54 protein-coding genes, 1 rRNA gene and 1 riboswitch (1 of these 56 only partly in view) are annotated in these 52,601 nt (G+C 72.4%); of the genes, 20 read left to right on the forward strand and 35 right to left on the reverse strand.

Features of this window, described 5'->3' with window-relative positions; all coding sequences use genetic code 11:
- Nucleotides 1-132 carry the 5' portion of an FAD-dependent monooxygenase gene (locus ACH499_RS17880; protein WP_399016771.1) on the reverse strand. 1,050 nt of this gene lie to the left of the window's left edge, so only the first 132 of its 1,182 coding nucleotides appear in the window; it begins with the start codon at nucleotides 130-132; its stop codon lies beyond the left edge, outside the window.
- A 90-nt stretch (nucleotides 133-222) separates the two neighbouring features.
- Here ACH499_RS17880 and ACH499_RS17885 point away from each other — a divergent pair, with 90 nt between their 5' ends.
- The 3 genes from ACH499_RS17885 to ACH499_RS17895 all read left to right on the forward strand — a co-directional run bounded on the left by ACH499_RS17885 (nucleotide 223) and on the right by ACH499_RS17895 (nucleotide 1,988).
- Entirely contained in the window at nucleotides 223-834 is a 612-nt protein-coding gene (locus ACH499_RS17885) for a TetR/AcrR family transcriptional regulator (protein WP_399016773.1), read from the forward strand.
- A 49-nt stretch (nucleotides 835-883) separates the two neighbouring features.
- Complete coding sequence (locus ACH499_RS17890; RefSeq protein ID WP_399016775.1) at nucleotides 884-1,396, forward strand: DinB family protein; 513 nt, start codon at nucleotides 884-886, stop codon at nucleotides 1,394-1,396.
- A 145-nt stretch (nucleotides 1,397-1,541) separates the two neighbouring features.
- Nucleotides 1,542-1,988 (forward strand): hypothetical protein, encoded by a 447-nt coding sequence (locus tag ACH499_RS17895; RefSeq protein WP_356204169.1) that lies wholly within the window; start codon nucleotides 1,542-1,544, stop codon nucleotides 1,986-1,988.
- Nucleotides 1,989-2,067: 79 nt separating this feature from the next.
- On the opposite strand, the gene ACH499_RS17900 is transcribed toward ACH499_RS17895, so the two are convergent.
- From ACH499_RS17900 to fabG, 5 genes are all read right to left on the reverse strand, one after another.
- Nucleotides 2,068-2,589 (reverse strand): hypothetical protein, encoded by a 522-nt coding sequence (locus ACH499_RS17900; RefSeq protein ID WP_399016777.1) that lies wholly within the window; start codon nucleotides 2,587-2,589, stop codon nucleotides 2,068-2,070.
- A gap of 128 nt (nucleotides 2,590-2,717) precedes the next feature.
- Nucleotides 2,718-3,401: a uracil-DNA glycosylase gene (gene ung / locus ACH499_RS17905; protein WP_399016779.1), complete on the reverse strand. Its 684-nt coding sequence runs from the start codon at nucleotides 3,399-3,401 to the stop codon at nucleotides 2,718-2,720.
- Between the two features lie 102 nt (nucleotides 3,402-3,503).
- Entirely contained in the window at nucleotides 3,504-5,090 is a 1,587-nt protein-coding gene (locus tag ACH499_RS17910; RefSeq protein WP_356204165.1) for an ABC transporter substrate-binding protein, read from the reverse strand.
- A 247-nt stretch (nucleotides 5,091-5,337) separates the two neighbouring features.
- Nucleotides 5,338-6,099: an SDR family oxidoreductase gene (locus ACH499_RS17915; protein WP_356204163.1), complete on the reverse strand. Its 762-nt coding sequence runs from the start codon at nucleotides 6,097-6,099 to the stop codon at nucleotides 5,338-5,340.
- 11 nt (nucleotides 6,100-6,110) lie between these two features.
- Nucleotides 6,111-6,872: a 3-oxoacyl-ACP reductase FabG gene (gene fabG, locus ACH499_RS17920; RefSeq protein WP_356204161.1), complete on the reverse strand. Its 762-nt coding sequence runs from the start codon at nucleotides 6,870-6,872 to the stop codon at nucleotides 6,111-6,113.
- A 272-nt stretch (nucleotides 6,873-7,144) separates the two neighbouring features.
- Here fabG and ACH499_RS17925 point away from each other — a divergent pair, with 272 nt between their 5' ends.
- Nucleotides 7,145-7,540 carry an excalibur calcium-binding protein gene (locus ACH499_RS17925; protein ID WP_399016782.1) on the forward strand — a complete coding sequence of 132 codons (396 nt, stop codon included), beginning with the start codon at nucleotides 7,145-7,147 and terminating at the stop codon, nucleotides 7,538-7,540.
- A gap of 296 nt (nucleotides 7,541-7,836) precedes the next feature.
- Here ACH499_RS17925 and ACH499_RS17930 read toward each other — a convergent pair whose 3' ends face one another.
- The 4 genes from ACH499_RS17930 to ACH499_RS17945 all read right to left on the reverse strand — a co-directional run bounded on the left by ACH499_RS17930 (nucleotide 7,837) and on the right by ACH499_RS17945 (nucleotide 9,633).
- Nucleotides 7,837-8,220, reverse strand: coding sequence for a DUF3037 domain-containing protein (locus ACH499_RS17930; protein ID WP_356204158.1), 384 nt, complete (start codon nucleotides 8,218-8,220; stop codon nucleotides 7,837-7,839).
- Entirely contained in the window at nucleotides 8,217-8,972 is a 756-nt protein-coding gene (locus ACH499_RS17935; protein WP_399016784.1) for a HipA family kinase, read from the reverse strand. Before ACH499_RS17935 ends, ACH499_RS17930 begins: the two co-directional genes overlap by 4 nt.
- A 110-nt stretch (nucleotides 8,973-9,082) precedes the next feature.
- Nucleotides 9,083-9,214 (reverse strand): hypothetical protein, encoded by a 132-nt coding sequence (locus ACH499_RS17940; protein WP_399016786.1) that lies wholly within the window; start codon nucleotides 9,212-9,214, stop codon nucleotides 9,083-9,085.
- Nucleotides 9,211-9,633 (reverse strand): hypothetical protein, encoded by a 423-nt coding sequence (locus ACH499_RS17945; protein ID WP_399016788.1) that lies wholly within the window; start codon nucleotides 9,631-9,633, stop codon nucleotides 9,211-9,213. The genes ACH499_RS17940 and ACH499_RS17945 overlap by 4 nt, the downstream gene beginning before the upstream one ends.
- A 491-nt stretch (nucleotides 9,634-10,124) precedes the next feature.
- On the opposite strand from ACH499_RS17945, the gene ACH499_RS17950 reads away from it, so the two are divergent.
- Nucleotides 10,125-10,457, forward strand: a complete 333-nt coding sequence (locus ACH499_RS17950) for a PadR family transcriptional regulator (RefSeq protein WP_356204154.1) — start codon at nucleotides 10,125-10,127, stop codon at nucleotides 10,455-10,457.
- Nucleotides 10,458-10,692: 235 nt separating this feature from the next.
- Here ACH499_RS17950 and ACH499_RS17955 read toward each other — a convergent pair whose 3' ends face one another.
- Nucleotides 10,693-11,334, reverse strand: coding sequence for a permease prefix domain 1-containing protein (locus ACH499_RS17955; protein WP_399016790.1), 642 nt, complete (start codon nucleotides 11,332-11,334; stop codon nucleotides 10,693-10,695).
- Nucleotides 11,335-11,549: 215 nt separating this feature from the next.
- Here ACH499_RS17955 and ACH499_RS17960 point away from each other — a divergent pair, with 215 nt between their 5' ends.
- From ACH499_RS17960 to ACH499_RS17970, 3 genes are all read left to right on the forward strand, one after another.
- Nucleotides 11,550-11,921, forward strand: coding sequence for a methyltransferase (locus tag ACH499_RS17960; RefSeq protein WP_399016792.1), 372 nt, complete (start codon nucleotides 11,550-11,552; stop codon nucleotides 11,919-11,921).
- Nucleotides 11,922-11,985: 64 nt separating this feature from the next.
- The gene (locus ACH499_RS17965) at nucleotides 11,986-13,599 is read left to right on the forward strand and encodes an amidase family protein (RefSeq protein WP_399016794.1); all 1,614 of its coding nucleotides are present in this window, start codon (nucleotides 11,986-11,988) and stop codon (nucleotides 13,597-13,599) included.
- A 108-nt stretch (nucleotides 13,600-13,707) separates the two neighbouring features.
- Nucleotides 13,708-14,169: a Rieske (2Fe-2S) protein gene (locus ACH499_RS17970; protein ID WP_399016796.1), complete on the forward strand. Its 462-nt coding sequence runs from the start codon at nucleotides 13,708-13,710 to the stop codon at nucleotides 14,167-14,169.
- Between the two features lie 20 nt (nucleotides 14,170-14,189).
- Here ACH499_RS17970 and ACH499_RS17975 read toward each other — a convergent pair whose 3' ends face one another.
- Nucleotides 14,190-15,092, reverse strand: a complete 903-nt coding sequence (locus tag ACH499_RS17975) for a LysR family transcriptional regulator (protein ID WP_356204147.1) — start codon at nucleotides 15,090-15,092, stop codon at nucleotides 14,190-14,192.
- A 74-nt stretch (nucleotides 15,093-15,166) separates the two neighbouring features.
- On the opposite strand from ACH499_RS17975, the gene ACH499_RS17980 reads away from it, so the two are divergent.
- Nucleotides 15,167-16,138: a DMT family transporter gene (locus ACH499_RS17980; RefSeq protein ID WP_399016798.1), complete on the forward strand. Its 972-nt coding sequence runs from the start codon at nucleotides 15,167-15,169 to the stop codon at nucleotides 16,136-16,138.
- Nucleotides 16,139-16,229: 91 nt separating this feature from the next.
- Here ACH499_RS17980 and ACH499_RS17985 read toward each other — a convergent pair whose 3' ends face one another.
- Nucleotides 16,230-17,561, reverse strand: a complete 1,332-nt coding sequence (locus ACH499_RS17985; RefSeq protein ID WP_399016800.1) for an aminotransferase class I/II-fold pyridoxal phosphate-dependent enzyme — start codon at nucleotides 17,559-17,561, stop codon at nucleotides 16,230-16,232.
- 35 nt (nucleotides 17,562-17,596) lie between these two features.
- Between ACH499_RS17985 and ACH499_RS17990 the strand changes: the two genes are divergently transcribed.
- Complete coding sequence (locus ACH499_RS17990; protein WP_399016840.1) at nucleotides 17,597-18,283, forward strand: pyridoxamine 5'-phosphate oxidase family protein; 687 nt, start codon at nucleotides 17,597-17,599, stop codon at nucleotides 18,281-18,283.
- A gap of 58 nt (nucleotides 18,284-18,341) precedes the next feature.
- On the opposite strand, the gene ACH499_RS17995 is transcribed toward ACH499_RS17990, so the two are convergent.
- From ACH499_RS17995 to ACH499_RS18010, 4 genes are all read right to left on the reverse strand, one after another.
- Nucleotides 18,342-19,283, reverse strand: coding sequence for a DMT family transporter (locus ACH499_RS17995; protein WP_399016802.1), 942 nt, complete (start codon nucleotides 19,281-19,283; stop codon nucleotides 18,342-18,344).
- A gap of 183 nt (nucleotides 19,284-19,466) precedes the next feature.
- On the reverse strand, nucleotides 19,467-20,471 hold the full coding sequence (locus ACH499_RS18000; RefSeq protein ID WP_399016804.1) for an EamA family transporter: 1,005 nt from the start codon (nucleotides 20,469-20,471) through the stop codon (nucleotides 19,467-19,469).
- A gap of 104 nt (nucleotides 20,472-20,575) precedes the next feature.
- Nucleotides 20,576-21,115 carry a Clp protease N-terminal domain-containing protein gene (locus tag ACH499_RS18005; RefSeq protein WP_356204138.1) on the reverse strand — a complete coding sequence of 180 codons (540 nt, stop codon included), beginning with the start codon at nucleotides 21,113-21,115 and terminating at the stop codon, nucleotides 20,576-20,578.
- A 241-nt stretch (nucleotides 21,116-21,356) separates the two neighbouring features.
- Nucleotides 21,357-21,995 (reverse strand): PadR family transcriptional regulator, encoded by a 639-nt coding sequence (locus ACH499_RS18010; protein WP_399016806.1) that lies wholly within the window; start codon nucleotides 21,993-21,995, stop codon nucleotides 21,357-21,359.
- Between the two features lie 189 nt (nucleotides 21,996-22,184).
- On the opposite strand from ACH499_RS18010, the gene ACH499_RS18015 reads away from it, so the two are divergent.
- Together ACH499_RS18015 and ACH499_RS18020 are read left to right on the forward strand one after the other, a co-directional pair.
- On the forward strand, nucleotides 22,185-22,751 hold the full coding sequence (locus ACH499_RS18015) for a DUF3995 domain-containing protein (protein ID WP_356204136.1): 567 nt from the start codon (nucleotides 22,185-22,187) through the stop codon (nucleotides 22,749-22,751).
- A 153-nt stretch (nucleotides 22,752-22,904) separates the two neighbouring features.
- Nucleotides 22,905-23,714, forward strand: coding sequence for a PhzF family phenazine biosynthesis protein (locus ACH499_RS18020; protein WP_399016808.1), 810 nt, complete (start codon nucleotides 22,905-22,907; stop codon nucleotides 23,712-23,714).
- Nucleotides 23,715-23,772: 58 nt separating this feature from the next.
- On the opposite strand, the gene ACH499_RS18025 is transcribed toward ACH499_RS18020, so the two are convergent.
- A complete protein-coding gene (locus ACH499_RS18025; RefSeq protein ID WP_392832551.1) occupies nucleotides 23,773-24,600 on the reverse strand; it encodes a CPBP family intramembrane glutamic endopeptidase in 828 nt (275 codons plus the stop codon).
- A 193-nt stretch (nucleotides 24,601-24,793) separates the two neighbouring features.
- Nucleotides 24,794-26,311, reverse strand: coding sequence for a glutamate--cysteine ligase (locus ACH499_RS18030; protein ID WP_356204132.1), 1,518 nt, complete (start codon nucleotides 26,309-26,311; stop codon nucleotides 24,794-24,796).
- A gap of 578 nt (nucleotides 26,312-26,889) precedes the next feature.
- Between ACH499_RS18030 and ACH499_RS18035 the strand changes: the two genes are divergently transcribed.
- On the forward strand, nucleotides 26,890-27,474 hold the full coding sequence (locus tag ACH499_RS18035) for a hypothetical protein (protein ID WP_356204131.1): 585 nt from the start codon (nucleotides 26,890-26,892) through the stop codon (nucleotides 27,472-27,474).
- A gap of 315 nt (nucleotides 27,475-27,789) precedes the next feature.
- Complete coding sequence (locus tag ACH499_RS18040; RefSeq protein ID WP_356204129.1) at nucleotides 27,790-27,990, forward strand: DUF5999 family protein; 201 nt, start codon at nucleotides 27,790-27,792, stop codon at nucleotides 27,988-27,990.
- Nucleotides 27,991-28,096: 106 nt separating this feature from the next.
- On the opposite strand, the gene ACH499_RS18045 is transcribed toward ACH499_RS18040, so the two are convergent.
- From ACH499_RS18045 to kdpF, 4 genes are read right to left on the reverse strand one after another with little or no spacing between them, the layout of a single operon-like run.
- The gene (locus ACH499_RS18045; RefSeq protein WP_356204128.1) at nucleotides 28,097-28,759 is read right to left on the reverse strand and encodes a potassium-transporting ATPase subunit C; all 663 of its coding nucleotides are present in this window, start codon (nucleotides 28,757-28,759) and stop codon (nucleotides 28,097-28,099) included.
- 5 nt (nucleotides 28,760-28,764) lie between these two features.
- Complete coding sequence (gene kdpB / locus ACH499_RS18050) at nucleotides 28,765-30,888, reverse strand: potassium-transporting ATPase subunit KdpB (RefSeq protein ID WP_399016811.1); 2,124 nt, start codon at nucleotides 30,886-30,888, stop codon at nucleotides 28,765-28,767.
- Nucleotides 30,888-32,549, reverse strand: coding sequence for a potassium-transporting ATPase subunit KdpA (gene kdpA, locus ACH499_RS18055; protein ID WP_399016843.1), 1,662 nt, complete (start codon nucleotides 32,547-32,549; stop codon nucleotides 30,888-30,890). The genes kdpB and kdpA overlap by 1 nt, the downstream gene beginning before the upstream one ends.
- Before the next feature lie 32 nt (nucleotides 32,550-32,581).
- Nucleotides 32,582-32,671 (reverse strand): K(+)-transporting ATPase subunit F, encoded by a 90-nt coding sequence (gene kdpF / locus ACH499_RS18060; protein WP_356204126.1) that lies wholly within the window; start codon nucleotides 32,669-32,671, stop codon nucleotides 32,582-32,584.
- Between the two features lie 355 nt (nucleotides 32,672-33,026).
- Here kdpF and ACH499_RS18065 point away from each other — a divergent pair, with 355 nt between their 5' ends.
- The 5 genes from ACH499_RS18065 to ACH499_RS18085 all read left to right on the forward strand — a co-directional run bounded on the left by ACH499_RS18065 (nucleotide 33,027) and on the right by ACH499_RS18085 (nucleotide 38,067).
- A complete protein-coding gene (locus tag ACH499_RS18065; protein WP_356204124.1) occupies nucleotides 33,027-34,982 on the forward strand; it encodes an amino acid transporter in 1,956 nt (651 codons plus the stop codon).
- Nucleotides 34,983-35,059: 77 nt separating this feature from the next.
- Nucleotides 35,060-35,455: a helix-turn-helix transcriptional regulator gene (locus tag ACH499_RS18070; RefSeq protein ID WP_356204123.1), complete on the forward strand. Its 396-nt coding sequence runs from the start codon at nucleotides 35,060-35,062 to the stop codon at nucleotides 35,453-35,455.
- 243 nt (nucleotides 35,456-35,698) lie between these two features.
- Nucleotides 35,699-36,550 carry a molybdate ABC transporter permease subunit gene (gene modB, locus ACH499_RS18075; protein WP_399016814.1) on the forward strand — a complete coding sequence of 284 codons (852 nt, stop codon included), beginning with the start codon at nucleotides 35,699-35,701 and terminating at the stop codon, nucleotides 36,548-36,550.
- Nucleotides 36,547-37,620: an ABC transporter ATP-binding protein gene (locus tag ACH499_RS18080; RefSeq protein ID WP_356204120.1), complete on the forward strand. Its 1,074-nt coding sequence runs from the start codon at nucleotides 36,547-36,549 to the stop codon at nucleotides 37,618-37,620. Before modB ends, ACH499_RS18080 begins: the two co-directional genes overlap by 4 nt.
- Nucleotides 37,621-37,647: 27 nt before the next feature.
- Entirely contained in the window at nucleotides 37,648-38,067 is a 420-nt protein-coding gene (locus tag ACH499_RS18085; protein WP_399016816.1) for a molybdopterin-binding protein, read from the forward strand.
- Between the two features lie 52 nt (nucleotides 38,068-38,119).
- On the opposite strand, the gene gcvP is transcribed toward ACH499_RS18085, so the two are convergent.
- Entirely contained in the window at nucleotides 38,120-41,005 is a 2,886-nt protein-coding gene (gene gcvP / locus ACH499_RS18090; RefSeq protein ID WP_399016818.1) for an aminomethyl-transferring glycine dehydrogenase, read from the reverse strand.
- A gap of 175 nt (nucleotides 41,006-41,180) precedes the next feature.
- Nucleotides 41,181-41,276, reverse strand: a riboswitch (glycine riboswitch).
- A 157-nt stretch (nucleotides 41,277-41,433) separates the two neighbouring features.
- Between gcvP and ACH499_RS18095 the strand changes: the two genes are divergently transcribed.
- Complete coding sequence (locus tag ACH499_RS18095) at nucleotides 41,434-41,814, forward strand: PRC-barrel domain-containing protein (protein WP_356204116.1); 381 nt, start codon at nucleotides 41,434-41,436, stop codon at nucleotides 41,812-41,814.
- 457 nt (nucleotides 41,815-42,271) lie between these two features.
- On the opposite strand, the gene ACH499_RS18100 is transcribed toward ACH499_RS18095, so the two are convergent.
- The 11 genes from ACH499_RS18100 to rrf all read right to left on the reverse strand — a co-directional run.
- A complete protein-coding gene (locus ACH499_RS18100; protein ID WP_399016821.1) occupies nucleotides 42,272-43,783 on the reverse strand; it encodes a DNA polymerase IV in 1,512 nt (503 codons plus the stop codon).
- A gap of 54 nt (nucleotides 43,784-43,837) precedes the next feature.
- Nucleotides 43,838-44,521, reverse strand: coding sequence for a MerR family transcriptional regulator (locus ACH499_RS18105; protein WP_399016823.1), 684 nt, complete (start codon nucleotides 44,519-44,521; stop codon nucleotides 43,838-43,840).
- A gap of 191 nt (nucleotides 44,522-44,712) precedes the next feature.
- On the reverse strand, nucleotides 44,713-45,186 hold the full coding sequence (locus tag ACH499_RS18110) for a bifunctional nuclease family protein (protein ID WP_030833746.1): 474 nt from the start codon (nucleotides 45,184-45,186) through the stop codon (nucleotides 44,713-44,715).
- 85 nt (nucleotides 45,187-45,271) lie between these two features.
- Entirely contained in the window at nucleotides 45,272-46,009 is a 738-nt protein-coding gene (locus ACH499_RS18115; RefSeq protein WP_399016825.1) for a MerR family transcriptional regulator, read from the reverse strand.
- A 41-nt stretch (nucleotides 46,010-46,050) separates the two neighbouring features.
- Nucleotides 46,051-46,950 carry an FHA domain-containing protein gene (locus ACH499_RS18120; RefSeq protein ID WP_356204109.1) on the reverse strand — a complete coding sequence of 300 codons (900 nt, stop codon included), beginning with the start codon at nucleotides 46,948-46,950 and terminating at the stop codon, nucleotides 46,051-46,053.
- Between the two features lie 61 nt (nucleotides 46,951-47,011).
- Complete coding sequence (locus ACH499_RS18125) at nucleotides 47,012-47,842, reverse strand: DUF881 domain-containing protein (RefSeq protein WP_399016828.1); 831 nt, start codon at nucleotides 47,840-47,842, stop codon at nucleotides 47,012-47,014.
- Nucleotides 47,843-47,847: 5 nt separating this feature from the next.
- The gene (locus ACH499_RS18130; RefSeq protein WP_003977440.1) at nucleotides 47,848-48,180 is read right to left on the reverse strand and encodes a small basic family protein; all 333 of its coding nucleotides are present in this window, start codon (nucleotides 48,178-48,180) and stop codon (nucleotides 47,848-47,850) included.
- Nucleotides 48,177-49,013: a DUF881 domain-containing protein gene (locus ACH499_RS18135; RefSeq protein WP_399016830.1), complete on the reverse strand. Its 837-nt coding sequence runs from the start codon at nucleotides 49,011-49,013 to the stop codon at nucleotides 48,177-48,179. The genes ACH499_RS18130 and ACH499_RS18135 overlap by 4 nt, the downstream gene beginning before the upstream one ends.
- A 167-nt stretch (nucleotides 49,014-49,180) precedes the next feature.
- Nucleotides 49,181-51,676, reverse strand: a complete 2,496-nt coding sequence (locus ACH499_RS18140) for a mannose-1-phosphate guanyltransferase (protein WP_356204103.1) — start codon at nucleotides 51,674-51,676, stop codon at nucleotides 49,181-49,183.
- Nucleotides 51,677-51,788: 112 nt separating this feature from the next.
- The gene (locus ACH499_RS18145) at nucleotides 51,789-52,397 is read right to left on the reverse strand and encodes a CDP-alcohol phosphatidyltransferase family protein (RefSeq protein ID WP_356204102.1); all 609 of its coding nucleotides are present in this window, start codon (nucleotides 52,395-52,397) and stop codon (nucleotides 51,789-51,791) included.
- A gap of 109 nt (nucleotides 52,398-52,506) precedes the next feature.
- A 5S ribosomal RNA gene (gene rrf / locus ACH499_RS18150) occupies nucleotides 52,507-52,601 on the reverse strand; the annotation flags it as partial.

A 52,601-nucleotide genomic window follows, 5' to 3' on the forward strand; every position in this document is an offset into this window, starting at 1 on the left:
CGCGCCGACCGGCCGGAGCGAGGGCGCGCGTTCCAGGACGGTGACCCGCGCGCCGCTGAGGTGCAGGGCCGCCGCCGCGGTGAGTCCGCCGATCCCTCCGCCGATCACTACGGCGTGCCTGGTCCGTGCCATGAGTCCTCCCCGGGCCCGTTGTCACTACAGGCGTAGTGGACAATACCTCGACTGTACTACAGGGGTAGTGACCGAGATAGGTTGAGGCCCATGTCCGCCCCCACGCCCGCCCGCCCCGCTTCCGCCACCGGCGCCGCCCGCGCCGACCTCGTCGCCGACGCCGCGCTCGCCCTGCTCGCCGAACGCGGGACGCGCGGGCTCACGCACCGCGCGGTCGACGAGGCCGCCGGACTCCCCCAGGGCTCCACGTCCAACGTCGCGCGCACCCGGCAGGCCCTGCTGGAGCTGGCGGTGCGCCGACTGGCCGAGCGGGAGGCGCGGGTGCTGGCCCTGCACGAGATGCCGGACCCGTGCGAGGGCCTCGACTCCCTGGTGGACGCGCTGGCGCTGGCGACGCACCGCGCGCTGACCCGCCACCGCGCCCTGACCCTCGCGCGCTACGAACTGGCGCTGGAGGCCACGCGCCGCCCCGAACTGCGGGCCCACTTCGACGCCGCGGGCGCCCGCTTCCGGGAGCAGCTCGGTGCCCTGGTCACGGCGATGGGCTCGGCCGACCCGGCCCGCCATGTGCTGTCCCTCGTCGCCTGGGCGGACGGGCTGATGTTCTCGTGCGTGGCCGGGTCGTTCGGCGCCGAGGTGCCGTCCCTCGCGGAGGTACGGACGGGACTGCGGGAACTGGTCGGCGGAATGCTGGGCCGTTGAGCCGGGAAATTGCTGGTGGCCGGCGACGGGGGTGGGACAGGATGCGGGGATGACGACCGAACGCCGCGAACCCGCCGTCGACGCCGACGAACGCACGATGGTGGAGGGCTGGCTCGACTACCACCGCCGGACCCTCGCGTGGAAGTGCGAGGGACTGACCGACGCCCAGCTCAGGACCGCCGCCGTGACCCCCTCCGCCCTGTCCCTGATGGGGCTGGTGCGGCACATGGCCGAGGTCGAACGGCACTGGTACCGCAGGGTGCTGGCGGGCGAGGAGTGCGGGCCGATCTACTACAGCGACGCGGACCCGGACGGCGAGTTCCGCCTCACCGAGGCGGACACCTGGCAGGAGGCCCACGCCACCTGGCAGGCGGAGGTCGGGGCCGCCCGGCGCATCGCTGCCGGCTTCGGTCTCGACGAGCCGTCCCGGGGGAAGCACCGGCGCACCGGCGAGCGGTACACGCTGCGCTGGATCCACACGCACATGGTGGAGGAGTACGCGCGGCACAACGGCCACGCCGACCTGATCCGCGAGTGCGTCGACGGCACCACCGGCGACTGACGTCACCCGCGGTGGACGCGAGGCCCCCGTACCGGGCGGGAGATCACCCGTGCGGCGCAACCTCCGGCCGTCCGACTCCGCGGGGCGGGTCCGAACCGCCAGAGTGACGCGGGTGCATCGAACGACGACCACCGCAGTGCTTCTGGTGACCGTGGCTGTCTCGGCCCTGGCCGGCTGTACGACGGTCCAGCCCCCGCCCGCCCCCGGTCCGGCGGCGGGCGCCGCCCACTCGTCGGCGCCCCGCCCGGACGGCGGCGCCGAGCGGCTGGTGCGGTCCCCCGCACGCGACGCCCTGGACCTGATCGGCCCCTCCCGGGTCCCCGACCGCGCCCGCCGCGCGCCGAGCCCCTCGGCCCCGTCGAAGCCCTCCGCGCGGCCCGCGCCTCCGGCCGCCCGTCCCGAGCCGGCGCCCCGGCCGAAGGCTCCGGGCGGTAGGACCGGGCCCGGCCCCCGCGTCACGGTCCCCGCCGTGCCTCCGGCCGCCCGGGGAATCGGCCCGACCACGGACGTGTGCTCGCTGGGCGAGCGGTACGGCGGCTGGCGACCGGGCAGCCGTGAGGCGGTCATCTGCGAACGGGCCTACGGGCGTTGAGCCCAGGGCGCCCGCATCGGCCCGGCCGGCACCCGGGCGCGCCGCCCGCCGCGCCCGCCGGGGCCCGGCCGCCGTCCGCCTACGGCCGCTGACGCGGCGGCCTCCAGGGTCCGTCGGGGGCGGGGTCCTCGCCGAGGCGGGACTCCAGGCGGCGGATCGCCGTGCGCACGCCCTCGCCGTAGCGGTCGTCGGGCAGGGCCTCGGCCGCGGTGCGGGCCCGTCGCAGATGCAGACGGGCGGCCTCGCGGCGGCCGAGGCGGTCGTAGTCGGCGGCCAGGTTCAGATGCAGGGAGGGGTACAGGGCACGCGCGGCGGACGTGCCCTCGTACCGATCGGCGGACCTGAAGCGTGCGAGTTCCTCGGCGGCCGACAGGGCCCGCAGGTCCCAGGCCAGTTCGTCCACCGGGTCGTCCTGGGTGTCGGCCAGGTAGTGGGCGAGGGTGCAGCGGTGCAGCGGATCCCCGTGCTCGCCGATCTCCTCCCACAGGCCGAGGAAGCGGTGCCGGGCCTCTTCGCGGTCGCCCGCGTGGTGCAGCATGACGACCTGCCCGATCCGCGTCAGCACGGCATCCGGCGCCGCCTGCTCCTGTCCCTCGGCCACCGCGTCCTCCGTGCCCTCGTCGGCTGTCCCGGACGACGCTAACCGCAGGCACCGGCATTCCCGGTCAGGCGGCTCCGCGACGCGTGCGGGCCGGCCGGCCGGCGCCCGGGCCGGCCGGCCCGGGCGGGTCAGCCCAGGTTCGGGATGGTCCAGTCGATCGCCTCGTGGCCCTGCCGGGCGACCGCCTCGTTGATCTGCGTGAACGGACGGGAACCGAAGAACTTCTTCGCCGACAGCGGCGAGGGGTGCGCGCCCTTGACCACCACGTGCCGCGTCTCGTCGATCAGCGGCAGCTTCTTCTGCGCGTAGTTGCCCCAGAGCACGAACACCGCCGGGTCGGGACGGCCGGCCACCGCGCGGATCACCGCGTCGGTGAACAGCTCCCAGCCCCGGGACTTGTGCGAGTTGGCCTCCCCGGCCCGGACCGTGAGCACCGCGTTGAGCAGCAGGACGCCCTGCTTCGCCCACGGCATCAGATAGCCGTTGTCCGGGATCGGGAGGTCCAGCTCGGCCTGCATCTCCTTGTAGATGTTGCGCAGGGACGGCGGGACCTTCACGCCCGGCCGGACCGAGAAGCACAGCCCGTGCCCCTGCCCCTCGCCGTGGTACGGGTCCTGCCCGAGGACCAGCACCTTCACCTTGTCGTACGGGGTGGCCTCCAGGGCCGCGAAGACCTCCTCGCGCGGGGGGTAGACGGGGCCGTTCGCCCGCTCCTCCTCGACGAACTCCATCAGCTCCTTGAAGTAGGGCTTCTGCAGTTCGCCGCCCAGCACCTCGCGCCAGGACTCGGGCAGCATGGCGATGTCGGTCACGTCAACTTCCTTACGCTGTGCGGTCGCTTCCAGTCCTCAAAACCTACCGGCGACCACTGACAACCGGCTCCCGGGCCCCTGCCCGAGGCGGGCGACGGGCGCCTACCAGCTCGTCTTCCGGGAGAGCTGCCACAGCATCATGATCGCCGACGGGTCCAGCGCCCGCTCCACGCCCGAGATGTCGGCGCTCACCGCCACGTACTGCTTGCCCTGCCACAGCGGCACCAGCCTGGCGTCGTCCACGAGGATCTGCTGCGCCCGCTCGAAGTCCTTCTCCACGTTGGCGCGGTCGCTCTCGCGCCGGGACCGGGGCAGCAGCTCGTCGGTGATCTCGGGGGTGGAGTAGGGCGTGCCGAGCGCGTTCTGCTCGCCGACGAAGGGGGCTATGAAGTTCTCGGCGTCCGGGAAGTCGGGGGACCAGCCGCGGCCGAACACCGGGTACTCGCCCTTCTGGTAGCCGGCGACGTACGTCTTCCACGGGCGGCTCTTGAGGGTCACCCGGAACAGGCCGGAGTCGTCGAGCTGGCGCTTGATCGCCTTGAACTCGCCCTCGGTCTCGGAGCCGTAGCGGTCGGTGGTGTACCAGAGGGTGAGCGGGACGCGTTCGGTGATCCCGGCGTCCCTGAGGATGCCGCGGGCCTTGGAGACGCTGGGGTCGCCGTAGTCGTCGAAGAAGCCCGTCGTGTGGCCGGTCAGCCCCTTGGGGACCATGGAGTACAGCGGGTCGACGGTGTCCTGGTAGACCTCGTGCGCGATGACCGCCCGGTCGATCAACTGGGCGACGGCCTGGCGCACGGCCTTGCGGCCCGACCACTTGTCTCTCGGGTTGAAGACCAGATAGCGGATCTCCGCGCTGGTGCCCTCGACGAGCCGGATCTCCTCCTGCTTTCCGGCCTTGCCCTGCAGCGTGATGATGTCGTCCGCCGTCAGGCCGCGGTAGGTGACCTGGATCTCCTTGCTCCGCAGGGCCTTCACCAGGTCGGCGGACTCCTTGAAGTAGCGGATGGTCACCGCCTGGTTGTGGCGTTCCGCGAAGCCCTTGTAGCTGTCGTTGCGGACGAGTTCGGCCCGCTCGCCGTCCGTGTACGACTTGAGCGTGTACGGGCCCGAACCGGCGATGCCGCCGCTCTGGCGCAGCGCGTCCGCCGGGTACTCGGCCGGGTCCACGATCGACATCGCCGGTGTGGCGAGCACGAACGGGAAGGTGGCGTCGGGCTTGTTGAGGTGGAAGACCACCTCGTGCTCGCTGGGCGCCTCGACGTTGTCGAGGCTGCCGAGCAGACCGGCGGGACCGCCGTTGACGTTGATCTTCTTGATGCGGTCGATCGAGTACTTGACCGCCCGCGCGTCCAGCGTGTGCCCGTTGGAGAAGGTGAGCCCGTCCCGCAGTTCGCAGCGGTACACCTGGCTCGCCGCGTCGGTGAACTCGCAGCTCTTGGCGGCGTCCGGCTGGGGTTCCGTCGCGCCGCTGGGGTAGCTGAGGAGCGTCTGGTAGATGTTGCGGAACAGCTCCCAGGAGTTGTCCCAGGACGCGGCCGGATCCAGGGTGACCGGCGCGCTCGTCGTTCCCACGACGATCGGTTCCTCGTCCTTCGAGCTGTCGGACGACAGGATGCCGCATCCGGTCACCAGCGAAGCCATGGACGCGATGGCCGCGACATTCCGCAGGCATCGGTTCCGGTTGAACACGCGCACGCTCCTCGATCCGCCGTACCAAGGTCGGCAGACCATACCGCAGCACCGGGCCCCCTGAACTCCCTTGTGAACAGGGCTTTTGATCATTTCCGGGATGACTACGTTGTCATGGCCCGGATGATCTCGACAGGCGGACACGGGCGCCGTTCCGTCCCTGGCGCCCGTGCCCCGGTTGACCTGTGCGGACGTGCCCGCGAGGTGGGCGCGGGCGGGGTGCGCGGGTGAGGTGCGCGGGTGGAGGTCAGCCCACGCCGGCGTTGAGGAAGATGCCGCCGTCGACCACGAGGGTCTGGCCGGTGACCCAGGCGGACTGCTCCGAGGTCAGGAACGCGGCGGCGCCCCCGATGTCGGAGGGCACGCCGAGCCGTCCCAGCGGGTAGGCCGCGGCCGCCTCCTCCTCGCGCCCCTCGTACAGGGCTGCGGCGAACTTCGTCTTCACGACCGCCGGGGCGATGGCGTTGACCCGCACCCTGGGCGCGAACTCGTGCGCGAGCTGCGCGGTCAGGTTGATCAGCGCGGCCTTGCTGACCCCGTACGCCGCGATGAAGGGCGAGGGCGAAAGACCGGCGACGGAGGCGATGTTGACGATCGCGCCGCCGTTGTCCTTCTGCCAGGCGTGCCAGGTGCGCTGGGCGAAACCGAGCGCCGAGATCACGTTGGTCTCGAAGACCTTGCGCGCGACGTTCAGGTCGAGGTCGGCGACCGGACCGAACACCGGGTTGGTGCCGGCGTTGTTCACCAGGTAGTCGATGCGCCCGAAGGCCTCCATCGTGCGCTCGACGGCGACGGCCCGGTGGTCCTCGTCGTGCGCCTTGCCGGCGACGCCGATGACGCGGTCGGCGCCGAGCTTCCCGACGGCCTCCTTCAGGGCGTCCTCGTTGCGGCCGGTGATGCACACGCGGTCGCCGCGCGCGACGAGCGCCTCGGCGACCCCGTAGCCGATGCCGCGGCTGGCGCCCGTGACGAGCGCGACCTTGCCGGAGAGGGCGGGGAGTTCAGTCATGTCCGTGTTCCCTAGTCGAGCGGTCCGCCGGCCACGTACAGCACCTGGCCGGAGACGAAGCCGGCCGCGTCGCCGGTGAAGAAGGCGATGGCGTTGGCGATGTCCTCGGGCTCGCCGACGCGTGCGACCGGGATCTGGGTGGCGGCGGCGGCCTTGAAGTCCTCGAAGCCCATGCCCACGCGGTCGGCGGTGGCCTTGGTCATCTCAGTGGCGATGAAGCCGGGGGCGACGGCGTTGGCGGTGACGCCGAACTTGCCGAGCTCCTTGGCGAGGGTCTTGGTGAAGCCCTGGAGACCGGCCTTGGCGGCGGAGTAGTTGACCTGGCCCCGGTTGCCGAGCGCCGAGGAGGAGGACAGATTGACGATACGGCCGAAGCCGGCGTCCACCATGTGCTTCTGGCAGGCCCTCGACATCAGGAAGGCACCGCGCAGGTGGACGTTCATGACGGTGTCCCAGTCGGAGACGCTCATCTTGAACAGCAGGTTGTCGCGCAGCACACCGGCGTTGTTGACGAGGACCGTGGGCGCGCCCAGTTCCTCGGCGATCCGCGCCACGGCCGCCTCGACCTGGGCCTCGTCGGAGACGTCGCAGCCGACCGCGATCGCCTTGCCGCCGGCCGCGGTGATCTTCTCGACGGTGTCCTTGCAGGCGGCCTCGTCGAGGTCGATGACGGCGACGGCGCGGCCCTCGGCGGCCAGTCGTACGGCGGTGGCGGCACCGATACCGCGCGCGGCACCGGTGACGACGGCGACCCGCTGCTCTTGGGTGGACATTGCTGCTTCTCCTCGTCCTGGGGATGCGGCTGGCGCGGAGTGCCGCGGCGCGCCACGGATGAGCGACCGCTTAGTACCTTCCGCAGACGTGACGCTAGAAGCCCTGGCACCCGGTGTCAACGGGACACCGGGCGGGTGTGATCCATTACCCGGTCCCCCGGCACCCCACCGGTTCCGCGGTCCCCCGGACGGCCGAGCGCCACGGGCCCGACCGCCACCGGGCCTCTAGCGTCGGAGCGCGAGCCCTTCGTGGCCGGAAAGGAGGCGTGCCCATGCGTCGTGGTATCTCAGCCGCCGGCATGGCCGTGGCGATCGCGGCCGTCGCGCCGGTGGCCGGCCCCGCGCACGCCCAGGACCCGGGCCGGCTCGGCGTGGCCCGTCAGGAAGCGGTGCGGGCGGCGTTCGGGGCCCCCGGGGAAGGCCGCTCCGGCGAGGTTCTGCCCCGCCCGGCCTCCCTCCCCACCATCTCGGCGACCTCCCGTCCCCTCCCGCCCACCTCGGCACCCACGCCGCCGTCCACCCCCGCCGTCACCCCGACCCGGGGCGTACAGGGCGGCCTGGGCGGCACCTGGGGTCCCGGCGACTGGGACATCGGCATCGGCCTGGCGTGCGTGACGGCGGCGGCGCTGGCCACCGGCTACGCGGTACGGCGGCGGACACGGGCCTGAGGGAGGCCCGCCGGCGGGGCACACGTCGGCGCCGGCACGGCCCCCGCACCGCCCGGCGGAGGCACCCCGCGGGCGTGCCCCCTGTACCGCACGGCGAGGCCGGCCCGAACCCGACCGGCGAAGACGCACCGCACCCAAGAGATCGGCGCCGGCCCTGCCCGGAAACGCCGCCGGCCGTACGGGACCCGAACCGCCATGCACCGAGCCCGTGCCGGCCGTACGAAGCCCGAAAGCCCGTGCGGTCCGGTACGCCGGGCGGCACGTGGACCGGCGCCCTCCCAGTGCCGGGCGTAGCCCTACCGCACCAGCAGGTCGAGGAGCCGTTCCGTCTCGGCCGCCGGGTCGGTCGTCAGGCCGGTGTGGACGGGGCCCGGCTGGACGATGGTGGAGCGGGGGGCGATCAGCCAGCGGAAGCGGCGGCCGGGGTCGTCGGGTGCCGCCTGGCCCGCCGCGGTCCCGCCGGTGCAGACGCCCTCGACGGCGCGCAGCGCGGCCCGCACGCCGGGCAGGTCGACCTGCGGGTCGAGGGCGAGCAGGCGGGTCTCGTCGAGGTGGGTGCGGGCGCCCACGTAGGACCGGGCGCGGCAGTACACCAGCACGCCCGCGTTGACGCACTCCCCGCGCTCGATGCGGGGCACGACGCGCAGCAGGGCGTACTCGTAGACGTGACGGTCGCTCACCGGGCTCCCTCGATGCGGTCGTGGATCGTGGCGGCGCGTGCGAGGAGCGGTCGCGCGTAGGCCCGCCGCAGCTCGTCGGTGGTGGCGAAGCCGGGCTCGTCCGCGAGCCAGACGTCCGGGATCTCGGCGGTGACCTCGGCGAGGAGTTCCTCGGTGACCAGGGGCGCGAGGGCGTCGGCGGCGGCGCGGACGTCCGGCGCGAAGGGCGCGAGGGCGTGGTCGCGGGCGTCGTAGGGACGGGCGGCCGAGGCCTTGGCGCCGGGCCAGTTGTGGTGCCAGATCATCGTGGCGCCGTGGTCGACGAGCCACACGTCGCCCCGCCAGCGCAGCAGGTTGGGGTTGCGCCAGGACCGGTCGACGTTGTTCACGAGCGCGTCGAACCAGACGATCCGGCCGGCCTCCTCGGCGCTCACCTCGAAGGCCAGGGGGTCGAAGCCGAGCGCGCCGGACAGGAAGTCCATGCCGAGGTTGGTGCCGCCGCTCGACTTGAGGAGTTCCTGCACCTGTTGGTCGGGTTCGCCGAGGCCCAGGACCGGGTCGAGGTCGACCGTCACCAGCCGCGGCACACGGAAGCCGAGCCGGCGGGCCAGTTCGCCGCAGACCACTTCGGCGACGAGCGTCTTGCGGCCCTGTCCCGCGCCGGTGAACTTCAGGACGTAGGTCCCGAGGTCGTCCGCCTCGACCAGACCGGGGAGCGAACCCCCCTCCCGCAGGGGTGTGATGTAGCGGGTGGCGGTGACCTCTCTCAGCACTTCCCGGGTCCCCTCGCTCGTCGTCCTCGCCCGCACTCGTCCGGTGGGGTGAGCATAGTAACCGAGCGTGACAGCGGGAGTGAGAGCTCCCACCGCCGCCCGAGCGCCGGTCAGGTGGCGCGGACGGCGCGGGAGTCGGCGTGCCGGGTGGGGACGGCGCGGGAGTCGGCGTGCCGGGTGGGGACGGCGCGGGAGTCGGCGTGCCGGGTGGGGACGGCGCGGGAGTGCCGGCCCGGCCTCACCCCCTGGTGGAGCGGGACCGTCGGCGCAGCAGTGCCAGCGCGACCAGGCCGCAGACCGCGCCCTGTGCGGCGTTGAAGAGCACCATGGCGAACATGCCCGGCACCGGGGGCAGCTCGGCGCTGTCCAGGAAGGGCTGGAGCGAGAGGTTCAGCAGAAGTGCCAGGACGCCGTAGGCCGCGCCGACGAACGCCAGGGTCTCGACCGGACGGTCGAAGCGGCGCACCACGGCGGTGGCGATCCACACCACGATGATCAGCCCCGTGAGGAGCAGGGGACCCACCGGCTTCTTCAGCGGCCCGTCGTCGTACGCGCCCACGATGCTCAGCACCGGGCGCGCGAGCGAGAAGGCGCCCAGCGCGACGATCGCCCCCCATGGCAGTTCGCGCAGGTCACTACGGGAAGTCTCCTTGATGGCCATGCGCACGTTCCCCTTTCTGGCGCGTGATCGAGGCGCCGTGTGGACGCCCGTGGTGCCGGCCGCCCTCCCTGCAACACTAGACATTCTACATGTAGGCAATCGAGATTCGGCTGTTCGCCGATCGCGCACGCCCCTCGCGACGCCGACGCCGAGCAGGTTGAGCGCCGCGGCCTTCACCGGCGGGATCGAAGGGAACACCGGTGCCCGGCAGGCCGAAGTCGTCGTGGCAGTCGTCGCCGACCGCCTGAGGCCCGGACTCACCGCCGGCAGGACGACGACCCAGCCCACCAGCGACGGCGGTACGACATCTCGGCGAGGCGTGAGAAGTGGCTCGGCCTCGCCGCCCCCGACGAGTCACCTGCCCCGGCAAGGCCCCGATGGGGCGCGGCCACCGCGATTCGACCTCCTGGGTTCGTGACGTTCGGCCCTCACGATAAACAGAATGTCTACATGTAGATGATCGACATCAGCACGTGATGTAGATTGCCTACATGATGTCTGAAGCGCTTCGCGGCCATCTGGACGCGCTGATCCTCGCGGTGCTCGAGACAGAGCCCCTCCACGGATACGCGGTCATGGAGGCTCTCCAGGTGAGCAGCGGCGGGGCACTCGCGCTGCCCACCGGGTCGCTCTATCCCGCGCTGCGACGGCTCGAGCGGGCGGGACTCGTGGAGAGCGAGTGGAGCACGGTGAGCGGCCGTCGGCGCCGCACGTACCAGCTCACCTCCGCGGGCAGGAGCGCGCTGGCCAACGAGCGCACGAAGTGGCGTGATTTCGCCGCCATGGTCGACGGCGTGCTGCGCCCTGGTTCAGCCCCGGCCTGACGGCCGGAGGGCAACGCCGGCAGCGCCGACGCACTCGCGTGCCGCGACAGTGCGGGCGGCGCCGAGCGGTGTCCGGGCGGCACTCACTGGCACAGACCCTCCGGCCCCCGCCTGCAGGTAGGCATCAGGTCACTGCCCCGGCGTTCGGCTGCCGGACAGCACGGCCCATCGCCCGGCCGGGGCGGTCCCGGCGGAGCCGCGAACGGCCTGCTCCGACCGCCGGTTCCGCCCGGGGTCAGGCCGCGGTCAGGCAGCGGCGGCCCTCGACGGCGATGCCGGCCAGGGGGACGCCGAGCAGCAGGGCCGTCATCGGCAGACCCGTGACGCCCAAGAGCGACTCCGTGGCCGGGTTGTAGAGCGTCAGCAGCAGACCCAGCACGGCGAAGACGGCGCACACGAGGAAGGCGAAGAATCCGGACACGCGGACCAGCCGGCGGCGCGCGCCCAGGTAGCGCACACCGGCACCGGTGGCCGCGGCGACCAGCAGCGCCACGCCGATGGCACCCGCGCCGACCCATCGCACCACGTCGTTGACCAAGGCGTAGCCGGCGCTGGTGTGTTCGTCCGCGCCGTGGCCGGCAAGGCTCATCAGCACCCACCAGGCCACCGGCTGGACGGTCAGAACCACGCAGATCAGCAGTGCCGTGCGCCGGCCCTGGGCGAGCGCCAGCTCGGTCTGGTACTCGGGGGCGATGGTGTCGACGGAGCCGAAATCGGCCACGGCCCGCCGTTCCGCGCTCGCGCGGTCCAGGCCGCTCTCCTCATACGCCTCGGCCGCGTCGAACAGGCCGTCACGGGCCTCCGCGAGCATGTCCGCCTTGACCCTCCGTGGCCCTCGCAGGGCTTGGTCCAGCTCGGCGACGTATCGGTCTATCACCCGAGTCTCCCTGGAGCTCCTCCGCCGCATGCGGTCCCTGCCGAGTATAGGAGTTGCGGAACGACGGACGATCGGGGAAGACCCCGAGGCATCCCTGAACCGGCCACCTTCCTCGGCGCTCGCGCCATGGCGCCCGGCCTGCAGCAGGTGCCGTACGCCGTGCCCGGTCACCAGGGTGGCGGACCAGCAGTCGGCCCAGCGGACCGGTGCCACCGGTGACGAGGACCGTGCCGTGCGGGTCGAAGCCGGGCGGCAGGGTCGGCACGGCCCTGCCGGTGTTGCGCGCCTCGGGAAAGTCCTACCACGACCACCTGCGCGCGGATTGCTGCGCCGCCGGACGCGTCGCCCGGGCCGACGCCGGGGCACTGCGCGAGGAGCCGGAGCGCCGGGTACTCGTCCTGGAACGAGTCGTCGGCGCGAGCTCCCCGGACCTCGCCGCCGTGGTGGACCTGGACATGCTGCTGATCACCGGCGGCCGTGAACGCACCGCCGGTGAGTGGGGCAGCCTGTTCACGGCGGCCGGTTTCGACGTGCTCTCCGCTCCGGCCAGGGGCGCCTGGACGGCCTTCGTATGCCGACCGGACTGAGCGTCAACTCCCCTGCATATGTGGCATCTTGCACCGGACGGCCCCATGCAGTGTGCTGTCCCGCATGAAGAGACGAAGCATCGCGGCGCTGACCGCCGCCGTGATCGTGCCCACCCTGCTGGCGAACGCCCCCGGCCCCCGGGCCGCGGCCTCGGAAGCCTCCGGGGCGGGCGCCGCCGGCTCCTCGGCGCCCGCCGGAACGTCCCTCCTCCGCGGCGTGGACCTCGACACGGTCACGATCCCCGAGCTCCAGGCGCGCATGAAGCGCGGGGCGCTGACCTCCACGGCGCTGACCCGCGCGTACCTGCGACGGATCGACGCCGTCGATCCCCGGCTCGACGCGGTGCTGCGCACCAGCCCGACGGCCCTGCGCCAGGCGGCCGCCAGCGACGCCAGGCACCGCGGGGGCAGGGTCCTCGGCCCGCTCGACGGCATCCCCGTCCTGCTGAAGGACAACATCGACACCCGCGACATGCCGACCACGGCCGGGTCCCTGGCCCTGGCCGGAAGCCCGCCGCACGAGGACGCCGAGCTGGTGCGCAGGCTGCGCGCGGCGGGTGCGGTGATCCTCGGCAAGGCCAACATGTCCGAGTGGGCCAACTTCCGCGCGGCGAAGCCGACGTCGGGCTGGTCGGCGGTGGGCGGGCAGACCAACAACCCGTACGTGCTGGACCGCAACCCGTGCGGCTCGTCCTCGGGTTCGGCCGCCGCGCTCGCCGCGTCGCTGGCGCAGGTGGCGATCGGCACCGAGACGGACGGTTCCATCGTGTGCCCGGCCGGGATGACCGGCGTGGTCGGCCACAAGCCCAGCCTCGGGCTGGTCGGCCGGTCGGGCGTCGTGCCCATCTCGGCCGAGCAGGACACGGCGGGGCCCATGGCACGCAACGTGGTCGACACGGCGATCACCCTCGCGGTGCTCAGCGGTCACGAGAGCGTGGGCACCGGCACCGCCCTCGGTCTCGCGGAGGCGGCCGCTCGCCCCGGCGCCCTGCGCGGCAAGCGGATCGGCCTGTGGCGCCTCCCGTCGCTCGGCGCCGAGGTGGATGCCCTGATGACCCGGACCGCGGCCCGGCTGCGTGCCGCCGGGGCGCAGGTCGTCGAGGTGACGCCGCCGTACCAGGACCGCCTCGCCGAGCTGGAGTTCCCGGCGCTGCTCACCGAGTTCCACCGGGACATCGACGCCTATCTGGCCACCCGGGAAGGGCCCCGCGACCTCGCCGGGCTGATCGACTTCAACCGGACGCACCCGGCCGAGCGGACCTGCTTCGCCGGTCAGGAACTGTTCGAACAGGCCCTGGCCGCGCCGCCGCCCACCGACCCGGGCTACCTGGCCATGCGCGCCGAGCTGAAGGACCTGTCCCGGCGGTCCATCGACGAGACGATGGCCGCTCACGGCCTCGACGCCATCGCCTCTCCGGCCAACCCGCCCGCGTGGACGACGGACTGCGCGCGCGGCGACAACGACGTGATCCCGTCCTCGACCCCGGCCGCCGTCGCCGGGTACCCCTCGCTGTCCGTGCCCGCCGGGTTCGTCGGCGAACTGCCGGTCGGTCTGCTGCTGATGGCCGGCGACCGCGAGGACGCCGCGCTGCTGTCCCTGGGGGCGGCGGTGGAGCACCGGCTGGACGCCTGGCGGGCACCCCGGTACCTGCCGACGCTCCCGGCCGCGGGTCGCTGAGTCCGCCGGGTGGGGCGAGGGCGCGGCGGCACGGTCTGAACGGCACGTGCCCCGCGCCCGTACCTGTGGGCAGACCACGCGTCCACTCCGGGAAGGAACGTCATCGGCATGACCAGCGCATCGATTCACCCAGCATCGGGACCGGCACGTCGTACGGTCGTGGCGGCGGGGGCGGCGGGGCTCGCCCTGGCGCTGACCGCGTGCGGAGGTTCGGGGAGCGACACGTCCGGCGCGGTGGAGGACGGCGGAACGGGCGACGGAGCGCCGGGGGGTGGTACCGGCGGGGGCGCACTCGCGGCGACCGCCGACATCCCGGAGGGCGGCGGGAAGGTCTTCGCCGACCGGAAGGTGGTGGTCACCCAGCCCGCCCCCGGCGAGTTCAAGGCGTTCTCGGCGGTCTGCACGCATCAGGGGTGCGCCGTGAAGAGCGTCGCGGACGGGCTCATCCACTGCCCCTGCCACAACAGCGCCTTCTCGATCGCCGACGGCAGCGTGCGCGGCGGGCCCGCGCGCGAGCCGCTGCCCGCCGTGCCGATCACGGTGAGCGGGGACTCGGTCCGCCTCGCCTGACGGACCGCTGCGGGCGGCCGTCAGCCCTGCCGATCCGCCGTCGCCCGCAGGGCGCCGACCGCCGCGCGGATCGACGGGCGGCGGTCGGCGTCCGCGCGCCAGACGACGTACACGTGCCGGCGCACCCGCTGCCGCAGCGGGACGGTGACGACGCCGGGAGGCATCGGGTGGCGTCCGAGCAGCGGGGCGATGCACACCCCGAGCCCCGAGGCGACCAGGCCGAGCTGGGTGTGGGTCTCGGCGGCGCGGTGCCCGATGATCGGCTCGATGCCCTTCGAGCGCAGTGTGAACATCAGCCATTCGTGGCAGAACTCGCCCTCGGCCCACGTGATCCACTCGTCCTCGGCGAACTCGGCGAGGTCCACCTCCTCACGGTCCGCGAGCCGGTGGCCGACCGGCATGGCCACGTCCGCGGGATCGTCCAGGAGCGGCGCCTTGACCAGGCCGTCGGGCAGCGGCATCGGCTTGTTGTACCAGTCGAGCACGACGGCCAGGTCGAGGTCGCCGCGCACCACGCCGGCGATGCCGCGCTCGGGTTCCATCTCGCTGGAGCGGATGCGCAGCCCGGGATGCTCGGCGCGCAGGGCGGACAGCGCGGCGGGGAACAGCCCGCGGGCGGCGGTCGGGAACGCGGCCAGCCTCAGCTCGCCCACCACCTGCCCTCGCTGCGCCTCCAGGTCGGACTGGGCGAGCTCGACCTGGGAGAGGATGCGCGCCGCGTGCTCGGCGAGCAGCCGGCCGGCGTCCGTGAGCCGCACCCCGCGGCCGTTCTTGGCGAGGAGCTTCTGGCCGACCTCGCGTTCGAGCTTGGCCATCTGCTGGGAGACGGCCGAGGTGGTGATGTGCAGACCCGCGGCGGCGCCGCTGACCGAGCCGTGCCGGGCGAGGGCGTCGAGGGTGCGCAGGCGCTCCAGGTTCAACATGTAAGCGATGCTACGGAATACCGCGTGAGAAATCTCGATTGTGCTACGAGATGTGGTGCAGCATCGTTGCCCCCATGAGCAGCGTCACCACGTCCCCCGCCCCCGTCCGGACCCGCCGCGTCCTCGACTGGCGGCTGCGCTTCGGGGGCCTCGCCCTGGTCTGGGGCTTCAGTTTCCTCTTCATGAAGGTGGGGACGGAGAGCTTCGCGCCGTTCCAGGTCACGCTGGGCCGGCTGGTCTTCGGTACGGCGGTGCTCGCGGTGGTGATGGCGGTGAAGCGGGAGCGGCTGCCGCGCGGGGCGCGGACGTGGGCGCATCTGGCGGTCGCGGGGTTCCTGCTGAACGCGCTGCCGTTCTCCCTCTTCGCCTACTCCGAGCTGACGATCCCGTCGTCGCTGGCGGGCATCTGCAACGCGACCTCGCCGCTGTGGGGCATGGCCCTGTCGCTGGTCGCCCTCTCCGAGGACCGGCCGACCCGGCTGCGGGTGGCCGGGCTCGGCATCGGCTTCCTCGGCGTCCTCACGGTGCTGGGCGTCTGGCAGGGCTTCAACGGCCTGGACGTCACGGGCACGGCGCTGGCGCTGCTGGCCTCGTTCAGCTACCCGGTCGGCTGGATCTACGTCCGCCGGACCCTGGCCGGCTCCAGCCACTCGCACCTGTCCCTCACGGGCGCGCAGTTGCTGCTCGCCACGCTGCAACTGGCGGTCGTCACACCGCTGTTCACGTCCGTGCCGGCGAGCTGGCCCGCGCTCGCGCTGCTGGCCGTCGCGGCCCTCGGCGCCCTCGGCACCGGCCTCGCCTTCCTCATCCAGTACGACCTGGTCGCCGAGGTGGGCCCGACGACGGCGCAGATGGTCACGTACTTCACCCCGGTCATCGCCACGGCGGCGGGCGTCGCGCTGCTCGGCGAGTCGCTGTCCTGGTCGACGCCGGTCGGCGCGGTCGTCGTCCTCGCGGGCGCCGCGCTGACCCAGGCACGGCCGAGGGCACCCCGTGGTACCGAACCGGTGCGCACGGCCCGGGAGGACCAGAAGGCACCGGCCTGATCACCGGCGCGCCGCGCGCGACGGACAGCCGCCGGACCGGGCAGGCCCCGCGGATGCAGACGCCCCGCCGGGCCGGCCCGTACCCGCGGATTCAGACGCCCCGCCGGGCCCGCGCCGGCCCCAGGGCGTCCGCGACCGCGTCGGCCAGGGGCCGCACCTCCTCCTCGAGGAGGGTGGAGACGGTGATCCGGATGCCGGGCGGGGCGCCGATCCGGAAGCGGGCGCCCGGCGCCACGGCCCACCCTGCGTGCAGCAGGCGGGCGACGGCGCCGGTCTCGTCCGGCACGGGGATCCACACGTTCATGCCGCTGCGCCCGTGCGCCGTGACGCCGTGACGCGCGAGCGCGCCGAGCAGCGCGTCCCGGCGCCGCCCGTACGCCGCCGCCACCGCCCGGGCGTCCACGGTGCCGTCGGCCGTGAGCCGGGCCACGGCCCGCTGGGTGATCAGGCTGACCCAGCCAGGCCCCAGCCGCTGCCGTCCGCGCACCCGGTCGAGCGTGACGGCGTCGCCGGTCAGCACGGCGAGCCTCAGGTCGGGCCCGTAGGCCTTGGCCGCCGAGCGGACGAAGGCCCAGGTGCGGGTCGCTCCGGCGAGCGGGTGCAGGGGCAGGTCGACGATGCGGTGGCCGTGGTCGTCCTCGATCAGCAGCGTCCCGGGGTGCTCGCGCAGGACGGACCGCAGGGCACGCGCGCGCGTGGCGCTCAGCGCGGCGCCGGTCGGGTTCTGCGCGCGGTCGGTGACGACAAGGGCGCGGGCACCGGCGGCCAGGGCGCGGCGCACGTCGTCGGGCAGCGGGCCCTCGTCGTCGACGCCGACGGCGACCGTGCGCAGGCCGAGCGCGGGCACGAGGTCGAGCAGGCTGCCCCAGCCCGGATCCTCGACGGCCACGGCGTCGCCGGGCCTGAGGTGCGCCGCGAGCACCCGCTCCATGGCGTCCAGCGAGCCGGAGGTGACGGCCACCGGACCGGCCGGCACCCCGTCGGCGTCCAGCTCGGCGCGTGCGAGGCGCACCAGCTCCGGGTCCTCGGGCTCGTGGCCGTACAGCACCGGATCCCGGTCGCCCTGCCCCGCGGCCGCGGCGAAGACCGGGCCGAGCGCCGGCAGCAGCGCCGGGTCCGGGTTGCCGTCGGACACGTCGCGCACGCCCTCGGGCACCTCCACGCGGATGAACTCGCGTCCCGTGGTCGCCGGTCTGGGGCGCACCCGGCTGCCGCGCCGCCCGGCGGTCTCGATCACCCCGCGCTCCCGCAGCGTGCGGTAGGCCGCCGCGACGGTGTTGGGGTTCACTCCGAGCCGCTCGGCCAGCTCCCGCATCGGCGGCAGCGCCTGGCCCGGTTCCAGCTCGCCCGCGCCGACCGCCCGCTCGATGTCGGCGGAAATCTCGGCGGCACCGCGTCCCGTGATCCGATACTCTCCTAGCACAAACACTATTATGCACTAGTGCAATGGAGAGCACCATGCAGGGGACCTCGCAGACGCCGCCGCAGCCCGGCACCGCCTACCCGCCCACCGACCGCACGGTCCCCACCCGCTCCCCCGAGCGGGCCTCGTACGACAGGGAACTGGTGCACGCGATACTCGACGAGGGCTACGTCTGCCATCTCGGTTTCGTCCGTGACGGCGCTCCCGTCGTGCTGCCCACGCTGTACGCCCGCGTCGGCGAACGCCTCTACGTGCACGGCTCCACGGGCTCGCGTCCGCTGCGTATGACGGGCACGGCGGACCCGGGTCTGCCCGTGTGCCTGACGGTGACGCACGTGGACGCGCTGGTGCTGGCCCGCTCGGCCTTCCACCACTCCATCAACTACCGGTCGGTGGTGGTGCACGGCACCGCGTACGACGTGACCGACCCGGAGGAGAAGCGCACGGCGCTGGACGCCCTGGTCGACCATGTCGTCCCCGGCCGCTCCGGCGACTCCCGGCCGGGCAACAAGAAGGAGCTCGCCGCCACGGCCGTGATCCGCCTCGACCTGGACGAGGTCTCCGCCAAGCTCCGCACCGGCGGCGTCAACGACGAGCCCGAGGACCTTTCCCTCCCCCACTGGGCCGGCCTCGTCCCGCTGCGCAAGGGCTACGGCACGCCCGTCCCCGACCCGGAGCTGCCCTCCGGCACGGAACTGCCCGGGTATCTGTCGGCCCTGTGACGCGGGCCCGCTCCTGAGGGACGGAGGAAGGGGCCTCCCCGTGGAGAGGCCCCCGCGGTCATGCGAGCGCCGGCCTCGTCCGGGCCCGGCGCGCCTCCGCCACCGCGAGCCCGGCGACCGAGCCGAGCATCAGCAGGGTGCCGCCCAGCGTCGCCGCCGTGAGGTGCTCGCCGAGCAGGACGACGGCGAGCGCCGCCGCGCTGACCGGCTCCAGCAGCATGATCACGGAGACGGTGGCCGACCGGACCACGGCCGCCCCGGCGAAGTAGAGCCCGTAGGCGAGGGCGGTCGGGACGGCGGCGACGTAGGCGAGGAGCCACAGCAGCCGGACGGGGTCGGCGGTGTGCGGCACCAGTCCCTCGACGAGGGCCAGGGGCAGCAGGCACAGGCTCGTGACGGCGAACGCCCCGACGGAGGTGTCGGCCGCGTCCGCCGACCCGTCGCGCCCCCACCATCGGGTGAGCAGCGTCATCGCGGAGTACCCGGCCGCGGACACCAGGGCGAGGAGTACGCCCCACGGCTCGACGGTCGTACGTCCGTCGCCGAGCACCAGCACCCCGAGCCCGGCGAGCGCGCCGGCGACGGCGGCCGCTCCGCCCCGGCCCAGCCGTTCCCCGAGCACCAGCCGCGCGCCGAGCGCGATCAGCACCGGGCCGGCACCCAGGGTGACGACGGTGGCCACGGCGAGCCCGGTCGCCTGCACGGCGGCGAAGTAGGCGGTCTGGAACACCGCGAGGCCGAGCCCCGTGAGCGTGGCCCGCACCGCCTTGCGGCGCAGCGGCTCGCGTGCGGCGGGCCGCACCCGCGGGCGCAGCGGGCGGGCGGCGAGCAGCAGCAGGAGGCCGATCGCGCAGCGCCAGAAGGACAGGGACACGGGCCCCATGTCGCTGGTCCGGTAGACCAGCGAGGCGGCGGCACCGGCGGTGCCCCAGGCGGCACCGGCGACGATCAGATACAGCAGGCCACGCCCTACGGGCAGGCCGGAGACGGCATTCGACACGAATTCTCTCCGCAGACGCGCACGAGGCGCGGAAGTCGGGAGCACCCCATGGGCGGGGGCGCGGGGACTGCGTCCGCGGGCGGCACCGGCCGGCCCGGCGACCACGCGCCGAGCGGTTCGCGGGGCCCGCCTCAGGCGGCCGGAGGCGGAAGGACGAGCGCGGTCGAATGCATGGGCGCCACCCTAGGTCGCCGTCCCCCGGCTGGACAACTCCCGTTCCGGCCCTCCGCCGGCCACCGGGTCGGCGGAGTTCTTGGCGGGCGCGGAGGACTGGGCGATGAGGGCGCCGACGAGGACCACCACGCCGCCGACGATCTGCGGCGCGGAGAGGTGTTCGCCGAGCAGGACCCAGGCCAGGACGGTCGCGATCACCGCTTCGAGGCAGGCCACGACGCCCGCGACCTGCGGCGAGAGGCGGCGCACGGCGAGCACGCCGGTCACGTAGGCGAGGACGGTGGCGATGAGCACGATCCAGGACAGCAGCAGGGCTGCGGCGACGGGGGTGCCGTTCATGGGCGCGGTGCCGGCCAGGAGGGACCAGTCCATGGACCAGGGGCGGGCGATCACCGTGAGGACGGCGGCCCCGACGAGGAGCCCGTAGGCGATGACGCCCAGCGGGTCCGGCGCGTCGTCCCCGGCGTCGCTGCCCTGGTCGGACAGGACGAAGTAGCCGACCTGGCAGCATGCGGCGCCCAGCGCGAGCAGCAGCCCGAGGGCGTCGAAGCCGAGGCCGGACCAGACCTCCACGACGCAGGCGAGTCCGCCGACCGCGAGGACGACGCCGAGCGCGGCGGCCCGGGTCACCGGCCGGCGCTGCACGAACCGCACCCAGCCGAGGACGAGGGCGGGCGCCAGGTACTCGACGAGCAGGGCGACGCCGACGGGGATCCGGGAGATGGCGGCGAAGTAGCAGGCCTGGACGCCGGCCACGGCGAAGAGCCCGAAGCCGGCCAGCAGCCCGGGGCGGCGGCGCAGCAGTGCGCGGTGGCGCACGGCGAGCGGCAGCATCACCAGGGCGGCGCCGGCCACCCTCAGCCAGACCACGTGGAGCGGGTCGAGGCCCGCTTCGATCAGCGGCTTGGCCGCGACACCGGAACCTCCGAAGGCGACCGCCGAGGCGAGCGCGAGTCCCAGTCCGGCACCCTTGCCCCGGCTGCCGTGGGCGCTGTCAGTCGTCTGCACCGGCACATGATGACAGGCGATGACATGACCGTCATCCCCGATGACACCTGTCTCAACGGCTGGACAGGGGCGCGCCTCGGGGCCGGGGCGCCGCGGGCGGGGTCGCCGCGTCAGGGCATCGGCCCGGAGTGGTTCCGCACCCGGGCGAGGACCGTACGGGGATCGACGGCGGCCCGGCCGAGCACCTCGACGGCGCGGGCCTGCGGGTCCGCGACGAGCGCGGCGAGCAGGTCGACGCCCCCGGCCTCCGCGGCTCCCCGCCGGGCGGCACGGGCCCGGGCGTCCGCCATCGCCGCCGCGGCCAGCGGCGAGAAGCCGGCGACCCCGGACATCACGGGCACGGCCCCGGAGTCCTCGACGGTGCTCTGCCAGCGCAGTCCGTATCCGATGCTGCGCTGCACGAGATAGCCGAACAGACGGGCCAGTTGCGGCCCCTCGCCCAGGACGGCCCGCGCCTCGGGGTCCAGTTCCAGGAGGGAGTGCAGCAGATGGGCCGTGTCGACCTGCCGGTCCCCGTCCCGCACCGCCCTGCGCCGGGCACCGGAGACCACCGACGCCAGTTCCGCGCCGGACCGGGGGGCGTCGCCGGCCGCGTCCGGACGCCGGTCGCCTTGCTCACCGGCGGACTGCCGGGGGATACGGGGTTGCACAACTCCCAGCTCATCAGCCTCCGTGGTCCGAGTCATCCCCGAAGGGGAGCATTTCGGCGTCCCACACAGAGTGGACCCGTCGCCCCGGAATCTCCTCCTTACGGATGAGATCACGCCGTTTCGGCCGAGCGGGCGCGCGCCGCCTTGCCGTACGCCCCGGGAACCGCCCGCCGGCCCGTCCGGGACGCGCACGAGGGCGCCCCGCGGAGAACTCCGCGGGGCGCCGGACGCGGCATACCGGTCAGTCCTCGTCGGCGAGGATCAGGTACAGCTTCTTGCGGGCTTCACCGATGACGGCGAGGGCCTTCTCCCGCTGTTCCTTGCTGCCGGTCTTCCAGACCTGACCGAAGGCCTCCATCAGCCCGAAGCCGGCCTGCCGGATGTCGTTCAGAGCCTCCCAGTCGACACCTCGGGAGGCCTCCTCCCAGGGTGCCTCCGGCCCCTCCCCGGCCGCGGCACGGCCCTCCTCGGTGAGCGAGAAGAGCTTCTTGCCGCCCTCGCTCTCACTGACGATCAGGCCCTCGTCCTCCAGCAGTTGGAGGGTGGGGTAGACCGAACCGGGGCTGGGCTTCCACGCTCCGCCGCTGCGCTCGGCGATCTCCTGGATCATCTCGTAGCCGTGCATCGGCCGGTCCTTGAGCAGGGCCAGGATCGACGCGCGCACATCCCCGCGCCGCGCCCTGCCCCTGGGACCGCCCCGCCCCCGGCCGCCCCAGGGCCCGGGGCCGAATCCCGGCCCGAAGGGCCCACCGGGCCCGAACGGCCCGAAGGCCGCGCGCCGCCCCTCGAACTCACCGCCGCCGAAGGCCCTGAAGGGACCGCACTCGCCGCCCCCGCGCCCGTGTCCACCATGTCCACGCTCGAATCCGTGGCTGCGCATGGCCCTCACTCCATTCGATCGTCGATCTGTCACGATGCCTCAACGATATATCGGAAGAAACTCAGCGACAAGGGCCTCGTTCCGAAGGACGGGGGGTGTCCCGCCCGGACCACGGCTCCGTCGGACGGCGGAGCGGATCCTTCGGCAGGAGGACGATCCGCGGTGGCGGTTCTTGCGAGGGTGGCGGGCATGACGCACGTGACGGGCCGCGCCGGATGGCCGGGGTACGGGGCGGCGATGTGGGGGTTCGTGTTCGCCCTGCCGAGTCTCTACTGGGCGGCGGGCGGCACGGCGGGCGCCGCCACCACCGTCTCGCCGGAGTTGGTGAGGCTGGCGCAGGACCGGGTCACCTGGTTCGTCGTGACCCTGTGGGTGACGGGTCTGCTCAAGGTCGCCGGCGGGCTGCTCGGTCTCGCGCTGGTCCACGGCCAAGGGCGGAGGGCGAACCTCTTCCTGCAACCGGCCGGCTGGGGCGCGGGCGTACTGCTCGTCTGGCACGGAGGGTTGTTCCTCGTGCAGGGGCTGCTCGTGCGCGGCGGCGTCGTCACGATCGCGCCGGAACTGCTGCCGGTCAGCCGCTGGTACACGTATCTGTGGGGACCGTGGTTCGTCCTCGGCGGCCTCCTGTTCATCGCCGCCGCACGCACGCGCCTGCGCTCCCTGACCGACCGGCGGGGCGCCGCGATCGCCGGTGCCCTCGGCGGACTCGGCGCGCTGACCCTGTCGGTGGCCATGCTCGCGGCGGGCGTCGGATAGCGAGTCCGGCTTCGCCGGTGCCCGCGCCGAGCCGGGTGGCGGTGGACGGCCCTTCCAGAAGTGCCCCCTTCCACCACGTCCCGGGCGGAAGTCGGTCCAGGACTCGCGAATTGGCCTTGGTCCACGGCTCCGCCGAACGCCTAGCGTCGGGGCATGCGCATCCGAATCGTCGACGCCTTCACCGACCGGCCCTTCGCCGGCAACCCCGCCGGCGTCCTGCTCCTCGACTCCTTCCCGGACGACGACCGGCTCCAGAAGATCGCCCTGGAGGTCAACCACGCCGAGACCGCGTTCGCCCACCCGCTGCCCGAGGGCGGCGACGCCGACTGGGCCCTGCGCTGGTTCACACCCGCCACCGAGGTCGCCATGTGCGGCCACGCGACGCTCGCCACCGCCCACGTCCTGCACACCACCGGCGCCCACGAGGGACCCGTGCGCTTCGCCACCCGCAGCGGCGTCCTCATCGCCACGCCCGGCGAGGACGGGTCGATCACCCTCGACTTCCCGACCGCCCCGCTCACGCCGGTCGAGGCTCCCGAGGGCGTCGCGGAGGCGCTGGGGGCGCGGCCGCGCGCGGTGTTCGACACCGGTCCGAACATCGGTGACCTGCTGGTCGAGGTCGCCGACGAGAAGACCGTGCGCGGCCTGGACCCGGACCACCGGGCACTGGCCGCGTACTCGGAGCGGGGCGTCATCGCCACGGCCCCGGCGGAGGATCCCGGACGCGGCTACGACTACGTCTCCCGCTGCTTCTTCCCCAACGTCGGCATCGACGAGGACCCGGTCACCGGCAGCGCCCACACCGCGCTCGCGCCCCACTGGTCCGCTCGCCTGGGCCGGCCCGACCTCACCGGGCTCCAGGCCTCTCCCCGCTCCGGCCGCGTCCGCACCGTGCTGCGCGGCGACCGCACGCTGCTCGGCGGGCGAGCGGTGACGGTGATCGACGGCGAACTGCTGGCGTAGCCGCGAGGGGGGCGGGCCCGTCGCGGCCCCGCCCCCCCCTCGCGGCATCCGCCGGTCCTCACGCCGTGGGCAGCCAGTCCACCTTCCCCGCCAGCAGCGCGTAGCCGACGAAGGCGCCGATGTCGAGCAGCGTGTGGGCCACCACCAGCGGGCCCACCCTGCCCCAGCGGCGGTACAGGTAGACGAAGACCACGCCCATCACCATGTTGCCGACGAAGCCGCCGATGCCCTGGTAGAGGTGGTAGGACCCGCGCAGCACCGAGCTGCCCGCCATCGCGGCGCGCGGGCTCCACCCCAGTTGGTCGAGCCGGCGCAGCAGGTAGCCGACGACGATCACTTCCTCCAGGACGGAGTTCTGCACCGCCGAGAGGATGAGGACGGGGAACTTCCACCACACCTCGGGCAGCGCCTCGGGCACCACGGTGAGGTTGAAGCCGAGACCGCGGGCGGCCAGGTAGAAGGCGATGCCGGTGCTGCCGATGACGGCGGCGACGGCGGCTCCGCGGCCCAGGTCCGGCCAGGGCCGGGTGCGGTCGAAGCCGAGCGTGCGCAGGCTCCCGCCCTCGCGCAGCAGGAAGTGCGCGACGAGGGCGACCGGGACCAGGGCCGTGGTGATGCCGAAGAGCTGCCACGCCAGGTCCAGCCACGGCCGGCCGGGCGCGGCGGACGCGTTGAGAGTGGCCGCCTGGTCCTTGAGGCCGCCGGGCCGGGTGAGCGAGCCGACGAAGCTGATGAGGGCGGACACCCCGCTCGCGCCGAGCGAGAGGGCCAGGACGAGCAGCGTCTCGTCACGCAGGACCCGCCGCGACAGCCGCTCGCGGGGAGCCGGCTCCCCGGCAGCCGACTTCTGAGGGAACGCATCGTCCACCGGGCCCGCCTCCGCCATGCACACCTGCCTCCGCCTGGGACGTCTCAGCTTGCCCGATCAGTATGAGGCGGCGCGCGGCGGGGGGCGCCCCGGCCGGTCCCGGCGCGTGCGCTCCGGGCCCGCCGAGGCGGATCCGGCAGCCGTGGGGGCACCCGGCACGCCGCACACCGGGCACGGCACCGGCACCGTCCCCGCAGGTCCCGGCGGTCTCTCAGCCCAGCGGCGCGGGTTCCGGCAGGCCCACCGGCCACAGGTGCACGGGGTCGCCCTGACGCATCAGCTCGACGTAGCGGCGGGTCGTCGCGGCCAGCGCCTCGTCCCGGGACAGGCCCGCCTCCAGCGCCCGGTGGAACGTGGCCGCCTGCCAGGAAGCACCGTTGACCCGACGTCGGCACCGCTCCTCGATCACCCCGAGGTAGAGGTCCCGGTCGGCCCGCTCCACGCCCCAGGCGTCCAGCCCGGCCTCGGCGAGCGGCAGCAGTTCCTCGCGTACGAGGACGGCGGCGTCGACCTCGGTGGTGCCGCCCAGCCTGCCGCGCCGGGGCCACTCGAAGCGGGCGTCGATGCCGTGGCGGCACGCCGCGTCGAAGTTGGCGGCGGCGGCCTCGAACGGCAGCCGGGTCCACACCGGCCGGGGCTCCTCCGCGAGCGCGCGGACGACGCCGTAGTAGAAGGCCGCGTTGGCGATGACGTCGGTGACGGTGGGGCCGGCGGGCAGGACGCGGTTCTCCACGCGCAGGTGCGGGACGCCGTCGGCGATGTCGTACACCGGGCGGTTCCAGCGGTAGACGGTGCCGTTGTGCAGGACGAGTTCCGCGAGCTTCGGCACCCCGCCCGCGTCCAGGACCTCGAGCGGGTCCTCGTCGTCGCAGATCGGCAGCAGTGCCGGGAAGTAGCGCCGGTTCTCCTCGAACAGGTCGTGGGCGGAGGTCACCCACCGCTCCCCGAACCAGGTGCGCGGGCGCACCCCCTGGGCCTGGAGCTCGGGCGGGCGGGTGTCGGTGGACTGCTGGAACAGCGGGGGCCGCGACTCGCGCCACAGCTCACGGCCGAACAGGAAGGGCGCGTTGGCACCGAGGGCGATCTGCGCGGCGGTGACCGCCTGCGCCGCGTTCCACACGTCGGCGAAACGGTCGGGGGTGACCTGGAGGTGCAGTTGCACCGAGGTGCAGGCGGCCTCCGGGGCGATGGACTTGGACGTGCAGGTGAGGCGCTCGACGCCCTCGATGTCGAGCGTGAAGTCCTCGCCGCGGGCGGCCACGATCTGATCGTTGAGCAGTGCGTAACGGTCGACGGCGGACAGGTTGGAGGAGACCAGGTCGTCGCGGTCCAGGGTCGGCAGAATGCCGATCATCGCGATTCCCGCGTCGACCTCTCCGGCTTTGCGGTCCGCATATGCCAGGGACGTCCGGATCTCCTCGGCGAGCCGGTCGAATACCCGGCCGCCCAATCGGTGTGGGGCGATGTTGACTTCCAGGTTGAACATGGCGAGTTCTGTTTGGAAGTCGCGGCTGGCGATGCGCTCGAGGACTTGCGCATTCAACATTTTCGGCATCCCGTCGGCCCCGACGAGATTCAATTCGATCTCCAGCCCCATCAGGTTCTTCGGACGGTCGAACCGCTTCTCCGCCAGAAGTCGCTCCAGGCCCGTCAGGCACCGCTGGAGCTTGTCGCGGTAGCGCTGGCGATCGGACAGGTCGAACTGACCTGCCACGACCTTCTCCCCCATGGAAGAGTCCCTTCTCGGAGCGGTGGGTGGAAGATCCGGCCGCCGGTGTGCCGGTCAGGTTGGATGATGCCCAGCGGAAGCGATCGATAACGTCCCCGGACGGCCCCGGTACCCGCTAGGCTTGGCCGATGTGACCGGTGGCACATTCACCGGGCATGGCGCATCCCACAGTTTCGGGCGTCGGCAACTCGTGAAAAACACCGACGACAATGGGCCGACCGTTCGGTGAGCATTTCCCGAGGTCACCGCCGCGCACCGGGTGGAAAATCCGGAGAATTACCGCAAATCAACGACCGAATGCGTTCTTGTTCTGCTTGCCGCGGGCGGCTAGCGGAAACACAGTCTGAACACGTGTCGTATAAACTCGGTTGACAGGCAGAAGACCGGCGCCCACGGTCGAGGCATCCTGCCGCCGGCCCACGCACGGCAGGCCTCGCACCCTCTTCTCGGTTTCCGGACCCCGGCCTCCGCCTCTCCACCCCCGTGAGCTGACAGCGTCGTCCGCCCCGCACGCACCGCCGTGCCCCGCCACGCACCGCCCTCGCGCCACCGTGCCTTCGAATGAGAGGCGACCCACCATGCCGCTGCTTGTACCCCCGGCGCCCGCGCCCGCCCTGCGTTCCGTCCTGACCGCGCTCTCGTCGCCCACCGCGGTCCGTGAGGCCCGGACCCCGTCCCTGCTCGGCGCCCAGGGGCCGGTCACCCCCGAACTGCCGCTGCCCGTACACGTCCTGGACGGGGTCTCCGCCGAGGGCGTGACGGCGACCCGGCTGGCCGGGTGGCGGTTCCTGATCCGGTGCGGCGACCGGACGGTGGCGGCGGCGGAGACCCTGCCGGCCTCGGAGGGCTGGGCCTTCTCACGCTTCTTCGAGGGCCCCTACCTCGTCTCGACCGAACGGGCGCTGCGGCAGGCCGAGGCGCTGCCCCAGTCCTTCCAGCCGCGCCTGCTGTCCGTCCCCGGCCTCTACATGCTCACGCTGTGGCTGCACGGCGACTGCGCCGCGGACGCCGCCGAGGGGCACCCGGCCGCCACCGATCTGCTGGTGCCGCTCGCGCCGGCGCCGCCCGGCATCGCCGCCCACCGCCCGCACCGGGTCGCGGAGTTGCTCCCGCTGCTGACCCACCGGGTGGCCCCCACGCGGCTGCTGCGCTCCCCGGCCTGACCGGTCCACGCGGTCCCGTCCGCGATCCCGTCCCGTCCCACCCGGTCCCCTCGGCTCCGTCCGAGGGGACTAGTCCTATCCGGCCATGCGAACCATCCGAAGTGACAGTGCGGTTGGGCTGAACCGTCCGCGCGGGTGACGCGTCATCTCCCCATGGGCAGCGGTGCCGCGAAATGCCTGCGGATCCGCGCCCGTAGGGCAACACTGGGTTCGGACCACTCATCACAACGGGGGGCGGCCATGGACGACGTTTCACGCCGCGGGACAGACCAGTCAGCGCACACATCCATCACGACGGACCGAGAGACCCCACTCATGTGCCAGCACCAGCCACCGTGCCCCTCAGCCGACTCCGCCGACCGGGAATCCGCCCGCCTCGTGGCGCACCACCCGGAGCAGGGCTGGAGCCTGCTGTGCAACGGTGTCGTCCTCTTCGAGGACACCGGTGAACTTCTGCCGGACGGCCGCGTCATCGCCCCGCACCGCCCGTTCGGCGGGCTGATGACCGCGGCCTGAGCACCAAGCCTGAGCACCGGCCGGACGGCGCCGCGCGGCCCCGTCCGGCGCCCCGGGGCCGGCCCGCGACTGCTCCTGCGGACCGGCCCCCACGCGTGCGGGCCACTCAGCCCGCGAGTGCCTTGAGCGCGATGTTGAGCTCGAGGACGTTGACGCGCGGCTCACCGATGAAGCCGAGGGTGCGGCCCTCCGTGTGCGCGTCGACCAGCCGCCGCACCTCCTCCACCGGCAGCCCGTTGCGCTGGGCGACCCGGGGCGCCTGGAGCGCGGCGTACTGCGGGGAGATGTCCGGGTCCAGACCGGAGCCCGAGGAGGTCACCGCGTCGGCGGGGACGTCGGAGAGCCGGACGGGATGGCCCGGCACCGAGTTGTCCTTGACGACGGCGGCCTGCGCGGCCCTGACCTGGGCCAGCAGCTCCGGGTTGTCGGCGGCCAGGTTGGTCGCACCCGAGACGATCAGCCGGTACCGGGTGTTGACGGTGTTCTCCCCCAGCCCGTTGGCCGGGCGCCCCTGGAACCACTTGAGGTCGGGCGCGGGAGTCTCCTGCCCCTGCTTCAGCGGGAGTCGGTACGACTGCCCGATCAGCGAGGAGCCGACGACCCGGCCCTGTGCCGACACCTGGGAGCCGTTCGCCCTGCCGGGGAACAGGGCCTGGGCGACGCCCGTGACGGCCAGCGGGTAGACGACGCCCGTCACCAGGGTCAGCACGAGCAGTGCGCGCAGCCCCGCCGCGAGCAGCCGGGCGGTGTTCGCTGCCGAGTTCTTCATGGCGGTCACCCGATTCCGGGGATGAGGGACAGGAGCATGTCGATGACCTTGATGCCGACGAACGGGGCGACCAGCCCGCCGAGCCCGTAGACAGCGAGGTTGCGCCGGAGCATCCGGTCCGCGCTCATCGGCCTGTACCGCACGCCCCGCAGGGCGAGGGGCACCAGGACGACGATGATCAGCGCGTTGAAGACGACCGCCGACAGGATCGCCGAGTCCGGCGAGGACAGGCGCATGACGTTGAGCCGGTCGAGGCCCGGATAGACCGCCGCGAACAGCGCCGGGATGATCGCGAAGTACTTGGCGACGTCGTTGGCGATGGAGAACGTGGTGAGCGCCCCCCTGGTGATGAGGAGCTGCTTGCCTATCTCCACTATCTCGATCAGCTTGGTCGGGTCCGAGTCGAGGTCGACCATGTTGCCGGCCTCCTTGGCGGCCGACGTGCCGGTGTTCATCGCCACGCCGACGTCCGCCTGGGCGAGCGCGGGCGCGTCGTTGGTGCCGTCGCCGGTCATCGCCACCAGCTTTCCGCCGGCCTGCTCCCGCTTGATCAGCGCCATCTTGTCCTCGGGCGTGGCCTCGGCGAGGAAGTCGTCCACGCCCGCCTCGTCGGCGATCGCCCGGGCCGTGAGCGGGTTGTCGCCCGTGATCATGACCGTCTTGATGCCCATGCGCCGCAGCTCGGCGAACCGCTCGCGCATCCCGTGCTTGACGACGTCCTTGAGGTGGACGACGCCCAGGACGCGGGCGCCGTCGCGGTCCTCCACGGCGACGAGCAGCGGGGTGCCGCCCGCCTCGGAGATGCGGTCGGCGGTCGCGTTCGCGTCCGGGGTCACCGTGCCGCCGCGTGACGCGACCCAGGCGATGACCGCACCGGCCGCGCCCTTGCGCACCTTGCGGCCGTCGACGTCCACGCCGGACATGCGGGTCTGGGCGGTGAACCCGATCCACCGCGCGCCCACGAGTTCGCCCCGGTGGCGCTCGCGCAGCCCGTACTCCTCCTTGGCGAGGACGACGACGGAGCGGCCCTCGGGCGTCTCGTCGGCCAGCGAGGAGAGCTGGGCGGCGTCCGCCACCTCGGCGGCGGTCACCCCGCGCACCGGCACGAACTCGGCGGCCTGGCGGTTGCCGAGCGTGATGGTGCCGGTCTTGTCCAGCAGCAGCGTGGAGACGTCGCCGGCGGCCTCCACCGCACGGCCCGACATGGCCAGGACGTTGCGCTGGACGAGGCGGTCCATGCCGGCGATGCCGATGGCGGAGAGCAGGGCGCCGATGGTGGTCGGGATCAGGCAGACCAGCAGCGCCACCAGGACGGTCGTCGTCAGTTCGCTGCCGGCGTAGGCGGCGAGCGGCGGCAGGGTCGCGCAGGCCAGCAGGAAGACGACGGTCAGCGAGGCCAACAGGATGTTCAGCGCGATCTCGTTGGGCGTCTTCTGCCGGGCCGCGCCCTCCACCAGGCCGATCATCCGGTCGATGAAGGTCTCGCCGGGCCTGGTGGTGATCCGGACGACGATGCGGTCGGAGAGGACCTTGGTGCCGCCGGTGACCGCGGACCGGTCACCGCCCGACTCGCGGATGACCGGCGCCGACTCGCCGGTGATCGCCGACTCGTCGACGGAGGCGACGCCCTCGACGACATCGCCGTCGCCGGGGATGACGTCCCCGGCCTCGCACACCACCAGGTCGCCGATCCTCAGCTCGGTGCCGGGCACCACGCTCCCGTCGGCCCTGCGGGCCACGGTGTCGCTCTTGGCCCTGCGCAGGGTGTCGGCCTGCGCCTTGCCGCGGCCCTCGGCGACCGCCTCGGCCAGGTTGGCGAAGACCACGGTCAGCCACAGCCAGGCGCTGATGGTCCAGCCGAACCAGTCCCCCGGGTCGGTGAAGGCGAAGACGGTGGTCAGGACCGAGCCGGTCCACACCACGAACATGACCGGGGACTTGACCATCACCCGGGGATCCAGCTTGCGCAGCGCCTCGGGCAGTGACCGGACGAGCTGCGCGGGGGTGAACAGACCCGCGTCGGTCCGGCCCCCGGACGACGGACGACCGGCGGGCGCGTCGCCGTGCGGCGCCCGGGTCTCGGTGACTGTGGACATCGCGTCCTCGTGCTTGTGGGTACGGAGGGTCATCACGCCAGCCCCTCGGCCAGCGGGCCCAGGGCCAGCGCCGGGAAGTAGGTGAGACCGACGACGATCAGGACCGCGCCCACCAGGAGGCCGGTGAACATCGGCTTCTCGGTGCGCAGGGTGCCCGCGGTGACCGGCACCGGCCGCTGTGAGGCCAGCGATCCGGCCAGGGCCAGGACGAACACCATCGGCAGGAAGCGGCCGAGCAGCATCGCGAGCCCGGTCGTGGTGTTGAACCAGTCGGTGTTCGCGTTCAGGCCGGCGAAGGCCGAGCCGTTGTTGTTCGCGGCGGAGGTGAAGGCGTACAGCACTTCCGTGAAGCCGTGCGCGCCCGGGTTGAGCATCGAGTGCGGCGGGGTCGGCAGGGCCATGGACAGGGCGGTGAACACCAGCACCAGCGCCGGGGTGATGAGGATGTAGACGGCCGCGGCCTTGATCTCGCGGGGGCCGATCTTCTTGCCCAGGTACTCCGGTGTGCGCCCGACCATGAGGCCCGCGACGAAGACCGCGACGACCGCCATGATCAGCATGCCGTAGAGGCCGGAGCCGACCCCGCCGGGCGCGATCTCGCCGAGCATCATCCCGAGCAGGGCGATGCCGCCGCCCAGGCCGGTGTACGAGGAGTGGAAGGAGTCGACGGCACCGGTGGAGGTGAGGGTGGTGGTCACCGCGAAGAGCGACGAGCCGCCGATCCCGAAGCGCAGCTCCTTGCCCTCCATGGCGCCGCCCGCGATCCGCAGGGCGCCCTCGTGGTGGGCGAACTCGGTCCACATCATCAGGGCGACGAAGCCGGCCCAGATCGCGGCCATGGCCGTGAGGATCGCGTATCCCTGCCGGAGCGAGCCGACCAGTACGCCGAAGGTCCGGGTCAGGGAGACCGGGATCAGCAGGATCAGGAAGATCTCGAAGAGGTTGGTGAAGGGCGTCGGGTTCTCGAAGGGGTGCGCGCTGTTGGCGTTGAAGTAGCCGCCGCCGTTGGTCCCCAGCTCCTTGATCACCTCCTGCGAGGCCACCGCGCCGCCGTTCCACTGCTGCGGGCCGCCCGAGAACTGGCCGACCTCGTGGATGCCGGAGAAGTTCTGGATGACGCCGCTTGCGACCAGGACCAGCGCGCCGACGACGGCCAGCGGCACCAGCACGCGCACGACGCCGCGCACCAGGTCGGACCAGAAGTTGCCCAGCTCACCGGAACCGGCGCGGGCGAAGCCCCGGACCAGGGCGACGGCGACGGCCATGCCGACGGCGGCGGAGACGAAGTTCTGCACGGCCAGACCGGCGGTCTGCACGACGTGGCCCATGGTCTGCTCACCGGCGTACGACTGCCAGTTGGTGTTGGCCACGAAGGACGCGGCCGTGTTGAAGGCCTGCGCGGGCTTCACCGCGTCGAAGCCGAGCGAACCCGGCAGGACGCCCTGGAGACGCTGGAGCAGGTAGAGGAAGAGGACCCCGGCCAGGGAGAAGGCCAGCACCCCGCGCAGATACGCGGGCCAGCGCATCTCCCTGTCCGGGTCGGCGCCGATGGCCCGGTAGATCCACCTCTCGGCCCGCAGATGTCTGCCGGACGAGTAGACGCGGGCCATGTAGGAGCCCAGCGGGACGTGCAGGACCGCCAGTGCGCCGACGAGCGCCAGTACCTGGAGCACGCCGGCGGTCAGCGGACCGATGCCTCCCGGCGCGACAGCAGCGGAAGTCACCGTCAGAACCTCTCCGGGTGGATCAGGGCAAGGACGAGATAACCCAGCAGGGCGACGGCCACGACGAGGCCGACGATGTGCTCGGCGGTCACAGCTTCGTCACCCCCTTGGCGACGAGAGCCACCAGCGCGAAGACCGCGATCGTGGTGACGACGAAGGCCAGGTCGGCCATCGTGAGCTCCTCAGTGAGGTTCGGTTGCGACTGGGACCCTTCGAGGAGAACCCCTCCGCGACCGGATGCGACCGCCGTTGACGGCTCCCATACGGCGGCCCGTACGCCTTTGACGGATCCCTTACATGCGGCCCGGCGGCCCCTTCTTGACGGAAGTTTGATGCCCCCGGCGCCCTTCAGCACGGGCCCGCACGTCACTCTCCGCATACGCTGATCGGGCCGTCCCCCCGACGGCCCCGCCCCCCGCCGAACGACGTCCGCAGGAGTGACCCCCGATGGCCGGCAACGCTCGTCCCCAGGCCGGCCGGCTGCGCGCCTGGATGCTGGAGGGGCTCTCCGACATGGGCAGGAGCGGCGGACACCAGGGTCCGCACGCGGCACCGGAGCCCGCGCACGAGGGCCGGCGCTGGTGGCGGGTCATGTGTCTCACCGGTGTCGACTACTTCTCGACCCTCGGCTACCAGCCGGGCATCGCCGCCCTCGCCGCCGGCCTGTTGTCACCCGTTGCGACGATCGTGCTGGTGATCGTCACCCTCGCCGGGGCCCTGCCGGTGTACCGGAGGGTGGCCCGGGAGAGTCCCCGCGGCGAGGGCTCGATCGCGATGCTGGAGCGGCTGCTGTCCTTCTGGAAGGGCAAGCTGTTCGTCCTCACCCTGCTCGGCTTCGCCGCCACCGACTTCCTGATCACCATCACCCTGTCGGCGGCCGACGCCTCGACCCACCTCATCGAGAACCCGCACCTGACGGGCGCCCTGCACGACAAGCAACTGCTGGTGACGCTGCTCCTGGTGGCCCTGCTGGGCGCGGTGTTCCTCAAGGGTTTCCTGGAGGCGATCGGGGTCGCGGTGGTGCTGGTGGGCGTCTACCTCGCGCTGAACGCCGTCGTGGTGGCCACGGGGGTGTGGCACGTCATCACCGCGGGCCATGTGGTCGCCGACTGGTCCAACGCCCTGACCGCGGAGCACGGCAACGTCTTCGTCATGATCGGCGTCGCCCTGGTCGTCTTCCCCAAGCTCGCCCTCGGCCTGTCCGGCTTCGAGACGGGCGTCGCCGTGATGCCGCACGTCAAGGGCGACCCCGGGGACACCGAGGAGTATCCGGCCGGGCGGATCCGGGACACCAGGAAGCTGCTCACCACCGCCGCGCTGATCATGAGCTGCTTCCTGATCACCAGCAGCTTCGTCACCACGCTGCTGATCCCGGAGAAGGAGTTCGAGTCGGGCGGCGACGCCAACGGCCGGGCCCTCGCGTATCTCGCCCACCACTACCTGGGCAATACCTTCGGCACGGTCTACGACGTCTCGACCATCGCCATCCTGTGGTTCGCCGGCGCCTCCGCGATGGCCGGGCTGCTCAACCTGATGCCGCGCTACCTCCCTCGCTACGGCATGGCCCCGCACTGGGCGCGGGCCGTACGTCCCATGGTCATCGTCTTCACCCTCATCGCCTTCCTGGTCACCTGGATCTTCGACGCCGACGTCGACGCCCAGGGAGGCGCGTACGCCACCGGTGTGCTGGTGCTGATCAGCTCCGCGGCGATCGCGGTGACCATCGCGGCGCGCAAGGCGGGCGAGCGCAAGCAGACGATCGCCTTCGCGGTGGTCGCGGCGGTGTTCCTCTACACGACCGTCGTCAACGTCATCGAGCGGCCGGACGGCGTGAAGATCGGCGCCTGCTTCATCGCCGGCATCATCCTCGTCTCGCTGCTCTCCCGGCTGGCACGTGCCTTCGAGCTGCGGGTGACCGGCGTGGAGCTGGACGACGTGGCGCAGCGCTTCATCCGCGACGTGGCCAGCCGCAGGATGCGCTTCATCGCCAACAAGCCGGGACGGCGGGACGCCGCCGAGTACCGGGCCAAGATCGAGCAGATCCGGCAGGACAACGACCTTCCCCTCCAGGAGGACTTCGTCTTCGTCGAGGTCACGGTCGCCGACCCGTCCGAGTTCGAGGCGGGCCTCGCCGTGCGCGGCGAGACGGTGCACAACCGCTACCGGGTGCTGACCCTGGAGTCCTCCTCCATCCCCAACGCCCTCGCCGCGCTGCTGCTCCACGTCCGGGACACGACCGGCGGCATGCCGCACATCTACTTCGAGTGGACCGAGGGCAACCCGTTCGCCAACTTCCTGCGCTTCTTCCTCTTCGGGCAGGGCGAGGTCGCCCCGGTCACCCGTGAGGTCCTGCGCGAGGCCGAGCCGGACCGCGCCCGCCGCCCCCGCGTCCACACCGGCTGAGCGCTCGGCACCAGGTGACGCCTCGTCGCGCCACCCCTGCACGCCCCCCTCCCCGGCCGCCCCCTATCGTGACCGGCATGCAGTCCTACACGATCGGCCAGGCGGCACGGCTGCTCGGCGTCAGCCCGGACACCGCCCGCCGCTGGGCCGACGCCGGCCGGATCACCACCCACCGCGACGAGGGCGGACGGCGGCTCATCGACGGGCGCGACCTGGCCGCGTTCTCCGTCGAGCTGGCCCGCGCGGGCGGCGCCCACGAGGACACCCCGTACACCTCGGTGCGCAACGCCTTCCCCGGCATCGTGACGGCGATCAAGCTCGGCGACGTCGCGGCGCAGGTCGAGATTCAGGCCGGCCCGCACCGGCTCGTCTCCCTGCTGACCCGCGAGGCCGTCGAGGAGCTGGGCCTGGAGGTCGGCATGGAGGCCACCGCCCGCGTGAAGTCGACGAACGTCCATATCGACAGGGCGTGATCCCTCCGCGCCCCCGCACCGGCGTCACGTACGAACGCACATGCAAGCCCCACGATCTCGTCGCCTGGCTCATGCGATGAGACAGCAGACCGAACCCTCGCAGATGCGCAAGTATGATCGGCGCACCGGAGTCCGCCCCGCACCCGGCCACCGGGGCCGCCGGACTCCCGACCCGCGACGGAGGGAGTGGCCCGTGACGATCCCCGCCGAGGCCGGGCTCCGCACGCCATGACGGGGCCGGCCATGACCAGGTCCCCCGGGCGCGGGACGGACACCGTGGAGAGCGCGCCGCGCCGCGCCCGCTTCCGCCGGGGCTCCCGCACCGTGCCGCTGCCCCTGCTGGCGCCCGCGCTCGTGGGTCTGGCGTTCCTGCTGCTCCCGTTGATCGCCCTGCTGGTACGGGCGCCCTGGCGAAGCCTGCCCGAGCAGTTGACCAGCGCCGAGGTATGGCAGGCCCTGCGGCTGTCCCTGGTGTGCGCCACCTCGGCAACCGTGCTGAGTCTGCTGATCGGCGTGCCGCTGGCCTGGCTGCTGGCCCGCACCGACTTCCGCGGGCGCGGCCTCGTACGCGCGCTGGTGACGCTGCCGCTGGTGCTGCCCCCGGTCGTGGGCGGCGTGGCGCTGCTGCTGGCGTTCGGCCGCAACGGCGTGATCGGGCAGTGGCTGGACGCGTGGTTCGGGATCACCCTGCCGTTCACGACGACCGGCGTCGTCCTCGCGGAGACCTTCGTGGCCATGCCCTTCCTGGTCATCAGCGTGGAGGGCACCCTGCGGGCCGCCGACCCGCGCTACGAGGAGGCCGCCGCGACGCTGGGCGCCTCCCGCTTCACCGCGTTCCGCCGGGTCACGCTGCCGCTGATCGCGCCGGGCATCGCGGCCGGGTCCGTCCTGGCCTGGGCGCGGGCGCTCGGCGAGTTCGGGGCGACGATCACGTTCGCGGGCAACTTCCCCGGCCGCACCCAGACCATGCCGCTCGCGGTCTACCTGGCGCTCCAGAACGACCCGGCGGCGGCGATCGCCCTCAGCCTGGTGCTGCTGGCCGTCTCCATCGCCGTACTGGCCGGACTGCGGGACCGCTGGATGAGGGCGGCATGAGCGAACCCGCCGTCACCTCCGCCGCGCCCGCCGAGGGCCTCGACGCCCGGCTCGTCGTCGACCGCGGCACCTTCCGCCTGGACGTGCCGCTGGCCGCCGCGCCCGGCGAGGTCGTCGCCCTGCTCGGTCCCAACGGCGCCGGCAAGACCACGGCCCTGCGGGCGCTCGCGGGGCTGCTCCCGCTCACCGGCGGCCGTCTGCGCCTCGACGGCGTCGAGCTGGACGGCACCCCGCCCGAGTCCCGCCCGGTCGGCGTCGTCTTCCAGGACTACCTGCTCTTCCCCCACCTGACCGCGCTCGACAACGTGGCCTTCGGGCCGCGCTGCCGGGGCGCGACCAAGGCCGAGGCCCGCGCCACGGCCGCGGCGTGGCTCGACCGCATGGCGCTGTCCGGCCACGCGGGCGCCAAGCCGCGCCGCCTGTCCGGCGGGCAGGCCCAGCGCGTCGCCCTCGCCCGCGCCCTGGCGACCAACCCCCGACTGCTGCTCCTGGACGAGCCGCTCGCCGCCCTCGACGCCCGCACCCGGCTCGAGGTGCGCGCCCAGCTCCGCCGTCACCTGGCCGACTTCGAGGCCGTCGCCGTCCTGGTCACCCACGATCCGCTGGACGCCATGGTGCTGGCCGACCGTCTGGTGGTCGTCGAGCACGGCACGGTCGTCCAGGAGGGCACCCCCGCCGACATCGCCCGCCGGCCCCGCACCGACTACATCGCCCAGTTGGTCGGGCTGAACCTCTACCGGGGCCGGGCCGAGGGCCACACCGTCCGCCTCGACGCCGGGCCCGCGATCACCACGACCGAGGAGCTGTCGGGGCCGGCGTTCGTGGCGTTCCCTCCCTCCGCGGTGACCCTCTTCCGGGAGCGGCCCACGGGCGCCAGCGCCCGCAACCTGTGGCGCTGCGAGGTCGCCGGGCTGGAGACGCACGGCGACCGGATCCGCGCCGACCTCACGGGGGAGCTGCGTCTGGCCGCCGACCTCACCACGGTCGCCGCCGCCGAGCTCGACCTGCACCCCGGCGCACCGGTCTGGGCCACGGTCAAAGCGACGCAGACGCACGCATACCCGGCCTGAACGCCCTCCCGCACTAGGGTCAGGGGAATGACCCTGAGCATCAGCAACCAGTTGCCCGGCACCGTCGCCGAAGTACACCCCGGCGAGGTCATGGCGACCGTGAAAGTCCGGCTGACCGGCGGCCAGGTCCTCACGGCGGCCATCACCCTGGAGGCCGTCGAGCAGCTCGGCCTCGCCCCGGGCTCCCCGGTGAGCGCCCTGGTGAAGTCGACCGAGGTCTCCCTCGCCACCGGCCGCACCGACGGCCTGTCGATCCGCAACCGGCTGCCCTGCACGGTCACCCGGCTGGCGCTCGGCGAGGCCATGGCGGCCGTCCACGTCACCATGGACGGCGGCGAGCTCACCGCGGTGATCACGAAGGAGGCGGCCGGCGATCTGGGCCTGTTCGTGGGCTCCGACGTCGTCGCCCTGATCAAGTCCACCGAGGTCTCGCTCGCCACGGCGTAGCACGCGGGAAGGCCCCGCCCCGGACGGGGGCGGGGCCTTCGCACGGGCCTGCTCAGTCCTCGTAGGCGTCCAGCGGCGGGCAGGAGCACACCAGGTTGCGGTCGCCGTAGGCCTGGTCGATGCGGCGCACCGGCGGCCAGTACTTGTCGGCGGCGGACACACCGGCCGGGAACACGGCCTCCTCGCGCGTGTACGCGTGGTCCCACTCACCGCCGAGCGCGCCGGCGGTGTGCGGGGCGCCCCGCAGCGGGTTGTCGTCCGCGGTCCAGGCCCCGGAGCCGACCTTCTCGATCTCGGCGCGGATGGCGATCATCGCCTCGCAGAACCGGTCCAGCTCGGCCAGGTCCTCGGACTCGGTCGGCTCGATCATCAGCGTGCCGGCCACCGGGAAGGACATCGTCGGCGCGTGGAAGCCGTAGTCGATCAGCCGCTTGGCGACGTCGTCCACGCTCACGCCGGTCGCCTTGGTCAGCGGGCGCAGGTCGATGATGCACTCGTGCGCGACCAGTCCGGCGGGGCCGGTGTAGAGCACCGGGTAGTGCGGCTCGAGGCGCTTGGCGATGTAGTTGGCGGACAGCACGGCCACCTGCGTGGCGCGCTTGAGCCCCTCGCCACCCATCAGCCGCACGTACGACCAGGAGATCGGCAGGATGCCGGCCGAGCCCCACGGCGCCGCCGAGATCGGGCCGACGCCCGTCTGCGGGCCGGCCGCGGGCTGCAGCGGGTGGTTGGGCAGGTACGGGGCCAGGTGCGACCGTACGGCCACGGGGCCGACGCCGGGGCCGCCGCCGCCGTGCGGGATGCAGAAGGTCTTGTGCAGGTTCAGGTGGGAGACGTCGCCGCCGAAGTGACCCGGCTTGGCGAGCCCCACCAGGGCGTTGAGGTTGGCGCCGTCCACGTAGACCTGGCCGCCGGCGTCGTGCACCCGGGCGCAGATGTCGGCGACGTGCTCCTCGAACACACCGTGCGTGGAGGGGTACGTGATCATCAGCACGGCCAGCTCGTCGCGGTGCTTGTCGATCTTGGCGCGCAGGTCCTCGACGTCGATCTCGCCGTCCTCGGCGGTCTTGACGACGACGACCTTCATGCCCGCCATGACCGCGCTGGCGGCGTTGGTGCCGTGCGCGGAGGACGGGATGAGGCAGACCGTGCGCTGGTCGTCGCCGTTGGCGCGGTGGTAGCCGCGGACGGCGAGCAGACCGGCGAACTCGCCCTGCGACCCGGCGTTGGGCTGCAGCGAGACCTTGTCGTACCCGGTGACCTCGGCGAGCCGCTCCTCCAGCTCGCGGATGAGGGTCAGGTAGCCCTGCGCCTGCTCGGCCGGCGCGAAGGGGTGCAGCGCGCCGAACTCGGGCCAGGTGACCGGCTCCATCTCGGTGGTCGCGTTGAGCTTCATGGTGCAGGAGCCCAGCGGGATCATGCCGCGGTCCAGCGCGTAGTCCCGGTCGGAGAGGCGGCGCAGGTAGCGCAGCATCGCGGTCTCGGAACGGTGCTGGTGGAAGACGGGGTGGGCGAGGAAGTCGTCGGTGCGCAGCAGCGCCTCGGGCAGCACGTCCCCGGCGCTCGCGTCCAGCGCCTCGACGTCGCCCTCGACGCCGAACGCGTTCCACACGCCGCCGACCTGGGCGCGCGTGGTGGTCTCGTCGCAGGCGAAGGAGACGTGGTCGGCGTCGACGAGCCGCAGGTTGATGCCGTTCTCGCGGGCGGCCTGGACGATCGCCTCGGCCCGGCCCGGCACCCGTGCGGTCACGGTGTCGAAGTAGGCGCCGTGCACGATCTCGACGCCGCCGGCGGCGAGGCCCGCGGCGGTGACGGAGGCGTAGCGGTGGGTGCGGCGCGCGATGGCCCGCAGCCCGTCCGGCCCGTGGTAGACGGCGTACATGCCAGCCATGACGGCGAGCAGCACCTGGGCGGTGCAGATGTTGCTGGTGGCCTTCTCACGGCGGATGTGCTGCTCGCGGGTCTGCAGGGCGAGGCGGTAGGCCTTGTTGCCGTCGGCGTCCACGGACACGCCGACCAGGCGGCCGGGCAGGCTGCGCGCGAACTTCTCGTGGACGGCCATGTAGCCGGCGTGCGGCCCGCCGAAGCCCATCGGCACCCCGAAGCGCTGGGTGGTGCCCACGGCGATGTCGGCACCCAGCTCGCCGGGCGACTTCAGCAGGGTGAGGGCGAGCAGGTCGGCGGCGACGGTGACGAGCGCGCCGAGCTCGTGCGCCCGGTCGACGACCGGCTTGATGTCGCGGACGGCACCGGAGGCGCCCGGGTACTGGATCAGCACGCCGTTGATCTCGCGCTCGGCGATCCCGGCCGGGATGCCGTCGCTCAGGTCGGCGACGACGACCTCGACGCCGGTCGGCTCGGCGCGGGTCTGGATCACGGCGATGGTCTGCGGCAGCGCGTCCGCGTCGACCAGGAACAGGCCCTTCTTGTTCTTGCCCATGCGCCGCGACAGGGCCATCGCCTCGGCGGCGGCGGTGCCCTCGTCGAGCAGCGAGGCACCGGAGGTCGGCAGGCCCGTCAGCTCGGCCACCATGGTCTGGAAGTTCAGCAGGGCTTCCAGGCGGCCCTGCGAGATCTCCGGCTGGTAGGGCGTGTACGCGGTGTACCAGGCCGGGTTCTCCATGACGTTGCGCAGGATCACCGGCGGGGTGAAGGTGCCGTAGTAGCCGAGGCCGATCATGGAGTCGAGGACCTGGTTGCGGTCGGCCAGCGAGCGCAGCTCGGCCAGCACCTCGGCCTCGGAACGGGCGCCGGGCAGGTCCAGCGCGTCGGCGTTCTTGATCACATCCGGCACCGCTGCGGCCGTCAGCTCGTCGAGCGAGCCGTAGCCGACCTGGGCGAGCATCTTGGCCCGGGCCTCGTGGTCGGGGCCGATGTGGCGCTGCTCGAAGGGTGCTGCCTGTTCCAGCTCGGAGAGCGGAATGCGATGGGCGGTCATGCGGAGGCCTCCTGGTCTGACGCGACCTGCGAGGGGCACCACGGCGCGGGTGCCCGGACGGCCTCCCCCTCTGTCATCTCGACCTGAGAGCTTCACCGGGCGGCGCGAGGCCCCCCGGCTTTCACCGTCGGTGAGAGCGGAAGCCGTCGACACCCGCCCTGCTTTCCAGAGTGACCTCGTCCGTGCGGTACGTGTGCCTGAGAGATTCCGGGGAGGATTTGCTCCTTCGGCGCCTCCGGTGATGTCCGGAGAACTCTCCCGCACGGGGTCAGCAGCCGTTTGCCAGCGTACCAGCGAGGCGGACGCACAGACCTTCGAGTGGCTCACCGCCTCTTCGAGTGGCCGCCCGCCTCAATGTGCCTTTTTGTAGTACTGACGGATGATTCGCCGGATGGTTTGCGACCCGAGTGCGACCAAGTGGAGGGCCCGTGCGTACCGACATCGATCCGCGCAACCTGATAGGCCGCAAGGCGTTCGACCGCAACGGCACGAGGATCGGCACCGTCGACGAGGTCTACCTCGACGACGCCACCGGCGTCCCCGAGTGGGCGGCCATCCGCACCGGCCTCTTCAGCAGGGACGCCTTCGTCCCCCTGGAGCCCAGCGAACTGGTCGACGGCGCCCTGCGCGTGCCCTTCGAACGGTCCCTGATCAAGGAGGCCCCGGACTTCGGCGTCGGCCGGCACCTCTCCCCGGAGCAGGAACTCCAGCTCTACCACCACTACGGCCTCGACGTGGCCCCCTCCTCCCCACCGCCGGACCACGACTTCGGCGATCTGGCGGGCAAGGGCAACGCCGAGGAGGCCTGAGCCCCCCGCGCTCGCCCCACCGGCGGCACACCGGCCACCGGGCGCACCATCCCGCCCGGCGGCCCGCCTCCACCCACCGGCACGCACCCTCCGCACCACCACCACGACGGCGCCCTGCACAAGCCCCGCCCGGCGGCCCCAACACCCCCGCCGCGACGGCTCCAGGCACAAGCGCGCCCCTGGCACCCGACACAAGCCCCGCGAACCACCCGCGACCGCACAAGCCCCGACCGCTCCCGCACCGGCACCGGCGACCGCTCCTGGCCCAAGCTCCGACCGCGTCGGCACCGCCACCCGCGAGGGCCGACACAAGCCCGGACCGACCCTCACTACGGTTCCCGCCACGCGCCTGGACAGGCCGCACCCCCACCCACAACGGCTCCCGCCCCGAGCCCGGCCGGCCCCGCACCGGCGCCCCCGCATCCCGGCGCCCGTGTCCGCCCCCGGCATCCACGACTCAGGGAGCCGCGCCCGGTGCCCCCGGCTCGGCGCCCGAGGCCCCCGGAGAGGCCACTTCCGGACCGGCGTCGTCCACCGCTCCCACGGCCGCCCCGGATCCACGCGGCCCGGTACGCACGGAGAGCCCGGAAGCCACCACGGGCTCGGGCTCGCCGGAAACACCTGGCCCGGCAGATCCGGCAGGCACCAGCGGCAGCGGCTCGGCGGGCGCCAGATCCGGGTCGTCGACCGAGAAGGTCCGCACCCGGCCGGGTTCGGAGTACGGCGTCTCGAACCGCACGGTGACCCGCCCCAGCCCGCTGCCCTGCACCCACCCGTGCCCGTACTCGCCGTGCCGCACGTCGTGACCGGAGGGCCAGCGGCGCCCGGCGGGCTCCTGCGGGTGCTCCTCGGCCGGATCGTCGCCCGGCTCCTCGGCCAGCTCCTCCACCCTTTCCCCCGCCGCCTGGGCGAACAGGTCCTCCTGCGTGTAGTCGGCCAGCCCGCTGACCCCCACGCCGAGCAGACGTACGCCGCCCGTGGTGTCCACCGAGTCCAGCAGCCGGGCCGCCGCCTCGCGCACCACCGCCGGGTCGTCCGTGGGCCCGCGCAGGGTCTCCGAGCGCGTCAGCGTGGAGAAGTCGTACCTGCGCACCTTGAGCACGATGGTCCGGCCCGACAGCCCCGCCCCGCGCAGCCGCCGCACGCACCGGTCGGCCAGCCGCGCCACCTCGACGCCGACCCGCACCCGGTCGTGGATGTCCACGTCGTACGTGTCCTCGACGGACACCGACTTCGTCTCCCGCTCGGCCACCACGGGCCGGTCGTCCCGGGCCAGCGCCATCGCGTACAGGGCGTGCCCGTGGGCCTTGCCGAGCAGGCGCACCAGCTCGTCCTCGCCCGCCTCGGCGAGTTCCTCCACCGTCGTGATCCCGGCCCGGCGCAGATGGTCGCCCGTCGCCGGCCCCACGCCCGGCAGGGTCCGCACGGACATCGGGCCGAGCATGGCCCGCTCCGTACCGGGTTCGATCAGCACCAGTCCGTCGGGCTTGGCCTCCTCCGACGCGATCTTGGCGAGCATCTTGGAGGCGGCCAGCCCGACGGACCCGGTGAGGCCGGTGACGGCCCGGATGTCCGCGCGCAGCTTCGCCCCCGCCAGCCGCGCCGACTCCGCGTCCCAGGCCGCTCCCCCGGCCTCCAGGTCCACGAACGCCTCGTCCAGGCTCAGCGGCTCCACCAAAGGGGACAGGGCCCGCAGCAGCCGCATCACCTGCTCGCTGATCGACCGGTAGAGCTCGAAGCGCGGGACGAGGTACGCGGCGTTGGGCGCGAGCCTCCGGGCCTGCCCCATGGGCATCGCCGAGTGGACGCCGAAGACCCGCGCCTCGTAGGAGGCGGTGGCCACCACTCCCCGCGGCCCGAGACCGCCCACGACGACGGCCTTCCCGCGCAGACTCGGCTTGGACGCCTGCTCCACCGAGGCGAAGAAGGCATCCATGTCGAGATGCAGGATCGTGGGCGCGGTTCTCACATCTCCGATGCTGCCCTACGCCACTGACAATGCCCCGCCCGTGAGGGCCGGTGTTCAGACCGCCCGGTTGCGGCGGCGCGCCAGTTCGTCGGCGGGATTGTGCCCGACCAGGGTCTCCCCCGTGTCGATCCGCTCCCCGTGGAGCTGGGACAGCGCGCTCTCGACATCCCGCCACACCACGCCGACGGCGATCCCGAAGATGCCCTGGCCGCCCTGGAGCAGGGCGTGGACCTCGTCCGGCGAGGTGCACTCGTAGACCGTGGCGCCGTCACTCATCAGCGTCATGCGCTCCAGGTCGCGGAAACCGCGCTCCCTGAGGTGCTGGACGGCGCTGCGGATGTTCTGCAGCGAGACCCCGGTGTCGAGGAACCGCTTGACGATCTTCAGCACGACTACGTCGCGGAAGCTGTAGAGCCGCTGGGTGCCGGACCCGTGGGCGGGTCGCACGCTGGGCTCGACGAGCCCCGTACGGGCCCAGTAGTCGAGCTGCCGGTAGGTGATGCCGGCCGCGGCGCAGGCCGTGGGCCCGCGATAACCGATCTGCTCGGACGCCATGGACGCCGCCCCTCCGCCGCTCGGCACGACCGCCGGTCGCTGCGGAGCCTGGTCGGCCGCACCGCCGTGCGGAGGGTATCCCCCGCTAGAGCGGAACCGAGAGCCCGGGGGAGGGAACGAGCCACCCACCCCGAGGCCACGCCCGGGGCCACCCCCAGCCGTACCGTCGCCGCTGATTCTCACGCCGACCTCCGTCCTTGACCTGCCTCCTCGACGGTAGGCAGTCACCAAGGGTGCGTCAACGATCGCCACACTCGGCACGCCGAGTGATAATCACCCTAAGAGTGGTTTCGCGTGCCCCCTCGCGGGGAAAGGCTAGCCGAATGCCCTCCCCGAGGGGCACGATCGACGACCCGCGGCCGGCCCCGCGCGGACTACTGGTTGCTGGAACCGAAGTCCTCGGGAGAGATCTGGTCGAGGAACTCGCGGAACTTCTCCACCTCGTCCTCCTGCTCGTCCGGAATGGCGATCCCCGCGTCGTCGAGCACGGTGTCACTGCCGTAGATCGGCGTCCCGGTGCGCAGGGCCAGCGCTATGGCGTCGGACGGACGGGCGCTCACCTCGACGCCGCTCGCGAAGACCAGCTCCGCGTAGAAGACCCCTTCGCGCAGGTCGGTGATGCGCACTTCCGTGAGCTCCTGGCCGACGGCCTCCAGCACGTCCTTGAACAGGTCGTGCGTCAGCGGCCGTGCGGGTGCCATGCCCTGCTGGGCGAAGGCGATCGCCGTCGCCTCCCCCGGTCCGATCCAGATGGGAAGGTAACGGTCGCCTCCCACTTCGCGCAGCAGCACGATCGGTTGGTTGGAGGGCATCTCGACCCGGACACCTACGACATCGAGCTCGTTCACACAGCAACCCTAGGCCGTGCCCGGGACGTTTGGGTAGTCGGGCCGGGAACGGGTGGGCGATCCGGGTTCCCCCGGGCCCCCCGATTCAGGGCAGCCGCACCCCGAGGGCGCTCTGCACCAGCGCCGCGTGCAGCTTCACCGCCAGCCCCGCGATCTCCTTGGTACGGGCTTCGGCGTGCGCCCGCGTCTGGGGGTTGCGATGCCTCTTCAGCGGGGCCACCACCTGGTCCACGAGGCCGGCCTCCCGGTCGGCGGCGGCCTTCATCACCCGCAGGTGCCGCGGCTCGATCCCGAAGCCTCCGAGCTGCACCACGAGGGTGGCCACCGTGACCGCCTCGGCGTCGTACGCCCCGTCGGCGTGCGGAGCAAGCAGCCCGTACGACTCCCACTCCGACAGCTCCCGCTCCCCGATCCCTGCGGCGGCGAGCAGCTCGTCCCGTCCGATCCGGGCCACCGTGGGCCCCTCGGCGGGCTCCGGCCCCGCCTCACCGTCCCGCTGCTTCCCCAGCGAGGGCAGCCGCACCGCCTCACCGCGCTCCTGGGCGTCCAGATGCTCGCGGATCACCTTGAGCGGCAGATAGTGGTCCCGCTGCATGCGCAGCACCTGGCCGAGACGCTCGACGTCATGGGCGCTGAACTTGCGGTAGCCGGCCGGGGTGCGCCGCGGCTCGACCAGACCCTCCGCCTCCAGGAAGCGGATCTTGGAGATGGTGATGTCGGGGAACTCGTCGCGCAGCGTGTTCAGCACCGAGCCGATGCTCATCAGCCCACTGTCCGCGGCGGCGGCGCCGTGCCCGGCGCCGCCGCTCGGTGTTTGAAGCATGGACCTTCCCTGGGACTCCCCCGGAACCAGTCCGGGGACGGTCAGTACCCGCGCTGGCTCGCGTAGAAGACCAGCCGGTACTTCCCGATCTGCACCTCGTCGCCATTGGACAGGGCGACCTGGTCGATGCGCTCACGGTTGACGTACGTACCGTTCAGGCTGCCGACGTCGGCGACCGTGAACGAGCCGTCCTGGCTGCGGCGGAACTCCACGTGCCGACGCGAGACCGTCACGTCGTCCAGGAAGATGTCGCTCTGCGGATGACGCCCGGCCGTGGTCAGCTCGCCGTCCAGCAGGAAGCGGCTGCCCGAGTTCGGCCCGCGGCGCACCACCAGGAGCGCGGAGCCCAGCGGCAGCGCGTCGACCGCCGCCTGCGCCTCGGGAGAGAGCGCCGGCACCGCCGTCTGACCGGTCATCTCGGAGTCGTACGCCTCCAGACCCGAGATGGAGATCGTGGAGGTCGTCTCGGAGGCACGCTCCGGAACCGCGCCCGCACGCAGCGGCGCGCCGCAGTTGGAGCAGAAACGGCTGTTCTCCGCGTTGCGGTTACCGCACCTCGAGCACACCAGGGCCGACATGGAAAACCCTCCACCCGTACCTGAGGTTGACGGTTGTCCGAAACCTATGTCGCCGGACTGCGCGGGGTCAACAGACGGCGCGCCCTGACCACCGGAAATGTCACCGGGGCCGGCCACCTGGTCCCGGAACATCGGGCGTCGGCCCTCCGGGTCGGGCTGTGCGCGATGGCGAGCGGTGGCGTTGTCGCTGCCTTCTCGAGCACTCTTGCCGAACAACTTCGCAAACAACTTCACGGGCGATTCCCCTTGACCGAAACAGACCCGCCCGTGGGGCAGGACGAACCCTGACTGACCGTACTGGCCGACCCGGACACCTTCACAACGTCCGTCTCCACCAGACAGTTTCCACCACGCACCACCCAATCGGTGCGCCGACCCCCCGCAACCTCATGCCCTCGCCGGACGAGCCCCATGCACCGCCGGTTCACCGGGAGGACGACCGAGCGTAGTCAGGCCGCTTCGCCGCTCGCAAGGCATCCACGACGATCTTGCTCGACCGCTCAACAGTAACGGTGGCCTGTTCCTTCTCGAGAGTCTGCACCACGCCTCCAGGGATGTTGAGGGCCGGCTCGAGGTCCTGCGGCTTGCCGATGACCTGGAAACGATAGGGCGCTTTGATCTTGTTCCCGTCGACGCTCACACGCTTGTCGGCGTCGGTCAGGTAGGTGTTCGCCACGACGCGCACACCGTTCACCTGGATCGCCTCCGCCCCCGCGGCGCGCAGTTCCTGGATCGCGTCGAGCAGCATGTCCGCCTCGACCGTCCCCTTCGTGTCCTCGATCGTCACCGTGATGCCCGGCCCCTGGGCGGCCACCGTGCCCGCCAGGATGCCGAGTTGTCGTTCCTTCTCCAACGTCTGCTTACGGGCCTCCTCCGCCTGGTCCGAGCTGTTCTCCAGCTCGTCCCGCTGCTGTTCGAGACCCTGCTTCTCGTCTTCAAGACGTTGAGTCCGGTCATCCAGTTCATCGAGGATGCGGACGAGATCTTCCTGCCGGGCGCCGCGCAGCGCGCTGTCGCCGTCGCTGTTGGACGCCACCTGCACCGCCAGTCCGAAGCCGAGACCGAACAGCAGCAGGGCGACGATGAGTTGGGCCCTGGTGACCCGCGGCGGCCACAGTCCGTTCACCAGCCGCTGCCGACCGGTGAGCCCGGGCCGCTCCCGCACCGCCTCCTCCGGCGGGACCGCGGACGGCGGCACCTCCTCGGGCAGTTCCTTGCGCAGCCTGTTCACGGGCTGATCGTCGCGCTCGCTCATCGGCCTCATGCCCGGAAGACGTGCCGGCGGATCGCCGCGGCGTTGGAGAAGATCCGGATGCCCAGGACGACGACGACACCGGTGGAGAGCTGGGCTCCCACGCCCAACTTGTCGCCCAGGAACACGATCAGCGCGGCCACGACCACGTTCGACAGGAACGACACCACGAAGACCTTGTCGTCGAAGATGCCGTCGAGCATGGCGCGCAGGCCGCCGAAGACGGCGTCCAGTGCCGCCACGACGGCGATCGGCAGATAAGGCTCGACGGCCGCCGGCACCTCCGGCCGGACCAGCAGTCCGGCCACGACGCCCACGACGAGGCCCAGTACGGCGATCACGATGTGCCCTTCTCGGTTATTGGTTGTGCTGTACGTACGATCACACTCGGCGCGGCCGGCAGCTTGAGGTCGTCCGCCACGGACAGGGCGGTCCGGATGCCGTAGCTCTCCTGCAACGCGGCCAGGTACAACCCGTCGGCGCTGTCCTGGAACCGGGTGCCGAGCCGCTTGCCGTCCCCCACCGCGAGCACCGTGTACGGCGGCACCAGCGGCCTGTTGTCGACCAGTATCGCGTCCCCGGCCGCGCGGATCGCCGACAGCGCGGTCAGCCGCTGACCGTTGATCGAGATCGCCTCGGCGCCGGACTCCCACAGCCCGTTGACCACCCGCTGCATGTCCCGGTCGCGCACCCGCCCGGTGTCGGAGAAGCCCGAGGTGCCGCGCGGCTGGCCGTCGACGCCGCCGCTGACGTCCTTGGCGTCGTTCACGACGAGCTTCACACCGGGACCGTGCACCTCGACGGCGCCGGCCAGGACGCCCACCAGGTCGGCCCGCTCACCGTCGCCGCTCTTCTGCAGCGCCTCGCGCTGGCGCGCGCCCACCTCGTCGCGCAGCTCGTCGACGTCCTCCTCGAGCTCGTCGGCCGCCGAGGTCTCGTCCTCGATGCGGTCGATCAGCTCCTCCCGCTCCTTGGCGACGACGGGGGCCGCGACACGGGCCTGCGCCGCCCCGACCGTGACCACGAGGGCGGCGAGCACGAGTCCGGCCGCCAGTCCCAGTCTGGCGCGGAGCGTCCTGGGCATCCCGCCGGCGCCGTCGGCCTTCTTCCGGGCGGCCGCCTCGGCGTATCCGTCGTCGAGGCTGTGGTCCATGACGTTGGTGAGCAACGACATGGACGCGTCCGGGCGTGCGGGCCGCGCGGATGTGCTCCGAATGGGGGGTTGCTGCGGCATGCCGCACATCGTCGCACGCCGCAGGCACTACCTCCGAACGGCCCCACCGGCGTGCCGGACAGGCCCCCTTGGGGACACTTGTCCGGCACGCGCGCGTGCGGCGTGTTTTAGCGGCCCGCGCTGTCCACCACGGCGGCCCACTCGTCGAGCAGGGCCTGCGCGGAGGCGTCGTCGGGGCCCTCGGCCCACAGGTGGGTGACGGCCTCGGCGGGGTCGGGCAGCACCATCACCCAGCGCCCGTCGGTCTCCACCACGCGCACGCCGTCGGTGGTGTCCACGAAGCGGTCTCCCGCCGCCTCGACGACCCGCCGCATCACCAGCCCCTTGACGGCCCATGGGGTGGCCAGGTCCCGCTTGAGGACGTGCGCCCGCGGGATGCGCGCGTCGATCTGGCTGAGCGTGAGCTGCGTACGGGCCACCAGGCCGATGAGCCGTACGAAGGCCGCCGTGCCGTCGTAGACGCTGCTGAACTCCGGGACGATGAATCCGCCCTTGCCGTCGCCGCCGAAGATCGTGCCCTCCTCGCCGCCGACCCGGGTCAGATCGTCGGGAGAGGTCGTCGTCCACTCGACCTGGGTGCCGTGGTACGCCGCCACCTGCTCGGCGATCCTGGTGGTGGTCACCGGCAGGGCGACGCGGCCGCTGCGCCGCTCGGCCGCGATCAGGTCGAGCATGACCAGCAGCGCACGGTCGTCCTCGATGATGCGGCCCTTCTCGTCGACGAGCGAGAGCCGCTCGCCGACCGGGTCGAACCGCACGCCGAACGCGGCCCGCGAGGACGCCACGATCTCACCGAGGCGCACCAGCCCCGACCGCCGCATGTCCTCCGACTCCGTCGGCCGGGACTCGTCGAGACCGGGGTTGATCGTCAGCGAGTCCACGCCCAGCTTGCCGAGCAGGCTGGGCAGCACCAGCCCCGCACTGCCGTTGGACGCGTCCACGACCACCTTGAGCCCGGACTCCGCGATCCCGGTGATGTCGACGTTCCGCAGCAGCGAACCGGTGTACGAGTCGAAGACGCTGGACGGGAAGTGCAGGTCCCCGATCTCCCCGGGGAACGCGCGCCGGTACTCCTGCCGTGCGAACACCCGGTCCAGCTTCCGCTGGCTGCCCTGTGACAGGTCGGCGCCCTGCCCGTCGAGGAACATGATGTCGACGGAGTCCGGTACCCCGGGCGTGGTGCGGATCATGATGCCGCCGGCGCTGCCCCGCGCGGTCTGCTGCCGCGCCACGGGCAGCGGTACGTTCTCCAGGTCCCGTACGTCGATGGCGCTCGCCTGGAGCGCGGAGATCACCGCCCGCTTCAGCGCGCGGGCGCCGCGGGAGTGGTCACGGGCCGTGGTGACGGTGGAGCCCTTCTTCAGCGTGGTCGCGTAGGCGCCGGCCAGCCGCACGGCCAGCTCGGGCGTGATCTCCACGTTGAGGATGCCGGACACTCCGCGGGCGCCGAAGAGGTGCGCCTGGCCCCGCGACTCCCAGATGACCGAGGTGTTGACGAAGGCGCCGGCCTCGATCGTCTTGAACGGGTACACCCGCACGTTGCCCTGGACGATCGATTCTTCACCGACCAGGCATTCGTCACCGATGACGGCGCCGTCCTCGATCCGCGCGGCGCGCATGATGTCGGTGTTCTTGCCGACGACGCAGCCCCGCAGGTTGCTGTGCGGCCCGACGTACACGTTGTCGTGGACGACGGCCTTGTGGAGGAAGGCACCGCTCTTGACGACCACGTTGGAGCCCACGACGGTGTGCTCGCGGATCTCGGCGCCGGCCTCGACCTTGGCGTAGTCGCCGATGTAGAGGGGGCCGCGCAGGACGGCGTCGGGGTGCACCTCGGCGCCCTCCGCCACCCACACGCCGGGGGAGATCTCGAAGCCGTCGATGTCGACGTCGACCTTGCCCTCCAGGACGTCGGCCTGGGCCTTCACGTAGCTCTCGTGGGTGCCGACGTCCTCCCAGTAGCCCTCGGCGACATAGCCGTAGACCGGCTTGCCTTCCTTCATGAGCTGCGGGAAGACGTCACCGGACCAGTCGACGGGCACATCGGGGTCGACGTAGTCGAAGACCTCGGGCTCCATGACGTAGATACCGGTGTTCACGGTGTCCGAGAAGACCTGGCCCCAGGTCGGCTTCTCGAGGAAGCGCTCGACCTTGCCCTCTTCGTCGACGATGGTGATGCCGAATTCCAGCGGGTTGGGCACGCGTGTCAGACACACGGTGACGAGCGCGCCCTTTTCCTTGTGGAAGTTGATCAGATCGGTGAGGTCGAAGTCGGTCAGGGCATCGCCGGAAATGACGAGGAAGGCATCGTCCTTCAATGCCTCCTCGGCGTTCTTGACGCTTCCTGCGGTACCGAGTGGCTTCTCCTCATTGGCATACGTGAGCTCCATTCCGAGCTCTTCACCGTCACCGAAGTAGTTCTTGACCAGTGAGGCCAGGAACTGCACGGTGACGACCGTCTCATTGAGCCCATGCCGTTTGAGCAGCCTCAGCACGTGCTCCATGATCGGCCGGTTGGCCACCGGCAGTAGCGGCTTGGGCATGCTCGAGGTCATAGGGCGAAGGCGCGTGCCTTCGCCTCCAGCCATCACGACGGCCTTCATGTCGGAAGCGTCCTCCTCTAAGAGACGACGGTTAAGCCGACTTCACCCGTCCAGGGTCCCGCACTTTTGCAGCACGGGCCATCCGGCCACGAGGGCCGCACAATCGGAGAGTTCAATCGGCCGTGGTGTCCGCACGTACCAAGCGGCGGACCTGCACCACGTAGAGAACACCTGCCCACCAGTACAGGGTTGTACCCCATCCGGCGAACGCCCATCCGAAAACAGCAGCGAGTGACGCGACCCATCCGCTTCCGTCACTGAGCAGAAGCAGCGGGAAGGCGTACATGAGGTTGAACGTGGCGGCCTTCCCCAGGAAGTTCACCTGCGGCGGCGGATAGCCGTGGCGCCGCAGGATGCCCACCATGACGAGGAGCACCGCTTCACGGGCGAGCAGTACGACGGTCAACCAGAGCGGGAGGATCTCCCGCCAGGTGAGGCCCACGAGGGTCGAGAGGATGTAGAGCCGGTCGGCAGCGGGGTCCAGGAGCCGGCCGAGGCTGCTGATCTGGTTCCAGCGCCGTGCGAGCTTTCCGTCCAGGTAGTCACTGACTCCGCTCAGTGCCAGCACCAACAGCGCCCAGCCGTCGCTCTGCGGGCCGCCGAACTCGGGCCGGAGGATCAGCCACAGGAAGAGCGGCACGCCGGCGAGGCGTGCCATGCTGAGGATGTTCGGGATGGTGAGGACCCGGTCAGTCTGCACGCGGGTCTCCTGGACCTCCACGCGGGGGCCTCCTGGAAGAAACGAGCCAATGATGCTCCCCGACCTTACCTCAACGCAAAAAAGCTCTGGCTCTTGGGCGGTGTGCCCAAGAGCCAGAGCTCCAAAGGTAGTTCGGCGGCGTCCTACTCTCCCACAGGGTCCCCCCTGCAGTACCATCGGCGCTGTAAGGCTTAGCTTCCGGGTTCGGAATGTAACCGGGCGTTT

Origin of the sequence: Streptomyces sp. NPDC018947 (genome assembly GCF_044390505.1) — a bacterium.
Taxonomy (GTDB): domain Bacteria; phylum Actinomycetota; class Actinomycetes; order Streptomycetales; family Streptomycetaceae; genus Streptomyces.

Bases quoted from the DNA above. Each gene is read 5' to 3' on its own strand.
- ACH499_RS17975 (WP_356204147.1), bottom strand. From the start codon at position 15,092: ATGTTGAACCTGGAGCGCCTGCGCACCCTCGACGCCCTCGCCCGGCAC.
- gcvP (WP_399016818.1), bottom strand. From the start codon at position 41,005: ATGACCGCCCATCGCATTCCGCTCTCCGAGCTGGAACAGGCAGCACCC.
- modB (WP_399016814.1), top strand. From the start codon at position 35,699: ATGACCAGGTCCCCCGGGCGCGGGACGGACACCGTGGAGAGCGCGCCG.
- ACH499_RS17915 (WP_356204163.1), bottom strand. From the start codon at position 6,099: ATGACTGAACTCCCCGCCCTCTCCGGCAAGGTCGCGCTCGTCACGGGC.
- ACH499_RS17945 (WP_399016788.1), bottom strand. From the start codon at position 9,633: ATGGCCATCAAGGAGACTTCCCGTAGTGACCTGCGCGAACTGCCATGG.
- kdpB (WP_399016811.1), bottom strand. From the start codon at position 30,888: ATGACCCTCCGTACCCACAAGCACGAGGACGCGATGTCCACAGTCACC.
- ACH499_RS18010 (WP_399016806.1), bottom strand. From the start codon at position 21,995: ATGCGCAGCCACGGATTCGAGCGTGGACATGGTGGACACGGGCGCGGG.
- ACH499_RS17990 (WP_399016840.1), top strand. From the start codon at position 17,597: ATGCAGGGGACCTCGCAGACGCCGCCGCAGCCCGGCACCGCCTACCCG.
- ACH499_RS18025 (WP_392832551.1), bottom strand. From the start codon at position 24,600: ATGGCGGAGGCGGGCCCGGTGGACGATGCGTTCCCTCAGAAGTCGGCT.
- ACH499_RS17970 (WP_399016796.1), top strand. From the start codon at position 13,708: ATGACCAGCGCATCGATTCACCCAGCATCGGGACCGGCACGTCGTACG.
- ACH499_RS18085 (WP_399016816.1), top strand. From the start codon at position 37,648: ATGACCCTGAGCATCAGCAACCAGTTGCCCGGCACCGTCGCCGAAGTA.
- ACH499_RS18040 (WP_356204129.1), top strand. From the start codon at position 27,790: ATGTGCCAGCACCAGCCACCGTGCCCCTCAGCCGACTCCGCCGACCGG.
- ACH499_RS17885 (WP_399016773.1), top strand. From the start codon at position 223: ATGTCCGCCCCCACGCCCGCCCGCCCCGCTTCCGCCACCGGCGCCGCC.
- ACH499_RS18030 (WP_356204132.1), bottom strand. From the start codon at position 26,311: ATGGGGGAGAAGGTCGTGGCAGGTCAGTTCGACCTGTCCGATCGCCAG.
- ACH499_RS17890 (WP_399016775.1), top strand. From the start codon at position 884: ATGACGACCGAACGCCGCGAACCCGCCGTCGACGCCGACGAACGCACG.
- ACH499_RS18125 (WP_399016828.1), bottom strand. From the start codon at position 47,842: ATGAGCGAGCGCGACGATCAGCCCGTGAACAGGCTGCGCAAGGAACTG.
- ACH499_RS18045 (WP_356204128.1), bottom strand. From the start codon at position 28,759: ATGAAGAACTCGGCAGCGAACACCGCCCGGCTGCTCGCGGCGGGGCTG.
- ACH499_RS18070 (WP_356204123.1), top strand. From the start codon at position 35,060: ATGCAGTCCTACACGATCGGCCAGGCGGCACGGCTGCTCGGCGTCAGC.
- ACH499_RS17965 (WP_399016794.1), top strand. From the start codon at position 11,986: ATGAAGAGACGAAGCATCGCGGCGCTGACCGCCGCCGTGATCGTGCCC.
- ACH499_RS18140 (WP_356204103.1), bottom strand. From the start codon at position 51,676: ATGAAGGCCGTCGTGATGGCTGGAGGCGAAGGCACGCGCCTTCGCCCT.
- ACH499_RS17980 (WP_399016798.1), top strand. From the start codon at position 15,167: ATGAGCAGCGTCACCACGTCCCCCGCCCCCGTCCGGACCCGCCGCGTC.
- ACH499_RS18020 (WP_399016808.1), top strand. From the start codon at position 22,905: ATGCGCATCCGAATCGTCGACGCCTTCACCGACCGGCCCTTCGCCGGC.
- ACH499_RS18065 (WP_356204124.1), top strand. From the start codon at position 33,027: ATGGCCGGCAACGCTCGTCCCCAGGCCGGCCGGCTGCGCGCCTGGATG.
- ACH499_RS18115 (WP_399016825.1), bottom strand. From the start codon at position 46,009: ATGCTTCAAACACCGAGCGGCGGCGCCGGGCACGGCGCCGCCGCCGCG.
- fabG (WP_356204161.1), bottom strand. From the start codon at position 6,872: ATGTCCACCCAAGAGCAGCGGGTCGCCGTCGTCACCGGTGCCGCGCGC.
- ACH499_RS17950 (WP_356204154.1), top strand. From the start codon at position 10,125: ATGATGTCTGAAGCGCTTCGCGGCCATCTGGACGCGCTGATCCTCGCG.
- ACH499_RS17925 (WP_399016782.1), top strand. From the start codon at position 7,145: ATGCGTCGTGGTATCTCAGCCGCCGGCATGGCCGTGGCGATCGCGGCC.
- ACH499_RS18035 (WP_356204131.1), top strand. From the start codon at position 26,890: ATGCCGCTGCTTGTACCCCCGGCGCCCGCGCCCGCCCTGCGTTCCGTC.
- ACH499_RS18135 (WP_399016830.1), bottom strand. From the start codon at position 49,013: ATGTCGTTGCTCACCAACGTCATGGACCACAGCCTCGACGACGGATAC.
- ACH499_RS18015 (WP_356204136.1), top strand. From the start codon at position 22,185: ATGACGCACGTGACGGGCCGCGCCGGATGGCCGGGGTACGGGGCGGCG.
- ACH499_RS18080 (WP_356204120.1), top strand. From the start codon at position 36,547: ATGAGCGAACCCGCCGTCACCTCCGCCGCGCCCGCCGAGGGCCTCGAC.